General features: G+C 43.2%; 59 protein-coding genes, 5 tRNA genes and 2 pseudogenes (1 of these 66 cut by a window edge). 51 read left to right on the top strand and 15 right to left on the bottom strand.

Going from position 1 to position 56,470, the window contains the following annotated elements; all coding sequences use genetic code 11:
- A protein-coding gene (locus tag LRM44_RS00330) for an amino acid ABC transporter ATP-binding protein (protein WP_232273264.1) crosses the window boundary here: on the top strand, positions 1–613 show its 3' portion. The gene continues 104 nt to the left of window position 1, outside the view; 613 of the gene's 717 nt are visible here — the last part of the coding sequence; its start codon lies beyond the left edge, outside the window; the stop codon is at positions 611–613.
- A gap of 14 nt (positions 614–627) precedes the next feature.
- Here the strand turns inward: LRM44_RS00330 and LRM44_RS00325 are convergent, their stop codons facing one another.
- Both LRM44_RS00325 and LRM44_RS00320 read right to left on the bottom strand, forming a co-directional pair.
- Positions 628–1,095, bottom strand: a complete 468-nt coding sequence (locus LRM44_RS00325) for an NUDIX domain-containing protein (protein WP_243803979.1) — start codon at positions 1,093–1,095, stop codon at positions 628–630.
- A gap of 65 nt (positions 1,096–1,160) precedes the next feature.
- Positions 1,161–1,237 (bottom strand) — tRNA-Pro (locus tag LRM44_RS00320).
- A gap of 118 nt (positions 1,238–1,355) precedes the next feature.
- On the opposite strand from LRM44_RS00320, the gene LRM44_RS00315 reads away from it, so the two are divergent.
- Positions 1,356–3,116, top strand: a complete 1,761-nt coding sequence (locus tag LRM44_RS00315; protein WP_243803977.1) for an ABC transporter ATP-binding protein — start codon at positions 1,356–1,358, stop codon at positions 3,114–3,116.
- Positions 3,116–5,110 carry an ABC transporter ATP-binding protein gene (locus LRM44_RS00310; RefSeq protein WP_243803974.1) on the top strand — a complete coding sequence of 665 codons (1,995 nt, stop codon included), beginning with the start codon at positions 3,116–3,118 and terminating at the stop codon, positions 5,108–5,110. The genes LRM44_RS00315 and LRM44_RS00310 overlap by 1 nt, the downstream gene beginning before the upstream one ends.
- A 7-nt stretch (positions 5,111–5,117) precedes the next feature.
- Here the strand turns inward: LRM44_RS00310 and LRM44_RS00305 are convergent, their stop codons facing one another.
- Entirely contained in the window at positions 5,118–5,858 is a 741-nt protein-coding gene (locus LRM44_RS00305) for a hypothetical protein (RefSeq protein ID WP_243803972.1), read from the bottom strand.
- A gap of 98 nt (positions 5,859–5,956) precedes the next feature.
- On the opposite strand from LRM44_RS00305, the gene LRM44_RS00300 reads away from it, so the two are divergent.
- The 7 genes from LRM44_RS00300 to LRM44_RS00270 all read left to right on the top strand — a co-directional run bounded on the left by LRM44_RS00300 (position 5,957) and on the right by LRM44_RS00270 (position 13,371).
- Positions 5,957–6,589: a TylF/MycF/NovP-related O-methyltransferase gene (locus tag LRM44_RS00300; protein ID WP_243803970.1), complete on the top strand. Its 633-nt coding sequence runs from the start codon at positions 5,957–5,959 to the stop codon at positions 6,587–6,589.
- A 47-nt stretch (positions 6,590–6,636) separates the two neighbouring features.
- Positions 6,637–7,875, top strand: a complete 1,239-nt coding sequence (gene arcA / locus LRM44_RS00295; RefSeq protein WP_243803968.1) for an arginine deiminase — start codon at positions 6,637–6,639, stop codon at positions 7,873–7,875.
- Complete coding sequence (gene argF, locus LRM44_RS00290; protein WP_243803966.1) at positions 7,875–8,864, top strand: ornithine carbamoyltransferase; 990 nt, start codon at positions 7,875–7,877, stop codon at positions 8,862–8,864. Before arcA ends, argF begins: the two co-directional genes overlap by 1 nt.
- 39 nt (positions 8,865–8,903) lie before the next feature.
- Positions 8,904–10,448, top strand: a complete 1,545-nt coding sequence (locus tag LRM44_RS00285) for a YfcC family protein (RefSeq protein ID WP_243803963.1) — start codon at positions 8,904–8,906, stop codon at positions 10,446–10,448.
- A gap of 3 nt (positions 10,449–10,451) precedes the next feature.
- On the top strand, positions 10,452–11,402 hold the full coding sequence (arcC, locus tag LRM44_RS00280; protein WP_243803961.1) for a carbamate kinase: 951 nt from the start codon (positions 10,452–10,454) through the stop codon (positions 11,400–11,402).
- 76 nt (positions 11,403–11,478) lie between these two features.
- Positions 11,479–12,393, top strand: a complete 915-nt coding sequence (locus LRM44_RS00275) for a magnesium transporter CorA family protein (protein ID WP_243803959.1) — start codon at positions 11,479–11,481, stop codon at positions 12,391–12,393.
- Between the two features lie 57 nt (positions 12,394–12,450).
- On the top strand, positions 12,451–13,371 hold the full coding sequence (locus LRM44_RS00270) for a CorA family divalent cation transporter (RefSeq protein WP_243803957.1): 921 nt from the start codon (positions 12,451–12,453) through the stop codon (positions 13,369–13,371).
- 365 nt (positions 13,372–13,736) lie between these two features.
- Here the strand turns inward: LRM44_RS00270 and LRM44_RS00265 are convergent, their stop codons facing one another.
- The gene (locus tag LRM44_RS00265; protein WP_243803955.1) at positions 13,737–14,429 is read right to left on the bottom strand and encodes a DsbA family protein; all 693 of its coding nucleotides are present in this window, start codon (positions 14,427–14,429) and stop codon (positions 13,737–13,739) included.
- Positions 14,430–14,482: 53 nt separating this feature from the next.
- Here LRM44_RS00265 and LRM44_RS00260 point away from each other — a divergent pair, with 53 nt between their 5' ends.
- Genes LRM44_RS00260 through LRM44_RS00250 form a run of 3 tightly spaced genes read left to right on the top strand, consistent with a single transcriptional unit; the run spans position 14,483 to position 17,937 of the window.
- Entirely contained in the window at positions 14,483–15,505 is a 1,023-nt protein-coding gene (locus tag LRM44_RS00260) for a CBS domain-containing protein (protein WP_165000046.1), read from the top strand.
- Between the two features lie 38 nt (positions 15,506–15,543).
- Entirely contained in the window at positions 15,544–17,322 is a 1,779-nt protein-coding gene (aspS, locus tag LRM44_RS00255) for an aspartate--tRNA ligase (RefSeq protein WP_243803953.1), read from the top strand.
- Between the two features lie 48 nt (positions 17,323–17,370).
- Positions 17,371–17,937: a CAP domain-containing protein gene (locus LRM44_RS00250; RefSeq protein WP_243803951.1), complete on the top strand. Its 567-nt coding sequence runs from the start codon at positions 17,371–17,373 to the stop codon at positions 17,935–17,937.
- Positions 17,938–18,069: 132 nt separating this feature from the next.
- On the opposite strand, the gene LRM44_RS00245 is transcribed toward LRM44_RS00250, so the two are convergent.
- Positions 18,070–18,603 carry a VIT1/CCC1 transporter family protein gene (locus LRM44_RS00245; RefSeq protein WP_243803949.1) on the bottom strand — a complete coding sequence of 178 codons (534 nt, stop codon included), beginning with the start codon at positions 18,601–18,603 and terminating at the stop codon, positions 18,070–18,072.
- Between the two features lie 162 nt (positions 18,604–18,765).
- Here LRM44_RS00245 and LRM44_RS00240 point away from each other — a divergent pair, with 162 nt between their 5' ends.
- From LRM44_RS00240 to LRM44_RS00225, 4 genes are read left to right on the top strand one after another with little or no spacing between them, the layout of a single operon-like run.
- On the top strand, positions 18,766–18,987 hold the full coding sequence (locus LRM44_RS00240; protein ID WP_243803946.1) for a hypothetical protein: 222 nt from the start codon (positions 18,766–18,768) through the stop codon (positions 18,985–18,987).
- 19 nt (positions 18,988–19,006) lie between these two features.
- Positions 19,007–19,276, top strand: coding sequence for a YtxH domain-containing protein (locus LRM44_RS00235; protein ID WP_243803943.1), 270 nt, complete (start codon positions 19,007–19,009; stop codon positions 19,274–19,276).
- A gap of 40 nt (positions 19,277–19,316) precedes the next feature.
- Positions 19,317–19,859 carry a hypothetical protein gene (locus tag LRM44_RS00230; RefSeq protein ID WP_243803941.1) on the top strand — a complete coding sequence of 181 codons (543 nt, stop codon included), beginning with the start codon at positions 19,317–19,319 and terminating at the stop codon, positions 19,857–19,859.
- Positions 19,852–20,196, top strand: a complete 345-nt coding sequence (locus LRM44_RS00225; protein ID WP_243803939.1) for a hypothetical protein — start codon at positions 19,852–19,854, stop codon at positions 20,194–20,196. The genes LRM44_RS00230 and LRM44_RS00225 overlap by 8 nt, the downstream gene beginning before the upstream one ends.
- Before the next feature lie 3 nt (positions 20,197–20,199).
- On the opposite strand, the gene LRM44_RS00220 is transcribed toward LRM44_RS00225, so the two are convergent.
- Positions 20,200–21,102 carry a mechanosensitive ion channel family protein gene (locus tag LRM44_RS00220; protein WP_243803937.1) on the bottom strand — a complete coding sequence of 301 codons (903 nt, stop codon included), beginning with the start codon at positions 21,100–21,102 and terminating at the stop codon, positions 20,200–20,202.
- A gap of 24 nt (positions 21,103–21,126) precedes the next feature.
- Here LRM44_RS00220 and trmB point away from each other — a divergent pair, with 24 nt between their 5' ends.
- Both trmB and LRM44_RS00210 read left to right on the top strand, forming a co-directional pair.
- Positions 21,127–21,768, top strand: a complete 642-nt coding sequence (trmB, locus tag LRM44_RS00215; RefSeq protein ID WP_243803935.1) for a tRNA (guanosine(46)-N7)-methyltransferase TrmB — start codon at positions 21,127–21,129, stop codon at positions 21,766–21,768.
- A gap of 17 nt (positions 21,769–21,785) precedes the next feature.
- Positions 21,786–22,133, top strand: a complete 348-nt coding sequence (locus tag LRM44_RS00210; RefSeq protein WP_146424267.1) for a nucleoside triphosphate pyrophosphohydrolase family protein — start codon at positions 21,786–21,788, stop codon at positions 22,131–22,133.
- On the opposite strand, the gene LRM44_RS00205 is transcribed toward LRM44_RS00210, so the two are convergent.
- On the bottom strand, positions 22,130–23,380 hold the full coding sequence (locus LRM44_RS00205; RefSeq protein WP_243803933.1) for a UDP-N-acetylmuramate--L-alanine ligase: 1,251 nt from the start codon (positions 23,378–23,380) through the stop codon (positions 22,130–22,132). The two genes, LRM44_RS00210 and LRM44_RS00205, sit on opposite strands and share 4 nt — an antisense overlap.
- 84 nt (positions 23,381–23,464) lie before the next feature.
- Between LRM44_RS00205 and LRM44_RS00200 the strand changes: the two genes are divergently transcribed.
- The 3 genes from LRM44_RS00200 (at position 23,465) to LRM44_RS00190 (ending at position 24,864) form a co-directional block, all read left to right on the top strand.
- Positions 23,465–24,130, top strand: a complete 666-nt coding sequence (locus tag LRM44_RS00200) for a hypothetical protein (RefSeq protein WP_129634679.1) — start codon at positions 23,465–23,467, stop codon at positions 24,128–24,130.
- A 67-nt stretch (positions 24,131–24,197) separates the two neighbouring features.
- Positions 24,198–24,404, top strand: a complete 207-nt coding sequence (locus tag LRM44_RS00195; RefSeq protein ID WP_082001355.1) for a hypothetical protein — start codon at positions 24,198–24,200, stop codon at positions 24,402–24,404.
- A 133-nt stretch (positions 24,405–24,537) separates the two neighbouring features.
- Positions 24,538–24,864 (top strand): hypothetical protein, encoded by a 327-nt coding sequence (locus LRM44_RS00190; RefSeq protein ID WP_243803931.1) that lies wholly within the window; start codon positions 24,538–24,540, stop codon positions 24,862–24,864.
- Positions 24,865–24,901: 37 nt separating this feature from the next.
- Here the strand turns inward: LRM44_RS00190 and LRM44_RS00185 are convergent.
- The 6 genes from LRM44_RS00185 to LRM44_RS00160 all read right to left on the bottom strand — a co-directional run bounded on the left by LRM44_RS00185 (position 24,902) and on the right by LRM44_RS00160 (position 28,032).
- Positions 24,902–24,978, bottom strand: a tRNA-Met gene (locus LRM44_RS00185).
- Between the two features lie 43 nt (positions 24,979–25,021).
- Positions 25,022–25,447: a hypothetical protein gene (locus tag LRM44_RS00180; RefSeq protein WP_129743585.1), complete on the bottom strand. Its 426-nt coding sequence runs from the start codon at positions 25,445–25,447 to the stop codon at positions 25,022–25,024.
- 81 nt (positions 25,448–25,528) lie between these two features.
- A tRNA-Ile gene (locus tag LRM44_RS00175) sits at positions 25,529–25,604 on the bottom strand.
- 30 nt (positions 25,605–25,634) lie between these two features.
- Entirely contained in the window at positions 25,635–27,005 is a 1,371-nt protein-coding gene (locus tag LRM44_RS00170; RefSeq protein WP_243803929.1) for a dihydrolipoyl dehydrogenase family protein, read from the bottom strand.
- 8 nt (positions 27,006–27,013) lie between these two features.
- Complete coding sequence (locus LRM44_RS00165) at positions 27,014–27,301, bottom strand: hypothetical protein (protein ID WP_129631704.1); 288 nt, start codon at positions 27,299–27,301, stop codon at positions 27,014–27,016.
- The gene (locus tag LRM44_RS00160; protein ID WP_243803927.1) at positions 27,295–28,032 is read right to left on the bottom strand and encodes a hypothetical protein; all 738 of its coding nucleotides are present in this window, start codon (positions 28,030–28,032) and stop codon (positions 27,295–27,297) included. The genes LRM44_RS00165 and LRM44_RS00160 overlap by 7 nt, the downstream gene beginning before the upstream one ends.
- 140 nt (positions 28,033–28,172) lie before the next feature.
- Here LRM44_RS00160 and LRM44_RS00155 point away from each other — a divergent pair, with 140 nt between their 5' ends.
- Entirely contained in the window at positions 28,173–28,337 is a 165-nt protein-coding gene (locus LRM44_RS00155; RefSeq protein ID WP_164999847.1) for a hypothetical protein, read from the top strand.
- Positions 28,338–28,388: 51 nt separating this feature from the next.
- On the opposite strand, the gene LRM44_RS00150 is transcribed toward LRM44_RS00155, so the two are convergent.
- Positions 28,389–28,465: transfer RNA gene (locus tag LRM44_RS00150), tRNA-Met, on the bottom strand.
- A gap of 74 nt (positions 28,466–28,539) precedes the next feature.
- Between LRM44_RS00150 and tilS the strand changes: the two genes are divergently transcribed.
- The 27 genes and pseudogenes from tilS to ruvA all read left to right on the top strand — a co-directional run bounded on the left by tilS (position 28,540) and on the right by ruvA (position 54,538).
- Positions 28,540–29,376: a tRNA lysidine(34) synthetase TilS gene (gene tilS, locus LRM44_RS00145; RefSeq protein ID WP_243803925.1), complete on the top strand. Its 837-nt coding sequence runs from the start codon at positions 28,540–28,542 to the stop codon at positions 29,374–29,376.
- A gap of 28 nt (positions 29,377–29,404) precedes the next feature.
- A complete protein-coding gene (gene ftsH / locus LRM44_RS00140; protein ID WP_243803923.1) occupies positions 29,405–31,273 on the top strand; it encodes an ATP-dependent zinc metalloprotease FtsH in 1,869 nt (622 codons plus the stop codon).
- A gap of 6 nt (positions 31,274–31,279) precedes the next feature.
- The gene (gene murJ, locus LRM44_RS00135) at positions 31,280–32,932 is read left to right on the top strand and encodes a murein biosynthesis integral membrane protein MurJ (RefSeq protein ID WP_243803921.1); all 1,653 of its coding nucleotides are present in this window, start codon (positions 31,280–31,282) and stop codon (positions 32,930–32,932) included.
- A pseudogene (locus tag LRM44_RS00130) lies at positions 32,932–33,741 on the top strand (GTP-binding protein); the annotation flags it as partial. The gene murJ and the pseudogene LRM44_RS00130, both read left to right, overlap by 1 nt.
- 115 nt (positions 33,742–33,856) lie before the next feature.
- Positions 33,857–34,003: pseudogene (locus tag LRM44_RS00125) on the top strand (transposase); the annotation flags it as partial.
- 74 nt (positions 34,004–34,077) lie between these two features.
- Positions 34,078–34,341: a SemiSWEET family transporter gene (locus LRM44_RS00120; RefSeq protein WP_061582780.1), complete on the top strand. Its 264-nt coding sequence runs from the start codon at positions 34,078–34,080 to the stop codon at positions 34,339–34,341.
- Positions 34,342–34,463: 122 nt separating this feature from the next.
- Complete coding sequence (locus tag LRM44_RS00115; protein ID WP_243803917.1) at positions 34,464–35,426, top strand: elongation factor 4 family protein; 963 nt, start codon at positions 34,464–34,466, stop codon at positions 35,424–35,426.
- A gap of 2 nt (positions 35,427–35,428) precedes the next feature.
- Positions 35,429–35,887 carry a 5' nucleotidase, NT5C type gene (locus LRM44_RS00110; RefSeq protein WP_243803915.1) on the top strand — a complete coding sequence of 153 codons (459 nt, stop codon included), beginning with the start codon at positions 35,429–35,431 and terminating at the stop codon, positions 35,885–35,887.
- Between the two features lie 9 nt (positions 35,888–35,896).
- The gene (locus LRM44_RS00105; protein WP_243803913.1) at positions 35,897–36,607 is read left to right on the top strand and encodes a guanylate kinase; all 711 of its coding nucleotides are present in this window, start codon (positions 35,897–35,899) and stop codon (positions 36,605–36,607) included.
- Positions 36,604–37,971, top strand: coding sequence for an LssY C-terminal domain-containing protein (locus tag LRM44_RS00100; protein WP_243803911.1), 1,368 nt, complete (start codon positions 36,604–36,606; stop codon positions 37,969–37,971). Before LRM44_RS00105 ends, LRM44_RS00100 begins: the two co-directional genes overlap by 4 nt.
- Before the next feature lie 50 nt (positions 37,972–38,021).
- Positions 38,022–38,732 carry a transcriptional regulator gene (locus tag LRM44_RS00095; protein WP_129631658.1) on the top strand — a complete coding sequence of 237 codons (711 nt, stop codon included), beginning with the start codon at positions 38,022–38,024 and terminating at the stop codon, positions 38,730–38,732.
- Positions 38,732–38,881: a hypothetical protein gene (locus LRM44_RS00090; RefSeq protein ID WP_165000066.1), complete on the top strand. Its 150-nt coding sequence runs from the start codon at positions 38,732–38,734 to the stop codon at positions 38,879–38,881. Before LRM44_RS00095 ends, LRM44_RS00090 begins: the two co-directional genes overlap by 1 nt.
- Positions 38,878–39,342: a nucleotide exchange factor GrpE gene (locus LRM44_RS00085; RefSeq protein WP_243803909.1), complete on the top strand. Its 465-nt coding sequence runs from the start codon at positions 38,878–38,880 to the stop codon at positions 39,340–39,342. The genes LRM44_RS00090 and LRM44_RS00085 overlap by 4 nt, the downstream gene beginning before the upstream one ends.
- 145 nt (positions 39,343–39,487) lie before the next feature.
- Positions 39,488–41,380, top strand: a complete 1,893-nt coding sequence (gene dnaK, locus LRM44_RS00080) for a molecular chaperone DnaK (RefSeq protein ID WP_259373136.1) — start codon at positions 39,488–39,490, stop codon at positions 41,378–41,380.
- A 133-nt stretch (positions 41,381–41,513) separates the two neighbouring features.
- Positions 41,514–42,260 (top strand): hypothetical protein, encoded by a 747-nt coding sequence (locus LRM44_RS00075; protein ID WP_243803907.1) that lies wholly within the window; start codon positions 41,514–41,516, stop codon positions 42,258–42,260.
- 158 nt (positions 42,261–42,418) lie between these two features.
- On the top strand, positions 42,419–43,528 hold the full coding sequence (dnaJ, locus tag LRM44_RS00070; RefSeq protein ID WP_243803904.1) for a molecular chaperone DnaJ: 1,110 nt from the start codon (positions 42,419–42,421) through the stop codon (positions 43,526–43,528).
- A 60-nt stretch (positions 43,529–43,588) separates the two neighbouring features.
- Positions 43,589–46,723 carry a hypothetical protein gene (locus LRM44_RS00065; RefSeq protein WP_243803901.1) on the top strand — a complete coding sequence of 1,045 codons (3,135 nt, stop codon included), beginning with the start codon at positions 43,589–43,591 and terminating at the stop codon, positions 46,721–46,723.
- A gap of 23 nt (positions 46,724–46,746) precedes the next feature.
- Complete coding sequence (locus LRM44_RS00060) at positions 46,747–47,253, top strand: ATP-dependent zinc protease family protein (RefSeq protein WP_243803899.1); 507 nt, start codon at positions 46,747–46,749, stop codon at positions 47,251–47,253.
- Complete coding sequence (locus LRM44_RS00055; protein WP_129631616.1) at positions 47,253–48,170, top strand: RimK family alpha-L-glutamate ligase; 918 nt, start codon at positions 47,253–47,255, stop codon at positions 48,168–48,170. Before LRM44_RS00060 ends, LRM44_RS00055 begins: the two co-directional genes overlap by 1 nt.
- A gap of 24 nt (positions 48,171–48,194) precedes the next feature.
- On the top strand, positions 48,195–48,686 hold the full coding sequence (locus tag LRM44_RS00050) for a DUF192 domain-containing protein (RefSeq protein WP_243803896.1): 492 nt from the start codon (positions 48,195–48,197) through the stop codon (positions 48,684–48,686).
- Positions 48,683–49,162 (top strand): hypothetical protein, encoded by a 480-nt coding sequence (locus tag LRM44_RS00045; protein ID WP_243803894.1) that lies wholly within the window; start codon positions 48,683–48,685, stop codon positions 49,160–49,162. The genes LRM44_RS00050 and LRM44_RS00045 overlap by 4 nt, the downstream gene beginning before the upstream one ends.
- A gap of 47 nt (positions 49,163–49,209) precedes the next feature.
- A tRNA-Lys gene (locus tag LRM44_RS00040) sits at positions 49,210–49,286 on the top strand.
- A 64-nt stretch (positions 49,287–49,350) separates the two neighbouring features.
- Positions 49,351–50,802, top strand: a complete 1,452-nt coding sequence (locus LRM44_RS00035; protein ID WP_243803891.1) for a ComEC/Rec2 family competence protein — start codon at positions 49,351–49,353, stop codon at positions 50,800–50,802.
- Positions 50,803–50,849: 47 nt separating this feature from the next.
- Positions 50,850–51,566: a YebC/PmpR family DNA-binding transcriptional regulator gene (locus LRM44_RS00030; protein WP_243803889.1), complete on the top strand. Its 717-nt coding sequence runs from the start codon at positions 50,850–50,852 to the stop codon at positions 51,564–51,566.
- Positions 51,567–51,665: 99 nt separating this feature from the next.
- Complete coding sequence (locus LRM44_RS00025) at positions 51,666–53,465, top strand: lamin tail domain-containing protein (RefSeq protein ID WP_243803886.1); 1,800 nt, start codon at positions 51,666–51,668, stop codon at positions 53,463–53,465.
- 16 nt (positions 53,466–53,481) lie between these two features.
- Complete coding sequence (gene ruvC, locus LRM44_RS00020) at positions 53,482–53,955, top strand: crossover junction endodeoxyribonuclease RuvC (protein ID WP_129631598.1); 474 nt, start codon at positions 53,482–53,484, stop codon at positions 53,953–53,955.
- A 7-nt stretch (positions 53,956–53,962) separates the two neighbouring features.
- Entirely contained in the window at positions 53,963–54,538 is a 576-nt protein-coding gene (ruvA, locus tag LRM44_RS00015; protein ID WP_243803884.1) for a Holliday junction branch migration protein RuvA, read from the top strand.
- Positions 54,539–54,585: 47 nt separating this feature from the next.
- Here the strand turns inward: ruvA and LRM44_RS00010 are convergent, their stop codons facing one another.
- The gene (locus LRM44_RS00010) at positions 54,586–55,137 is read right to left on the bottom strand and encodes a DUF4352 domain-containing protein (protein WP_243803881.1); all 552 of its coding nucleotides are present in this window, start codon (positions 55,135–55,137) and stop codon (positions 54,586–54,588) included.
- A 179-nt stretch (positions 55,138–55,316) separates the two neighbouring features.
- Between LRM44_RS00010 and ruvB the strand changes: the two genes are divergently transcribed.
- The gene (gene ruvB, locus LRM44_RS00005) at positions 55,317–56,315 is read left to right on the top strand and encodes a Holliday junction branch migration DNA helicase RuvB (RefSeq protein ID WP_129635216.1); all 999 of its coding nucleotides are present in this window, start codon (positions 55,317–55,319) and stop codon (positions 56,313–56,315) included.
- Positions 56,316–56,470 lie beyond the last annotated feature (155 nt).

Genomic DNA, 56,470 nt, shown 5'->3' with positions numbered 1-56,470 from the left:
TAGTGGTTCTGGCAAGTCGACATTCTTGCGTTGTCTGAACTTGCTGGAGGAGCCGACTTCAGGCGAGATTATTGTCGATGGAGTGAAAATTACTGATCCACACGTAAACTTGAACGCGTTGCGTCAGAATATTGGCATGGTTTTTCAGCAATTTAATCTGTTTCCAAATTTGAGCGTGATTGAAAATATTAAATTAGCTCCGAAAAAACTGCGTAAATTTTCAGATCAAAAAGCGACAAAATTGGCGCGAAGTTTATTGGACGATGTTGGGCTATTAGACAAAGCGGACGCTTCGCCGAATAGTTTGTCTGGCGGTCAAAAACAGCGAGTAGCAATTGCGCGGGCGCTAGCGATGGAGCCGAAAATCATGCTTTTTGACGAGCCTACTTCAGCGCTAGACCCAGAGATGATTGGCGAAGTTTTGGACGTGATTAGGAAAGTTGCCAAAAAGGGAATGACGATGGTAATCGTTACGCACGAGATGAAATTCGCCCGTGAAGTCGGGACTAGGATGATTTTCTTAGACAAGGGCGAAATAATCGAAAATGGGACGCCTGAACAAGTTATGGATCACCCGAAAACCGAGCGTGCCAAGAAATTCTTCGCCAAATAGCCCGAGTGACCTCGCTATAATTCGCTTAGAACTGGAACTTCTGTCAATTTATTAACCAGCTGGTCCAGATTAACCTCTGTCAGATAACTCGGTAAAATTCGCGTGGTTTTCGGATCAACAAAGCCGCATTCTGTTACTTCCTCGACGCCGTGCGATGTTTGCTCTAGGTTGATGTGCTGGTAATCTTGCCAGTTGGTGATGAGGAAGAAAAATTCCAATTGCTCGTTCGAGCCATGCGCTGATTGTTCGCCCGATTCGGCGAATTGTTGTATAAATAACAACTTACCAATTTCTGGTTTGACGCCAGTTTCTTCAATCATTTCTCGACGCAAGCCATCCAGCAAGCTTTCGCCCATTTCCAAGCCACCGCCCGGCGTACACCAAAAATCACGACCTTTGCCGGTGTTTGCGGTTAATTTTTGGCAGAAAATTTCGCCGTTTTCATTGATAATAATTCCGCGTACGTTTACTCTTCGTCGCATAAAACCTCCTTTGATTGCTAATAGCCAGAGGTCCAATTAGTCTGAACGTACGCCCAATAATTTCATGGTCGGGGTGACTGGATTTGAACCAGCGACCTCACCGTCCCGAACGGTGCGCGCTACCGAGCTGCGCCACACCCCGACGCTAAAAACAGTATAAAACTAACAGATATTTTTGTCCAATTGTAATTATTAAAATGAAATCAACTAGTTCTAAAATGATATAATATAAGGTGGACTTAGATCGTAAAGGACTATAAATGAAACATATTTTACGAATTTTTAGAGACTATTGGTTGCTGTTTATCATCTTGATTGGATTCACGTATGGCGTTGTGATGGCGAATTTGTGGCTGCCGGATAAAATGTCGGAAATTGTCAATAACGGCATTATTAAACAAGATATGTCGGCGATTTGGAATAATGGCTTGATGATGATTTTGGTGACGGCGGCTGGTGGGTTTTGTTCAATTGTCGTGGTTTTTTTGGCGGCGCGAATTGCTACGGGAATGGCGCAAAAATTGCGATTGAAATTGTTTGAACGAATAGAAAGTTTTTCTTTAGCGGACTTTAATAAGTTTTCTACGGCGTCGCTGATTACGCGCTCAACGAATGATATTCAGCAGATTCAAACAACGTCGATAATGCTGCTGAGGCTGGCGTTAATGGCGCCGATTATGGCAATTGGCGGTCTGCAAAAAGCCATGAATAATGCGCCAGATTTAAGCTGGATCATTGCTTTGGCGGTGTTTATTTTGCTCGTAGTTATCGCTACATTATTTACGATTGCTGTGCCTAGGTTTAAGAAATTGCAGACTCTGGTGGATAAACTTAATTTGGTGGCGCGGGAAAATTTGGTTGGGCTGAAAGTTATTCGTGCGTTCCATAACGAGAAGATTGAGCAGAAAAAATTCCAAGAAGCCAATACGGAATTGAATAAGATGAATTTATTTGTGAACCGTTTGATGATGTTGCTTGATCCGATCATGACTTTAGTGATGAACTTTTCGAGTGTGGCAATTGTGTGGTTTGGTGCGCATTTGATAAGCAGCGGTAATTTGCAAATTGGTAATATGATGGCGTTTTTGGAATACGCGATGCAGGTGATAATCTCGTTCTTACTGCTGTCAATGGTGTTTATTATGGTGCCGCGAGCTGCCGTATCGGTACGTCGAGTCGGAGAAGTTTTAGACACTTTGCCGTCAATTACTGACCCGAAGTCGCCGAAAAAATTGCCAAAAGATGCCAAGGGAAAAATTGAGTTTAAGGACGTTACGTTTACTTATCCTGACGCGGATTTACCGGTGCTTTCGGATATTAATTTTGTAGCCGAACCTGGTCAGACAACGGCGTTTATTGGCAGTACTGGTTCGGGAAAATCGACGCTGATAAATTTGATTCCTCGTTTCTATGATGTTTCGGCGGGGCAGATTTTGCTTGATGGCGTTGATATTAGAAATCTGAAATTGGAAGATTTGTCTGGTCAAATTGGTTATGTGCCGCAAAAAGGCGTGCTGTTTAGCGGAACGGTTGCCAGCAATATCAAATACGGTAACGCTGAGGCTAGTGATAAGTTGGTTGAAAAAGCGGCCAAAATTGCCCAAGCGGAAGAATTTATTAGCGAGTTAAAAAATGGTTATAAAAGTGAAATCGCTCAGGGCGGCAGCAATGTTTCTGGCGGTCAACGTCAGCGTTTGTCGATCGCGAGGGCTATTGCGGTTGAACCGAATGTTTACATTTTTGACGATTCGTTTTCGGCGCTTGATTTTAAGACGGACGCGAAGTTACGGGCTGTGCTTGCGAAGGAAACTAAGAATAAAACTGTGTTAATTGTCGGTCAGCGAATTAATACGATTATGAATGCAGATAAAATTATTGTGCTTAATGAGGGAAAAATTGTCGGTCAGGGAACGCATCAGGAATTGATGAAAGATTGTGAAGTTTATCAAGAAATTGCCGCTTCGCAACTCTCGGAAGATGATTTACAGAAAATGTCTATTGCTGCGAAAGGAGTGTTGTAATGTCTAGGCAAACCACGAAAAAACGTCAGCAAGTACGAATGGGCGGCCCGATGGGCGGAATGGGCACTGGCGAAAAGGCTAAAGATTTCAAGGGAACGGTCAAGAAGCTGATCAAATATTTGTCGGATTTTCGATGGCAAATGTTGATGGTGTTGGTTTTTGCAATTGGGAGCACGATTTTTGCGATTGCCAGCCCGAAGATTTTAGGCGGCGCGACGAATCAAATTGTTGATGATTACGCCAATATGAAAGCCTACGAGGCGATTACTAGTAAATTGCCAAAGGGCGTTTCTTTGTCGGCGGGAACTACTGGCGCGGACGTTTTGAACCGATTACCGAATAAGTCGGAGATTGAAAAACAGATTCTGTCAAGTCAACTTGAGTCGATTAAAAAGCTAGATCTTAGTCGGCGTCCAGAATTTCATTTTGACGCTATTTGGCGAATAATTATTTTGCTAGTTGGAATGTATGTGTTGAGTGCAATTTTTCGCTATATTCAAACGTGGATAATGACTCAGGTGACGCAAACCGTAACTTTCAGAATGCGACAACAATTGTCCGAAAAAATAAATCGCTTGCCGTTGAGTTATTTCGATAAGCAAACTTACGGCGAAGTTCTTAGTCGCATAACTAATGACGTCGATACGATTAGCCAAACACTAAATCAGAGTCTGTCGCAAATTTTAACTTCAACGGTTACGGTGCTGGGAATTTTGGTGATGATGCTTTCGATTAGTTGGCAGATGTCGCTAGTTGCGCTACTGGTGCTTCCGTTGGCGGGTGGCGTGATTACGCTGATTGCAAAGAGCTCGCAAAAACAATTCTTACGCCAACAAACGCAGCTTGGCGAACTTAATGGACACATTGAAGAAATGTATGGCGGACATCAAGTGATGCGCGTCTTTAATGGTCAGAAAAAATCGATTGCTAAGTTTTCTAAGATCAATAATCGGCTTCAGGATAGTGCTTGGAAGGCTCAATTCTTTTCTGGATTGATTCATCCGATTATGAATTTCATTGGCAATATTGGCTACGTTGCTATGACAATTTTGGGCGGTTGGCTGGCGGTTAATGGTCGGCTAAAAATCGGCGATATTCAGGCGTTTATTCAGTATGTCGATCAGTTTAATCAGCCGCTGGTTCAGGTTGCTAATATCGCTAATATTTTGCAATCGACAGCTGCTGCCGCCGAGCGAGTGTTTGAGTTTTTGGACGAGCCAGAAGAAGCGGTTGAATCAAACAACTTGGTAAAATTATCCAACGTAAAAGGCGAAGTTGAATTCGACAACGTCGTCTTTGGGTATAAGCCAGACCAAACTATCATCAAAGGTTTGTCGGCGCACATTAAGCCAGGTCAGCGCGTAGCGATTGTTGGTCCGACTGGCGCTGGAAAAACGACGCTGGTTAACTTGCTAATGCGATTTTATGAGATTAATAGCGGTTCGATTAAAATTGACAGCGTGGATATTCGTAAGATGAAACGTAGCGATGTGCGTCAAATGTTTGGTATGGTGCTGCAGGATACGTGGCTGTTTAATGGCACGATTCGTCAGAATTTGATGTATGGCAATCCAAAAGCTACCGAGGAAGAAATGATAAAAACCGCCGAGGAAGCGCATGTTGATCATTTTGTGAGGTCGCTGCCGGGTGGATATGATATGGTTCTTGGTGAGGAGGCTGCTAACATTTCCCAGGGAGAAAAGCAGTTGCTGACAATTGCCAGGGCGATGCTAGAAAAAGCGCCAATGCTGATTCTGGATGAAGCGACAAGCTCGGTCGACACGCGCACCGAAGTCCTTATTCAAAAAGCCATGGAGAAGTTGATGCAGGGAAAAACTAGTTTTGTTATCGCGCACCGTTTGAGCACTATTCGTGACGCTGATTTGATTTTGGTGGTTAAGGACGGGAATATTATCGAGCAGGGCAATCACGAAACTCTGCTGAAACAAAATGGATTTTACGCCGAGCTTTACAATAGTCAGTTTGCTGAGTAATTGACTGCTACTTTTTATATAGTGATATTTTTGTAGCTTTTGGTGTGTGCAAATCGAAATCAATATCAGTTTTCTGGACAATTTCATAATAAGGCGGAACTGATGGGTTTTTCGGAAGTTCAATTATTTTTCCGTCGTTAAATAGTTGTCCTTGTCGGTAGACATTGTGTATAAACGGCACATTTGGCTTTACTTTTCTTAAGCGATATAGCGCTGATTTATGTTGCGTTTCGTTATTTTTAACGACTTCAGGTTGCGTGTGCCATTGCCCCATAATACATAACGTTAATAGGGAATCGTCAATTTTAAGGATATTTTTAGCTAGTTGTTCTTCTCGTTCCTGCGGGCTTGGTGATATGACGGCATCCTTATCTAAATTGTCAAAAAATGTATCAATAAAAACGAGCTCTTTAAGTTGATTTTGCCGTAGAAGAATTGCTATCGTTTTTATCATCTCAAGAGATAGAACGCTTAAGTCAAAAAGGTCTTCATCAACTAAGGAAAAATCGCAAGATCCGGTCTTTACTGAATTGATGAAGTTGGACGCTGCGGGGCTGGCTTCAATAGCTAATCTCTTTATGCCAAGTTTTATAACTAGAGTGTAGATAATATTGGCATTTTCTTTTATGCCGTGAATTTCACCATGAACAATTAGGTTTGACTTTTGTAAGGCAGGTAGCAGGAGATCGAGGTGTTTTATGTCCAGCTGTTTCGGTAAAAATGTTTTGATAATATCGTGATTATTCATAGGTGCTAATTGATAGTTTACTTCATAAAACTGTAAATATATAGGGCTGAGTCGTTAATAAATTTGTTGATATTTGGCGAAGTATTTATAATTAAGTCATGAATATCGCAGACCAACTCCTTGCTAAATACCCAATTATTTCTGACCAAGTCGATATAAAAGAGCTTGGCGCGCTTTTAAGGGAGTTGGAGAATACTTTACGCCGTGGCGCCACTGGAAACATCGTGGAGCTTGGCTGTTATGTTGGCACAACTAGTTTGTTTATTCGCCGACTGCTGGACGCTTATAATTTTACGGGCGAATTTCACGTTTACGATTCGTTTGCGGGATTGCCAGAAAAAACCCAGAAGGATAATAGCGCCGCGGGTGATCAGTTTAAGGCTGGCGAGTTATTAGCGCCGCGTAAGACATTTGTCCAGAATTTTAAGAAAGCGGGGCTGAAGTCGCCGATTATTCATAAAGGTTGGTTTTCCGATTTTACTTCTGATGATGTGCCGGAAAATATTATGTTTGCGTTTTTTGATGGTGATTTTTATGAGTCAATTGTCGATTCTTTTCGGGCTTGTGGAAGTAAATTTAATGAAGACGCGATAATTATTGTCGATGATTACGCAAATGAAGCTCTACCGGGCGCTGCAAAAGCCACTGATGAATGGCTAAGAGTTAACCGACAATTCGCAGTCAGAACCGAGGCCAGTCTGGCAATCATCTCCTCTTGCCCAAAAACATAAACGTGTTACAATTAAAACATCACTAATATAAACAGGGGAGGGTTGTGATGGATGAACCAATTCACATCACGTCTGAAATAGGAAAACTTAAGACCGTTCTATTGCATCGGCCAGGTGAAGAGCTGGAGAATTTGACGCCAGACTATCTGACTGATCTTTTATTTGACGATATTCCATATCTGAAAGTGGCGCAGGCTGAACACGATGCTTTTGCGGAAGTATTGAGAAGTCGTGGAATCGAAGTTTTGTATCTGGATCAATTGGTCGCCGAGGCAATTAACACAGATCAATTGCGCGAACAATTTGTCGATGAAATGTTGGCTGCTTCTAAGCAGGATTCACGCCGCGTTACTCAAACATTGCGTCAATTCTTGTTGGACTTGCCAACTCACGCTATGATTCGCAAGATTATGGCTGGTGTTCGCAAGGATGAAATTACTTTGCCTCCAGATCAGCATCAGCAACTTCATAATATGATCGAGAAAAATCATTATCCGTTCTATCTCGATCCAATGCCAAATCTATACTTTACACGCGACCCAGCTGCCGCAATTGGTAACGGTTTGACAATCAACAAGATGCACTGGACGGCTCGTCGTCGTGAATCGCTATTTATGCGCTACATCATCGACCACCATCCACGTTTTGCTAATCGTGCGCCAGTTTGGTATAACCGCACAGAGAAATTCTCAATGGAAGGCGGCGACGAATTGATATTAAGCGATAAGGTTATGGCAATTGGTGTTTCAGAGCGAACAACTGCTGAGGCAATTGAAAAGATGGCGACCAAATTGTTTGCTGGCTCGAAATTCGAGAAAGTCATCGCTATGGAAATTCCAAAATCTCACGCCTTTATGCACCTTGATACAGTGTTTACAATGATTGATCGTGATAAGTTTACGATTCACCCAGAAATTCGCGACCATGGCGGCAGGATGAATTGTTTCATTTTGGAGAAGGTTGAAGGTCAGCCATTTCCACGAATTACACACGAAACAGATTTGGAGCACGTTTTGAGAGTTGCACTGGGCTTGCCAAGTGTTACGTTGATTGAGTGTGGCGGTGGCGATCCAATTGCTGCTGCTCGTGAGCAATGGAATGACGGTTCAAACACTTTGGCAATTGCGCCGGGTGTTGTGGTGACTTATGACCGCAACTACGTAACTAACCAGAAATTGCGCGAAAACGGTATCGAAGTTATTGAAATTAGTGGTGCTGAGCTTGGACGCGGTCGTGGCGGTCCACGCTGTATGAGTATGCCGCTAGTACGAGAGGATGTATTCTAATGGCTCAGAGTTTGAAAGGACGATCGCTACTGACTTTGAGCGATTATACCGCTGAAGAGATTCGCTTGTTGCTAGATACGGCTCGTGAATATCGCCGATTGAAATATGCTGGTATTCCGCACCGAATCCATGAAGGTAAAAACGTGGCTTTGTTGTTCGAAAAGACTTCAACGCGAACACGCTGCGCATTTACGGTGGCGGCTAATGACCTTGGAATTGCGCCAGAATATCTCGGTAAAGATGATATTCAATTGGGTAAGAAAGAGACAGTTGAAGATACCGCTAAGGTCTTGGGTCGAATGTTTGATGGAATTGAATTCCGCGGCTTTGACCACGCGACTGTTGAGGAATTAGCACGTCACGCTGGCGTTCCAGTATGGAATGGATTGACCGATAAGTTTCATCCAACACAGATTTTGGCTGACTTCATGACAATTGAAGAGTATGTCGGAAAATTGAAGGGAACTAAGTTGGTATTTGTTGGCGATGGTCGCAATAATATGGCAAACTCGTTGATGATTGGTTCAGCTATTATGGGACTTGATTTTCGCATTTTGGCGCCTCGTGAATTGCATCCAGATCAGGCTTTGGTCGATAAGGCAAATCATTTTGCCAGGTCAAGCCACGCACGCATTACTATCACTGATAATTTCGAAGAAGCTTTGCGCGGTGCTGATGTAATTTACACGGACGTTTGGGTTTCAATGGGCGAAGAAGACAAGTTTGCTGAACGCATTAACCAATTGCGACATTTCCAAGTTAATCGCCAGATGATTAATCTGACAGGAAATCCTGAGGTCAAGTTTATGCACTGCTTGCCGGCATTCCACGACGCATTAACGATTACTGGAAAGAAAATCCAGGAAGATTTCGGTTTAGATTCAATGGAAGTGACGGATGAGGTGTTCCGCTCGCCACATTCGATAGTTTTTGATCAAGCGGAAAATCGTATGCATACAATCAAAGCTGTGATGGCTTTGACATTGTAGTTGTTGTCGTAATGAGGAGGTTAAGGAGGCTCCGAGGCAATGGTAGAAAAAATTAAAAAGGCAAAGCAGAAGCTTCGATCACCGTCGGCGTTTACTATTTTGTTTGTCGTGATCATCGTTATGGCGGCATTGACGTGGGTTGTTCCTTCTGGACTATATAAGACAAACGAAGATGGCGATCGTATAGCTAATTCGTATCACGTAGTCGACAAAGATCGAACCGTCACGGAAGAAAAAGACGGTAAAAAGGAAGAGATCAAAAAACACGATCAGCAAGGTTTGTGGGACGTCTTTACTGCACCTATTAAAGGTATGTCAGACAAGCTTGATGTTATCGTCTTCGTGATGGTGCTTGGTGGATTCTTAGGCGTTACTATGAAAACTGGTGCGCTTGACGCTTCTCTTGGCGCACTACTTCGAAAGATGAAGGGCAAGGAAAAGTGGCTCATCCCGATTCTGATGATTTTATTCGCTATCGGCGGTACTACTTACGGTATGCAAGAAGAAACTGTGGCGTTCTACGCGCTCGTCATACCGATGATGATTGCTGCTGGATATAACGCCATGACTGGTGTGATGGTGATTGTGTTGGGTGCCGGTACTGGTGTGCTTGGTTCAACAATCAACCCATTCTCTACTGGTGTTGCAGCAAAAACCGCAGACGTGAAATTGGGTAGCGTTATTCCAATAATGTCTATCATCTTAGTACTTTGTTTGATTGCTGCGATTATCTTTACTATGCGTTACGCCGCAAAAGTTAAGGCCGGCAAGTACAAAGAAGATGTTCGCTATAAGCCAGCTACGGCTGCTCTCGACACGACAAACGTACCAAAATTCACTGGTCCACGAAAAGTCGTTATGTCCGTGTTTGCTATTACGTTTGTGCTAATGATTCTTTCCTTGATTCCATGGGGAAGTTGGAATATCACATTCTTCGCTGATATGTTTGAATGGGCTGCAGGTTTGCCAGTCATTGGCGCGGTACTTGGTGTAGTCCACAGTGCGGCATTTGGTGATTGGTATTTCAATGAAATCACTGCACTATTCCTAATTTCAACAATTGTCATAACCGCAATTTACTACAAAGAATTTAAGAAAGAGGGTGTTTTCCCAGTTGATACATTTATCGACGGTGTGAAAGACATTTTGCCAGTTGCTTTGATTATCGCAGTGGCAACAGGTGTTTCTGTGGTGATGTCTAATGGCGAAATCCAGGACACAATCATCAGCTGGGGTGAATCTCTTCTGAAAGATGCTGGTGGCGGTGTTGTTGGTGTGTTGGCGTATCTATTCTACTTGCCAATGTCATTTATTGTTCCGTCATCATCAGGTTTGGCGGCAGCAACTATGCCGGTTATTGCGCCAATTGCCGACCTGGTTGGCTCAAGCAAAGAAGTTATGGTTGCCGCATTTGCGACAGCGTCTGGCTTGATTAATATGATGGCTCCAACTATCGCGTCATTGATGGGTGGATTGGCCTTGGCTGGCGTTTCATATCGCGACTGGCTAAAACGCTCAGCTCCAATTATGGCGGTATTTGCTATTATCAGCATCACAGTTATTGCAATTTTCGGAGCACTGTAGCCTATGGATAAGAAGCGTACTATTGTAGTAGCGCTCGGTGGTAACGCCCTGCAACGGCAGGGCGAAGCCGCGTCTGAGCAACAGCAACGAGTAGCCGATGAAACCGTTCGACAACTTTTACCGTTAATCCAGGCTGGTCATAACGTAGCAATTGTTCATGGTAATGGTCCTCAGGTTGGTAATATTGTGTTGCACGAAGAGGCGATTAACACGCCAGATGTACCAAGCTTGCCGCTGGAAGATTCTGGCGCCATGAGTCAGGGGTTGATTGGCTTTTGGCTGCAACAGGCTTTTCATGACGCCTTTATGGTTAATCAAATGAACAATCGCGCTGTTAGTGTTATAACTCAAACGATTGTTAGTTTGAGCGATTCAGCATTCCAAAATCCAACCAAGCCAATTGGTCCGTTCTATTCGGAAGACGAGGCAAAAACCGTCGCTAGCGAACGCGGCTACACGGTAAAAGAAGACGCTGGTCGTGGCTGGCGACGCGTCGTTCCTTCGCCAAAACCTCAGACAATTGTTGAGGCGGATGTGATTAAGGCGCTGGTTCATGCTGGCGTGACGGTCGTTTCAACTGGCGGCGGCGGCATTCCTGTTTTGCAAGACGAAACTGGTCAATTAAAGGGCGTCGCTGCGGTCATCGATAAGGACTTCGGTGCAGCAAAATTGGCAGATCTTTTGGACGCTGACACTTTGCTGATTTTGACTTCGGTTGATGCTGCTAAAATTAATTTTGGCAAACCAGATGAGCAATCTCTTGGGGAAGTTTCAATAGAAGAACTTCAAAAGCATATTGACGATGGACAATTTGCGGCAGGTTCGATGTTGCCAAAAACTCAGGCTGCCTTGTCGTTTTTGGATGGAAAGTCGGGGCGTACGGCGATTATTACTTCGCTAGATAAAACCGCTGAAGCCATTAACGGCTCGGCAGGCACGATAGTTAAATCGTAATAAAAATCAAGGAGTTCCTGTGAATGGCGCAGGAGCTTCTTGTATTTATGTATGTTTTATTTTATAATATGAAATTATGTTGCAATATCTTCGTTCGACAAATAGCGATTCAATAATTAGCCCGCAAGAAAATTTGCGGTCTGGTTCGTGGGTGCGTTGCGAAAGACCGAGCGACGAAGAGGTTTCGCAATTGTTGACGCTGGGCTTGGACGAGGATTTGATAAGTGACGCACTTGACCCGCACGAGGTGCCGCGTATTGAGTTTGACGATGAGTGGACTTATTTGATTGCGCGATTGCCAGACACTGACGACGATTTTAACGATTTTACCACGCCGATTTTATTCTGCATTAATAAAGATCATATCGTGACGTTGTCCAGAGATAGTTTGGGGCGATTGTGGCAGCCATTTATTGATAAAGTGCGAATTAGGACGGATCGACAAGTTGAGCTTTTGGTGGCGATGGTTGAGGCAATTTCAACGCAATATCAGCGGCGCGTGGCAACGATTAATCGCCAAATGCGAGCGGCTACAGACAGTATTCATACGCTGAGAGTTAATGACATTGCCACCTTGGCGGAGTATGAGCGCAAATTGAATGATTATCTTGACGCGTTAATTCCGATGAACTGGGCAATTGAGAGACTTTTGGCGACTCAGAAGTTGCGACTGAAAGCTGATGATAAGGAAGACGTTGAGGACATTTCGATTGATTTGGAGCAGGTGATTGCGCGTTGTAAAAGTTTGTTGAGGACGATTACTAATGTGCGCGACAGCTATAGGGCGGTGATGGATACGCGTCTTAATGAGACGATTCGCCTGCTAACCGTAATTACTGTAGCCTTGACTATTCCGACGATGATCGCTGGTTTGTATGGTATGAACGTGCCGGTTCCAGGTGCTGATAATCCATTGATGTTTTGGGCGATTACCGCGATCAGTGTAGTGCTGGCGTTTGTTGTGGGCTATTATTTCCTGCGTCGCCGATAAAGTTTAATTGCAATTCGACAGATTGCTAATATTGCTTGTGTATATTATAATTTTCTTATGATGGTGGGCTATTTTGAACGCAGATCGTTGACTGAAAAGTTGACGCAAGCTCAACGAATGCATAAAAATGGTTGGATTAATTTGACCGGGAGTCTTGATGCTACTCGAGTTTCAAAGGCTTTGTCGCTGTCTGCTAATATTGTTCGCGATGTACTGGACATCCACGAATTGCCTCGAGCAGAATTTTCCGATGGTGTTGAATATATTTTTACGCGTATACCGTTTGGTCAAACTGATTCTGGCAAAACGGCGCCATTTTTGATTGCAATTAGCGGCGGTCATTATATTACAATATCGCCTCATGTTAAATTTTCACCTCTGGAAGTTGGCGATTATTTATTTAGCACAACCGAGCGGCCAGCGGGAGTTTTTGCTGCGAATTTGGCATATATTATTTCTCAATATGAACAGCGCGTGCATTTGTTAACGGAACAAATTAGCGATGCTCGTCGGCGACTAAGCCGTCATGAAGTTGAGAATTCGGATTTTATTAAATTTGTCGCAATTGAAGACACGCTTAATGAATATCGAAGCAGTTTGGAAGGGATGTCCCGCGTTATTACACAACTAATGGAAAACCGTCGCCACTTATTTAAGACCAGAGATCTGGAAGCCTTGGAGGACGTCGATCTACACATCAGGCAAGTTTTAGTGGCGATAAGTTCCAGCACGCACACAATTTCCAGTATCCAAAACGCTTATTCGACGGTTGCTAATAATACGCTAAACCAACGTATGAAGGCGTTGACTGCCATAACAATTCTTCTGGCTATTCCAAATGTTTTTTACGGGATGTATGGAATGAATATCGCGTTACCGTTTCAGGGCGAGCCTTGGGCGTATCCAGTTATCACCAGTTTTACGGTGTTGTTGATTTTACTTGTTATGTTTGTTGCTAAGCGACTCCGCTTATTCTAATATAGATATAATAAGCATTTTCAAAATGTTTTTGCTTGACGTGCCAATAAACGTTTGGTAACATTGTTAGCGTGTCTCGCGCCGAAGCACGCCGAAGCATTAAATTGCTGATATTAAGTGATAAAGGTCGAAGCGCGTGGGGCTGCACATAATAATAAGGAGTGCAAAACACATGCCAATAGCAATCAAATTTGTGCCATCAAGGCGCAAAAAGATCGCGGTGGATGTGGTGCCTGCCGAATGGCAAACATACATAGCACAATAATAAAAAGTAGTGCGGTCGCTCCAACGATAGAATAGGGACGACTATAAACAAATCCCGCTCCAAGGCACCGGAGCGGGATTTTGGTTTGTATGAAAATGTGTTAATCTTTTACTTCAACGCCAGCTTTTTTCAAGGCTTCCTTAACTGATGATTCGATTGAGCCAGAGCTGTCCATCTCAGTGTTTTTTCCATTTATGTAGAAAGTTGGTGTTGCAGCAACGCCGTGCTTGCGGCCGAGAGCCATATCGAAGTCGATTTTATTTTTAACCTTGTTGCTGGCAATATCGGTTTTATATTGATCAATATTAAGCTTCAATTGTTCAGCATAAGATTTAAAAATGTTGTCGCGTTCTGTCGTGTTGGCGTTTTTCCAAGCGTCCTGATTTGCGTATAGAAGCTCATTCATTTCCCAGAATTTACCCTGTAAACCAGCAGCTTCAGCCACGGCAGCGGCAGCGCGTGCGTTAGGGTGTGAGCTAGCAATTGGGAAATTGCGGAAAATTAATCGAACGTGATCTTTATATTTTTTAGCTAGCGCTTCGGCTTTTGGTGCAGCGGTGCCACAGCCAGGGCATTGATAGTCGGCGTATTCGATAATTGTTACTTTGGCGTCTTTGCTACCAATTTCATGATCCGCGATATTGCCATTTCTTGATTCTGCGCTGATAGCCGTGTTCAGCTGATCGTTGTTGATGTCGCTAATGTTTAGTCGATTTTGTGTCGAAATATAAACCATTCCGCCAACAATTGCCACTACAATAATTGCAAAAATTATCCAGCTTTTCTTATTCATTTTACCTCCATTTACTCTAGTAAGTATAGCACGGAATGCGGTACAATAAAACTATGACGATTGTGCTAATTTTTGGATATTTGGTTACTTTGGCTGTTTTGCTGATAGTGCTGGGAGTTCAGCCGAAAACGTCTTCGCATAGCCAATTTGAGCTACGGCGGAGAAGTGGGCTAGGCGATGAAAAGGCCAAGATTCTTTTGCGACAAAGAGAATTTTTACGAGATATTATTTCATTGCAGCGCGCCGTGGCTTCTTTATGTTTGGTAATTTTAAGTGTTATTAGCGTTTATTTGTTCAATTGGGCGGCTGGGCTCATTTTGTCAATTATAATAGCCCTGGAAATCGGAGCTGTCGCGCGAATTGGTTTGTGGCAGAAATACTCACAGCAACTTTATGAAAAATATGAACCGCTAATTTTAACGACAATTGAGCGACATCAAGTAATTTTGTCGCTGATCCGTTCGGTGTCGCCAGTGGTTGGTGATAGTCGGGTGATTGAATCGAAAGAAGAATTGCTGGAAATGGTGGCTCAATCCGGCGGGGCGATTTCATCTTCTGAGAAAAAGCTTATTACTAACGGACTGAAGTTCAACGATATGAAGGTCGAGGAAATTATGACGCCGCGAAGCATGATTGAATCGGTACCCATGAATGAACTTCTCGGGCCGCTAGTGCTTGATGATCTTCATAAAAAAGGGTATAGCAGATTTCCTGTCATTGACGGCGACATCGACCATGTTGTTGGCATGTTGAGAATTCAGGATTTGTTGACGATTGATCGCAAAGCAAAATCTCATCGTGCGGAAACAGTCATGAGCAAAGATGTCTATTATATTCGCGAAAATCAAACTCTACAGCACGCCTTGGCTGCATTTTTGAAAACGCAGCATCACTTGTTTATTGTTGTAAATGAGTTTCGAGAAACAGTTGGTCTACTGAGCTTAGAAGACGTAATTGAAGCGTTATTAGGTCAGAAAATCATTGACGAATATGATGTTTACGGAGATATTCGTAAGGCTGCCACGGCTAATCCGCAGAAAAATAATTTGCCCACAAAAACTCGCCGTGACGTTTAATTCTGGGAATTTGCCCAGATTATGCTATAATAACAGATATGAAAAATAGAATTTTGGCGGTAGAAACTTCTAAAAAAGTTGGTGAAAATATTACAGTTGCGGGCTGGGTTCATTCCAGGCGTGATCATGGCGGATTGATTTTTATTGATTTGCGCGACCACACAGGTTTGGTTCAGTTGGTTATTAACCCTGATAAAAAAGATGCTTTTTCTTTGGCGGAAAGCTTGCGAGATGAGTTTGTGGTTCGTGCTTGTGGTGTGGTTGCAGAGCGTGGTGAAGGTCTGAAAAATCCGAATATCGCCAGTGGCGATGTGGAAATTGTTGTGGATAATTTGGAGATTTTGAACCGAGCTGAAACTTTGCCAATTCAGCCATTTGCCGAGGATAATCAAGCTGGCGAAGAACTAAGATTCAAATATCGTTATCTTGATTTGCGTCGTCCAAAAATGCAAAACATGCTTAAAAAACGCGCCGAAATGTATCGTCGAACCCATGAATATATGGACAATCGAGATTTTATTGAAATTCAAACGCCAATTTTGGCTAACTCAAGTCCTGAGGGTGCGCGTGATTTTCTGATTCCGAGTCGTTTGCAGGAAGGGAAGTTTTACGCCTTGCCACAAGCTCCGCAGCAGTTTAAGCAGTTGCTGATGGTTGGTGGCGTGCCGCGTTATTATCAGTTGGCGGCTTGTTTCCGCGACGAAGATCCGCGAGCAGATCGCTTGTATGGCGAGTTTTATCAGCTTGATTTGGAGATGAGTTTTGCTGAAAATGGCGAAGAAGTTCGCACTGAAGTTGAGCCTTTGATGAAGCAATTGGCAACTGATTTTGCTGGTAAAAAATTGTTGGATTTGAGCGATTTGGCGGTTGGTGATGGCAGTTCAATTCCGCGAATTTCGTATCGCGACGCCATGGAAACTTACGGTTCTGATAAGCCGGATTTGCGATTTGGTATGGAATTGATAGAACTGACGGACGTGTTCTTGGGGACTGAGTTTGGTGTATTTAAAAATGCCGAGTGCATTAAGGCTATTTGTGTAAAAAATGGCGCAAGTTTGAGTCGCAAGCAAATTGACAATTTCACCAACATCGCTAAGACTGAAGGCGCTGGCGGTTTGGCATACATCACGTATCAAGACGGCGAAGCAAAATCTCCAATTGCGAAATTCTTGAGTGAGAAGGAATTATCTGACGTCCAGCAGAAAACTGGTGCGGTTGATGGCGATGCAGTGTTCTTTGGCGCTGATTCTCGCTCGGTTGTTAACGCGGTATTGGGGCGCTTGCGTAATGAATTTGCCTCGCACTTTAATCTTAAAGACCCATCGGTCGTGGCGTTTGCTTGGATTATTGATTTTCCGTTTTACGAATGGGATGAGCGTAGTAAGAAGCTTGACTTTGGACATAATCCGTTCAGTATGCCAAAGGGCGGTTTGCAAGCTCTGGAGTCTGCTGAAACTGACGCCGAAAAATTATCCATTGTTGCTGATCAATTTGATATGGTGATGAATGGCTATGAGATTTGCTCTGGCGGTGTTCGCAATCATAATCCAGCTGTGTTATATAAAGTGTTCGGTTTGCTGGGATTCAGCGAATCTTATGTTGAAGAAAAATTTGGTGCTATGTTGGGCGCTTTCAAATACGGCGCTCCGCCTCACGCAGGATGTGCTTTTGGTGTTGATCGTATTTTGATGGAATTGACTGATGAGCAAAACGTTCGCGAGACTCTAGCGTTTCCGAAGAATGGCTCTGGCGTGGATGTAATGATGAATTCACCATCAGTTGTCGATCCTGCTCAGTTGCGCGAATTGGGTTTGTAGAATATTTGCAATATTGATCTACTGTTTTGGTTGTGCTAGTGTGAGGGTATGAAAAAAGCCGTAATCATCACTGCTGTTTTACTGCTTATAGCAGGCGTTGGTGGTGGAGTATGGCTTAAAAGGCGCTTAGATAATCAAATAGCATTAGTGGCAACTCAAAAACAACAAGAAGAGCAGCCGAAGCAACACAAACCAGCATTTGATAAATACGACAACGGTCCCGCAGATCCTCAAGAAATCCTAGAATTAGTGAATCAGGAACGGGCAAGAATTGGCGTAGCACCATTGGTAATGGACGAGAATGTTCAGAAGAGCGCGCAACTCAAGGCGGACGATATGGAAGCCAAGGGCTACAGGCAACATAATATACCTGGATTAGGTGATATGTACACGCAAGAAATGTATTATCTGATATATCAGCAGGCTAAATGTACTATGAGCGGCGAAAATTGGACTGCGGGAGCAAACATTAGTAGTCGTGGTGCCTTTAACTGGTGGATGAATTCAGAGTCTCACCGTAAAGCAATACAAGATCCTAAGTATACAAAAATTGGAATAGGCGTAGGTCCAAAAAGTCAAGTAGCCGTTCAACACTTCTGTGGATTTAGCCAATAACTAGCATATAGCACAAACCCCAAATCTCCTTATAACAATAAGGAGATTTTTTATGCAAGGAAATGAATCGCTCCGTCAGTACTTTCAGTATCATGTTAACAATCACCCAGATCAAAACACAATAATAATAGACTAAACCCTAATGCCAAGCCACGCCGACAGAATGTCGCCCGCGAAGTAGGCTAATCCTGCTGCAATCGCCCCAAGGAGTAACGTGATGCCTGCAGACCGCCAAGGTGATTGTTTGCTAACTTTGCCCTTGATGAAGCCGATTGCTAAGAACGTTGCCGCAGTTAGCGCCGAGCTAATATAGAATAATACCGCGTTTGGTGCTTTTAAGTTTGCAATTACGTCAATCGAATATGGCAACACTGGTACGCTACCGACCACCACGAAAGCTAAGAATGTTACTGTGCCTATGATCTTTGGGGATGAGCGTTTTTGGCTGTCGCGAACGGACTCTTCGTGTTCAGCGCTGGCCGCCAAATATGCGCTAGAGCCCATTGAAAATCCGTCGGCTATTAAATTAGCAATTCCTAATATAAGAATTACTGAACTGGATATTCCAGCTCCAGCTGAAGCCGCCACGACTGCAAATGTTGTTACTGTGCCGTCAACTGCGCCATAAACAAATTCCGGTATGTATCGTTTGAAAAAATCTCGCATAACCATACCAGTTTATCATATTATTAACGATTAGCGGACATCTCTATTGACAATTTAATAAGCTTATGCTATAGTGAAATAGTTAGATTATCTAATACAAACAATTTAACAAGCATGCTAAAATAAACATAACAAATATAAACTTTTGCAGAAAGGTAAAGCGTGGAAGATATCCAAACAGCCATCGTTTTATTATCAATCATCGTAGGATTGTTGTCGGTTATTATCGTAACGCTACTGGCGGTGGTCATCGCCTTGTTGGTAAGACTTAATGCGGTCATGAAAAGCGTTAGTAAAATTACAACTAACGTAGCTAGTGCGACTGAGTGGTTGTCGCCAACAAAAGTTTTTAGTGAACTATCAGGTTTATTTCGTAAAAAATAATTAAAAAAGGAGTAAATATATGAAAAAAGTTTTAGCAATTATCGGAGCAGTAGCAGCAGGTTTTACAGCTGGAATTTTAACTGCACCAAAGAGCGGCAAGGAAACAAGGAAAGACTTGAAGGATAAAGCTGTAAAAATGAAAGCCGACACTGAAAAAGTAGCTTGCAAAGCGACTGCCGCAGCAAAAGACAGTGTAGACTCATTGAAAGCTGGCTCTCAGAAAGTTGGAGACGCTGTAGTAGAAACCGCAAAAGACGTTAAGGGTAACGTCGAAAAACGTTTCAAGTAATATTTGACTCTATTCAAGAAGACGTGAGATAATGTAAGTGATGAAAAAAGTTACTTTCTATCTCGCGTCTTTTTTGATTGCTTCTAGTTTGTTAGTGACGCCACGGGCAGTTGAGGCTCAGTCTGTCGATGCTACGGCTGATTCTGAGATTATAAAAACGCTTGATCGAAACTGTAGTTCTGTAAGAGTTGCTATTAAAAACATCCACACCAATGACGCTCTAACTAGAGTTAATGTTGGACAGAGATATAATTCTATTTCTACCAAACTTATGGCCAGGCTGAACGGTCGATTGGCAATCAATAAGCTGGACAGCTCAAAGTTGGTGAATATTACTAATGAATTCGAGTCGACGAGGCTTAAGTTCAATAGCAATTACAACGATTACGACACCGCGATGACTGATCTTCAGCGCGCAAATTGCTCTAATAATGTGGCGGACTATTATCAAAAATTGACCGTCGCTCGCGAGGCTCGTAATAAACTTTCTGAGGACGTGAAGATCTTGGACGAATTGTTAGTGAGATATAAAGAAGAAGTGCAAGTTATTAAAAATTCGCTGTCTGGAGGTTCTAATGAATAGGGCTAAGGAATTATTTCGTAGCTATAAATTTGCTACATTTATTGGGCTGACCATTGCAGTTTCGGTTTTACTAGTATCGATTGCGATGTTTATGTATTACAAGACTGACGCTTATCGATTGGATTTGAGTCGCCCAGAATACGCTTCTCGCCGCAACCAAATTAGCAAGGATGCGAATGAAAAAAGTCACGAATTTGACGCGCAAGGCACAGTAAACAAGGATACATTGAAGGAATTTTTGGGAATTTATGATAAAGAAGTAGAGAACGTTAATAAGATCAAAGCGTTTTCTAATGATGTGTTGAGCGATAAAGAATTGGGCTTGTCTAATAATTAATCTTTATCTTCTGGTCATTGAGGTTGGGGTCGGCAGAGTCGCCAAAAGAACTCCTTCGCGATCAAAGTTTTGTAGTAATCGATGTCGCATTTCAGAGGTAACAGACCACTGATCGGATGGCTGAGTTTTTCCGGCAATGATCAATTCTGTTCCTCGTCCAGTAATATCACCAACGGAAACGAATTTAGGCGGATCGATAATTTTCTTTTGCCAAGCCTTTTCTTTAGCCAATTCTTGACCAGTGGCGTTAATGATGTCTGTAACTGCAGAAATGTCAGAACTTGGGTCGATATAAATGCTGAATCGCGACATGCTATAGCCCATAGTTTTATTGATAACGTGCTGGATCGTACCATTTGGAACATAATGAACATTACCCTCGGAATCTCGTATAACAGTAGTGCGAGTACCAACTCTTTCGACGGTTCCAGCAGCTCCCATTACGTCAACGACATCGCCAACACGATATTGATTTTCGGCGATGATGAAAATACCAGACAAGAAGTCCTTAACGAGCGATTGAGCGCCAAATCCTAACGCCACACCGATTATACCAGCACTAGCGAATAGCGGCGATAAATCAAATAGGAATAGTTTATTGGCGACAATTGCGGCGACATAGAAAATTATAATAATTTGCCAGAAACTGCGAGTTAATTGGATGAGAGTTTTTTCGCGCTTTTCTATGTCTTTACGGTGCCAGGAACGATGTTTGGCGGTGGAGCGTATAGAATAATGTATAGTCCAAGATAATAAATATTTCCCCAGAAAATAAACAAAAACAGAGCCAATAATAATGCTGACTGTGTCGATAATGCGTTCACTAATTAGCCAGCCAAGGTTGTTGCCATGCAGCCATTGACCTAACGTAGAAGAATCCAAAAACTGTTTTATAAGCTTATCCATTATTGATTTAGTATAATAGAAAATATGAGTTTTGTCGATCCGAATCAATTTATTATCACTAGAAAACGTAAGAAGTATAAATTCGCTTTATTCCATAATTCGCCTCTATGCTTTGAATTTGACGAGTGGATAGAGCGGAAAGTTGATTGTTTGGAAATCGGTGCTGGAACTGGACTATTCAGCGTGGAGCTTGCACTGCGTCATCCTGAAAAGACGTTTTTAGCAATTGACGTGAAAGGTGATCGATTACAAAAGGGCGCGAAAATTGCTGAAGAAAAAGGGCTGGAGAATGTGTTTTTTGTTCGAGCGCGGGCTGATCAAATAGACCAATTAGTGAAGCAGAGTTCTTTGGAGCAAATTTGGGTAACATTTCCTGATCCGTTCCCAAGGAAGCATAGCGCTGGGCGCCGCTTGACTCATCCTAATTTTTTGAAGAAGTATTCTTCATTGTTGGCACCGGACGGATCTTTGTTGATTAAACACGACGACCACAATTTTTTCTGCTGGAGCTTGGAGCAATTAGTGTCAGAAAAATGGCAAATTAAGGAGCTGAGTTTTGACCTCCACGAATCCGCGCTAAGTGACGAATATAAAATAATGACGACTTATGAACAAAGGTGGATTGGCGAAGGAAAAACTATTAATTTCGTAAGAGTTACGCGCTAATAAACGAAAGGAATATTATGCAATTTAACGATTATTCAACGAAAGCAATTTCTACTTTAACAGATAAAGATTCCCATAAATATGGTGATGTTGACGCGATATTGATGGCACAGATATTGGGCTTAAGTGGCGAATCTGGCGAAGTTATGGAGAAGTTTAAGAAAATTCTGCGTGATAAAAATGGGGAAATTTCAGATGAAGATCGTGACGCGGTAATAAAAGAACTCGGTGACGTGTTATGGTATGTCAATTCTATAGCACATTTGCTTGGTTGTAGCTTGGAAGAAGTGGCTCGCAGAAATAATAATAAACTGCTCAGTCGCCAGAGTCGGGGGAAGATTCACGGCAGCGGCGATGATCGCTAGTTTTTGAATAATTGTTCGCGAATCCACCCGTCGATTGTACCGGCGCCCATACACAGGACGAGCTTTCCAGAGTTCCTTGCCGCGGTTATTTCTTGCCATAAACTGTCATCTAATTCAGCGAAATGAATTTTTTCTTTGTCGATATTTTTGGCAAGTTGTTGCGGCGTTAAAGTTGGCAAATCTGGATTTTCCCTAGTTAAGTAAGTCGCCAGCCAGTAAATTTCATTGGCATCATGGAAAATATCATCAGTGTATTGATCAATTATCTCGTGCTGGCGAACATTTTGGTGTGGCTGATAAACTAGGACTACATCGTTTGACAACTCCTTAGCCATCTGTAGTGTCGCTTGAATTTCAACCGGGTGATGTCCATAGTCAGAGTATAGATTTTCGGCGAGCTTTTCAAAACGTCGTCCTGAGCCGGGGAAGGAGTTTATTGCTTGGTATATTTCTGACTTCTCCGCGTCTACCCCGATATTCTTCAAAGCTTCTATCACCAAAGTAGCGTTTTTTCTGTTGTGTTCGCCAGGCAGAGTAATGTTTTTGTTAGAATCATGCAAGATTGTTAGATTTTTTTCATCAAATATGGCGGAATTTTCTTGCCACGCGATAACTTTTTTAGATTTTTCGCCGAATTCACGGAAGGCGTCTAAGTAAGATTCTTTTGTTGGATATGTGTCTGGATGGTCGTAATCAACAGATGTGATGAGGCTAATTTCTGGAGAAAAATGCAAAAAGTTGCGATCAAATTCATCACACTCGTATACGAAAAATTGGCTATTTTTATCAAACGTTCCACTTGGTCCGAAGCTTAAAGTCGAACCTACAGAATAACTGACAGGAATTTGCAATTGCTCCATTGTCCAGACTAGTAGACTTGTTGTTGTGGTTTTCCCGTGGGTACCAGCGACCGCGATAAGTTTCAGGTTTTTATCGGCGATTATTTGCGCCAGCAATTCGTCGCGCTTGCTGGTTTTTATGCCTAGTTTTCGCGCCAAGACTAATTCTGGGTGATTTTCTGGTAAAGCAGCGGTGTAAATAAACCAATCAAATGGTGATTTATCGTGCTCTGATTGCAAGAACGCGCCAGATTGGTCAAAAGAAATAGGAATTCCGGCTGACTCTAATTCGTTTGTGATAAGACTTGGTGATTTGTCGGAGCCGCAAACACCATACCCGACCCCTAAGGCAATTCTGCTCAGCGGTCCGATGGCAACGCCGCCAATTCCTGAAAAATAAATTCGCATACAAATATTATACCACCGCAGCGGTAGTAATATTCACGTCATTGGGATAATTTGCTATACTAAAACCATAGAGAAGGTGGTGGGATGGCTATAGATAAGAAGAAAACCAAGTTCAGAATTAAGCGGCTCAGTCAGATTAAGACTTGGCAGTTGGTGATTTTATTGATTATGTCTGGTTTTATTTCGGCAACTTTTTTGAGATTGAATAATGTTGGTATGGTCGAGCGACGAGAATCTGTAGAAAATGCAGATAAGGCTGGAGATATAGTCAATCTTCAGCAGCGACTATACGATTTGCAGCGTTATGTATCTACGCATATGAACGCTGATCCGGGGAAGATTGCGCTGGATCATACGTATAAACAGATGTATGACCGGAAGCTGAAAGAGTTCGAGGAGGAGATAAAAAATCAGTCTAACAATGACACTGTGTCGAAGGTTAGGGCTGTCTGTGATGCTAGGGCACAGCAAGGTGGTTACGGTCGATTTACGACACAGGCGGATCCGAGGTACATCAATTGTATTAATGAGGAATGGGCGAAATATCCTGCCGCGAAAGCCACTAACTTGCAGTTTGAAGCGCCTTCAACCGAGCCGTATTATCACACTTTCGTCTCGCCGATATGGTCAGCTGATTACGCGGGGTGGTCTTTGCTGGTGACGATATTTATTGCCATGATTATCGTAATGAGGTTGGTTGTTCTGGGGATGTTAAAGTTGATGCTTAGGCGACGAAATAAGCTTTTTTAGCTTGACAGGGGTGATATAGAGATAGTAATCTATATAGGTATATCATTAATAGGAGGTATATAACCAAATGGCTTATAAACATACCAACTCAAAGGGCATCACATATTACTTGCACAAGACTGACGTAACTTTGCGCGGCGGCAAGACTCAAACTATTTACTTCTTTGCTAAGGTTGAGAAGAATGAAAAGGGTACACCATGTGATCTACCAGAAGATCGTATCGTGAAAGAAAACCCACGCAACGGCTTTTTGACAATTTCTAAGAAAAAATAGTCCTTTGCTTGCACCATAAGCACGTTTGGTGATATAGTAGAACCAAACAAACAGGTGCCATGACTCCTCTGTAAAAAGCAGGGGAGTTTTTGTTGGGATTGATTATTTGTGGATATTGTGGTATAAATTGCTTATGACACAAAAAGAAGGATCATCGGTTGAGGCTAATATAAATTCTGAACTAACTCCTGAACAGGAAGCTGAGCTCGATCATATTGTTGATACTACAGGATGTTCTTACGATGACGCTAGAAGATCGATGGGGCTACCAGTTGAAGATCCGCGTATTATAAAGCAACTTATGAAGAATCTGAGATCTACTAGAGGGATTGGCGAGAAGGCTGTAAAAGGTTTCTTCTGCGGTGACTGTTGTAGGAATATCAATCCTGGAGAGAAGTGTCCGCATGTGAAAATTGGTAGTAGGGGTAAGCGTTACGCCAACGATGATAGCAGATACTAAAGAAAAAGCCCCCTTCTGAATGAAGAGGGATTTTTCTTGGTGGCGGGGGTAGGATTTGAACCTACGACCTTTTGGTTATGAGCCAAACGAGCTACCAGGCTGCTCTACCCCGCGATACCTAGTTATAATATCAGTTTGGCGTAATAATTGCAACACCCTAGTGTTTATGACTATTGCCGCCAAATAGAAAGTTCATCCATTGCTGGAAATTGCTATCCGTTCGCTTCGCGCTCGACGCAAGTTTTTGGGCAGGCGTGGCGCTTTCGAAAGATTGGGTGATGAGCTGTTTTTCTCCGGGTAAGCCTTTTCCTGTGCGCTGTCTAATAGTCAATTCTTGATACTCTTCGCTTTGATAATATTTCGATTCGTATTCCAGCAAGGCGACTTGCAATTTTTCTATTTCCACTTGCTGGCGTTTGTTATCAATAGAGCGTTGCAATTCGTAGTTTTTTTGCATTGATTCAATGGATCCCCAAGCCCAACTCATGGCAATTAAAATCGCAGCAGCAATAACGACATTATTCAGGGTCAAATAGTCGTGCTGTATTCTGTAAATTAATCGTTTGAGTTTTAATTTGTTCATTTTGCAAATTTAATATCTACCACATAACATTGTAGCAGGAATGGTAAAAATATTCATCTTATGATTATCAAGTTCAGAATGTGGTGGGGGCGGCTGGGATCGAACCAGCGACCAATCGGTTATGAGCCGACTGCTCTAACCCCTGAGCTACGCCCCCGTGAGACTTATTATAGCGCATCAGAGGTAATTATAGAAGTTTTCCGGCGGCAATTCGCACGGCTTCTGACCAAGAAGTAAAACAATGCGGCGTGGACGCTAGTTCTTCGCTGGTAATTTTATGCCGAACAGCTAGGGCTAACTCGGCAGCCATATCGCTAGCGTGTGGTCCGACAATCGTTCCGCCTACGACAACTCGCTTCTTGTCAACGATCAATTTCACAAAACCTATTCGCTGGTCGGTAATATTGCTGCGTACGGTAGTCGTGAGCGGAACAATTGCTATTTTTGCGCTTATTCCTTTCGCCTTACAATCGTATTCATTCATTCCAATTTGAGCTATTTCTGGCTGAGTAAATGCAACTTGTAGGCGTGGGGAATCATTGAATTTAATCTTATTATTATGTAGCAAATTATGAGCCGCAATACGACTCTGCGCCAAAGCTGTGTGGGTTTGGATATTGGCGTCAGTTACATTTCCTGCGGCAAAAATATGCCGAGCGGAAGTTTGCAGGTAAGAATTAACCAAAATGCCATTTTCGGTATATTTTACGCCAGCGTTCTCTAAGCCTAAATCCATTGCGGGCAATTGTTGGTCGGCAATTACAATCTCATCAACGCGCACAGATTTTTCTATTCGCCCTTGCAGAAAAGTGACACGTTTTTGTATAGACGATTTTTGAATAGCGATAATCTTAGTACGAGCTAAGATTGAAATATTGCGATTTTTTGCGTCATTCGTAACCAAAGTGCTGACTTCTGGGTCAAATGTTGATAATATTCTGGACGATTTCTCTGCTACGTAAACTTTTGTTCCCAGGGTGGAGAAGATGTGCGCCAATTCTAGTGCCGTAGCTCCCGCGCCAACAATAAACATGGTTTTTGGTGGGCGCTTTAAGCTAAAAATAGTTTTTGGAGTGTGGTAAGAAACGGCGCTTAACCCAGGTATTTCTGGAATTTGCCAATCAGATCCAGTTGCAATGAGAAATTTGCGAGCGGACAAATGTCTGCGATTGATGGCTATTTCATTCGGACTCAAGAAATGTGCATTGCCAGCAAAAACACTAATGCCTTGCTTTTCGTAATAATAGCGATTGCCGCCAGCTCCAGTTCTCTTTACAACTTTGTCTTTCCAGGAGAGCAGAGAGGGGTAATTATACCCAACCGAGTTAGTGCGCAGTCCAAATTTAGCGGCATCTTTTGCTGTTTGATAAACATTAAGAGCGTGAGTTAAGAATCCAGTTGGTACATCTCCCCAGTTTGGTGATTCCCCGCCGAATGTTGATTTTTCTACAACAGCAACTTTTTTTCCGGCATTTGCTAGTATGCTGGCTGCGGGTGAACCGCCAGCGCCACTACCAATTACGATATAGTCATAGTCAAAAGTTGGTTTTTGCGACATCAAATCTCCTAAATTATGGTTTTATAATTTTTATATAAATAAGCCGCGTCGGGATGCAGGGTTTTCATAATACGTTGTGCTTGTCGGCGGATATCGGCAGAGGTTATTTCTGGGTGAGTTTCACACCAATTCATAACGCCCAAAGTGACGGTTTTTGCGATGTCTTGAGCTTGACCCTCTGGCGTACGAACGCTTAGGCAGGTGGCAATTATGGAATTGTGGAGCTTGTCTGGGCTAAACTCCTCTGGCGGTCGTTTTCCCTGTTTGATGACGTCAATTTGACCTGGCTTTACCATAGATTGCCTCCATAGCTAATGACGCCAATAACGCGGTCGACGAATAGGAATGCTGCTAAAATTAATAAGCTGCCGCCGCTGGCGAATTGCAAAAATCTCTTATGATCTTCTCTCCAACGTTGTAAATTAGAGATGCTGCGTCCGCTGCCGATCAAGACGATAACGACAAATAACGGCAGTGTGGACACGATGACGTAGATCGCTATGCTGATGATTTGCAAGAAGGGGTTTGGTAGGGTGATAATAGCCAGGCCGGCGGCGATAATTGGCGCGATGATGAATACAATTTCTGCAATAACGCTAATTATTCCCAGAGCAAGGCTCTCTATGGAATTTTTGGTTTTTTTGGTGCGCTTGTTTAAGTATTCCGCAAAATTACGTGGAAGCCATAACGAAGTTCCTGGTTGTCGTCGAAAGTAAAAAGCCCAAATTGCGATTCCTAAGCCAAACATCATCCCTGAAGAGATGGCGGCAACGAGTTGTTCTGCGCTGGTGACGTGGTGGATGAATAGTGATAAGAAATAGGAAATTGAGCTGATAAGTAACAAGGTAATCGTTGCGACTCCAAGTACAAAACTGTTGCTCATACGAAAAATTTTTCTCTGGGCGGTTTTTTTGCCAATTGAATGCCCGCTAAGTAACGTTAAAACACTGACGCTAAGCTGAAAACTAGCGTGAATAATCGCTGCAAAAATTATGGTGGCCAGTGATGAGATTGTTACGGGGGTCATTTTTGTGTATAAATCCTTCCCTACCAGTGTACCACAAGCGGAATGAAAAGGTAAATAATGACCGAAAAAGGTATTGCTTTTTTGTCAAATTTATGATAGTATAAAGACAGTTAAATAATTAACACAAAAAAGGAAAAAATATGGAAATCAACACCAGTGAATTAGCTGAATTTTTAGAAGTAACCCGAAAAAAGGATTTAGCAACGTGGGAGCGTCAGCGTAATTCATGGGAATTGGATAGTTTTGTGTCGCGACGATTGGCGGCTTTGGATGGCGTTCAATCTGAAGAGCTTGAGCTAATTTAATCCAGTGTTTATAAAAAATTCCCCGTCGTATTGACGAGGAAAGATAATTTCTGGTAGCACCGGGTGGACCCGAACCACCGACCTCAGGCTTATGAGTCCTGCGCTCTAACCAGCTGAGCTACGGTGCCACACTGCATTGATTGTAACAGATAGTATAAAATTTGCCAAATACGTTTTAGGTAAATTGTGAGATAATGGATATGTGAGATATATTATCGCAGTCAGTGGTGGGATTGATTCGGTAGTTTTGCTGGATTTGATGTCGCGAACGGAAAAAGATTTGGTGGTCGCTCATTTTGACCACGGAATTCGTGAGGATTCGGCGAGCGATGCTAGATTTGTCGAGGCTTTAGCTGATAGATATAAAATACAATTTGTTTGTCGGCGTGAAAAACTGGGGGCTGATGCTAGTGAAGAATTGGCGCGCCAAAGACGGTATGAATTTTTGCGTGGCGTGGCGACGGATTTTGATGGCGTGATAGTGACGGCGCATCATCGAGATGACATTATTGAAACTGTAGCGATGAATCTTAAGCGTGGCTCCAGGTGGCGAGGCTTGGCGGGGATGAGCGATAGCCAAATAGTTAGGCCGATGAATGGTTGGACGAAGCAGAGAATTTATGAATATGCGATTCGTCAGAAATTGGAATGGTGTGAAGATGAGACAAATCAAAGTGACTTATACCAAAGGAATAAATTTAGACGCAAGATAAATCGTGAACTTGATGAATACCAGAGGCTTGGAGTGTACGAGGCGTGGCGAAAACAAAGAGAATTAAGAGGGAAAATTGAGCAGGAAATAGAGAAGTTTGATGGAGAAGTGCTTAGTCGATATTTTTTGACGATGATAGATGATAATGTCGCACAAGAATTGCTATATTATTACGTTTTACGACATTATGATGTATCGTTACTGGGTTCTCAATTAGAGCGTATGCTAATTGCTGTAAAAACTGGAAAAGCTGGCTCGTGCTGGCAAGTTGGCGGCGGTATTGTGATGAAATTGGCGCTAAGAAGTGTTATAATAAAGAGAGTTTGATTAGTATAGGCGAAAGGATTAGTTGAGAATGGCTGTTAAGATGCCTCAAAGAAATGGAAAGAATAGAATAAGTCAAATTTTACGATTTGGATTGTTTTGGGCAATTATAATTTTTGTAGCGTTAATTTTTTACGCAACACTCTTCCCTGCGTCAAATCTTAAAGATGTTGCATTATCTGATGTAGTGCGTCGAGCAAATGACGGTAAAATTGCTCAATTGGAGATTCAGGGAAACGATATTAAGATTACTCCGAAAGACCAATCAAAACCTACCGAGCATTCAGTCAAGGAATCTAGTAGCATTTATGAGCAGGGCTTGAATAAGGACGCTAAGGTTGAGGTGAAGGTTATTCCACCATCCACAACCGGAGAAACTATATGGAATCTGGCGGTTATGGTCGTGCCTGTGCTGATTATCGTGGTGTTCTTTATGTTTATGATGCGCCAAGCTCAGGGTCAAAATAATCAAGCGATGGGATTCGGCAAGAGTAAGGCTCGCCTGTATGGACAAGATAAAGAAAAGGTTTTGTTTACGGATATCGCTGGAAATGATAACGCCAAGCAAGATCTGCAGGAAGTTGTTGATTTTCTTAAGCACCCGAAGAAATATAAAGATTTGGGCGCAAAGATTCCAAAAGGCGTATTATTAGTCGGTAATCCTGGTACGGGTAAGACAATGCTAGCCCGAGCCGTCGCTGGCGAGGCTGGTGTGCCATTCTTCTCAATTTCTGGTTCTGAATTCGTGGAAATGTTTGTTGGTGTTGGTGCTAGCCGAGTGCGAGACCTATTTTCTAAGGCTAAGAAAAATGCCCCGTGTATTATCTTTATCGATGAGATTGATGCCGTGGGTCGTAAGCGCGGCTCTGGTATGGGTGGTGGTCATGATGAGCGCGAGCAAACTCTGAACCAGATTTTGGTGGAGATGGATGGTTTTGATGGCGAAACTAATGTTATTGTTTTGGCTGCAACTAACCGTGCGGATGTTTTGGACCCAGCTTTGCTTCGACCTGGACGATTTGACCGACGTGTAACTATTACGCTTCCAGAGCGCAAAGATCGTGAGGCAATTCTGAAGGTTCACTTTAAGAAAAAGCCAACTGACGAAACTGTTGATCTTGATAAATTGGCGGCAAAAACCGCTGGCTCATCTGGTGCGGATTTGGCAAATATGGCCAATGAAGCTGCAATTATTGCTGCTCGTCGCAACAAGAAGAAGATCTCAAATGACGAATTAACTGAGGCGTTTGAGCGTGTGGCAATTGGTCCAGAGCGCAAGACTAAGATAATGAACGATCACGAGAAAGAGTTGACTGCTTATCACGAAGCTGGCCACGCAATTGTTGGTCACGTCTTGCCTGATTCCGACCCAGTCCACAAGGTTACGATTATTCCGCGCGGCGGTACTGGTGGAGTAACATGGTTCTTGCCGCCAGAAGATAAGAGCTACACGAACGTTTACGAGTTTAAAGATATTTTGGCTCGAGCAATGGGCGGACGAATCGCTGAGCAATTGATTTACGGCGATGACGGAATTACTACTGGAGCTGGTTCGGATTTGCGAAAAGCGACTGAAATTGCCCGTGATATGGTGATTGAGCAAGGAATGGGCAAGGGCTTGCGCGATCAGGTGTTCCATGAAGATAACGGCGGCTTGATGTTCGATAAAATGACCAGAGAGCGTCCGTATTCTGATGAGACTGCGAAGATGATTGACGAGGAAGTTGCGCAATTGATTACCGAAGCTAAACATCGTGCAATGTTGGTATTGAAAGAGAATCGTTCGTTCCTTGATAAGTTGGCCGAGGCTCTACTAAAGGAAGAAACTCTGGAAGAATCTGAGGTTGATGAGATTCTTAAAGGCACTAAATTACCAAAAGAAGCTAAACTGCATTCGTAAAATACTATGGGGCGCGTTCGTAGTACGGTCACGAAAATAAATCAGCGGCTTAATGTGAAATTGGCTGCTACGATTCTGGCGGGCTCGACATTGTTGTCGAGCTTGCTGGGGTTTTTTCGTGATCGTCTGCTTAACTCCGCCTACATGCCAAGCGAAAACGGAGCATTGGCGGGATACCCAGTTGGACTAGACGCTTATACGGCAGCTTTCATGGTGCCAGATTTTATGTTTGCAGTGCTGGTTTCTGGTGCGCTTAGTGTGACGTTTATTCCAGTTTTTAATGAGCGCTGGGTCAAGGGCAATAAGCAGTCGGCTTGGCAAATTAGCTCGAGCATGATTAATTTTATGGCGCTAATAACCATGGCGGCGTCGGTGCTGATTATTATTTTCGCTGATCCGTTGATGAAGTATTTAATCGCGCCTGGTCTGAGTGAATCTGGTCATGCTTTGGCGGTTAGTATGATGCAAGTGATTGCGGTTAATCCGTTTATTTTTGCGGTTGCGGCGGTGATTGCTAGTATCCAGCAAGCGGTTGGGCGATTTATGTTCTGTGCGCTGGCACCAATGTTATACAACGTCGGTATTATTATCGGTACGGTGTGGTTTACTGGTGGCGTCAATTTATTCGGCTGGCAGATTTTTGACGGCGGCATTATGGGTGTGGCGTTGGGTGTGGTTTTGGGCTCGTTCCTGCAATTGATCGTCAGCGCAGTCGGTTTGGCTGGGCTTGGTTTTGATTACAATTTCAAAATTTATTGGCGAAATAAGGGTTTTAGAAAAGTCCTATCTTTGCTGCCAGCACGTTCGGTTGATCAGGGTATGGATTATGTAGTTAGTTTGGTCGAGGTCAATTTAGCTTCGCGCTTAGCCGATGGAACGGTTAGGGCGTACCAGCAGGCCTTAACTCTTCATATGATGCCGATCAATCTTATTGGTGTGGCGATTTCAAATGCCGCCTTTCCGCAATTAACTGAGCATTTGGGTGAAGGTCGAAATGATCTATTTCAAAAAGACCTGCGTTCCCTGCTGAGAATTATTTTTTGGATGGCACTTCCGGTGTCAGTGGTGATTTTCTTTACCAGGGGATACGTTGTGCATTTTATTCGCAATGGTGGCAATCAACTGATCGCGGGAATTTTGGGCTGTCTGGTCGTGGCGATTTTGTTCCGAACTATTTACCATATGGCCGCGCGAGCATTTTACGCCCGCCAAGATACGAAAACTCCGCTGTATATTTCAATTTTCTCGATTACTTTGAATATTATTTTAGCAATTGTTCTATCGATGGTCTTGAAAATGGGCGCGTATGGATTGGCTTGGGCCCAATCAACAGTGGCGGTTTTGGAAGTGGTTGTGCTTTTAGCGGTTATGAATCGTCAAATGCCAAAATTATTCGACATGACGTTCGTACGAGCGATTTTTAAGATGATAATTGCTGGAACTATTACGGGTGTGGTTTGTTATATCGCCGTGCTAATTATGCCGTTTCGTTATCATGACGACAGCTTTTTTAGCGCTTTTCCGAAATTTGTTATCATTTCATTGGTTAGTTTTGGCTCGTATGCCGCGGCTTCAAAGTGGCTAAAATTGCCAGAAATTGACCCGATTCTTGCACGATTGAAAAAAGTGTTATTTGGACGATTGGAGTTTAAGGGCTAATGGAAAATATTCGGAATTTTTGTATTATTGCTCACATTGATCACGGCAAGTCTACGCTGGCCGATCGAATGATGGAGATGACTGGGACGGTAGAAAAGCGCGAAATGAAATCGCAGTTGCTGGACTCGATGGATTTGGAGCGGGAAAAAGGCATTACTATTAAGTTGGCGCCGGTGCGAATGCGATATAAAAATGTCGATCTGAATTTGATTGACACTCCGGGGCATGTCGATTTTAGCTATGAAGTTTCGCGTAGTTTGCAGGCTTGCGAGGGCGCGATATTAGTGGTTGATGCCAGCCAGGGAATTCAGGCGCAAACACTATCGAACGTTTACTTGGCGATGGAGCAGGATTTGACGATTATTCCGGTTCTGAATAAGGTTGATCTTCCGGCCGCCGACATACCGCGCGTATCCAGGCAAGTTATTAATTTGTTGGGCTGCGATGAGAGCGAGATTATTCATATTTCTGCTAAAACTGGTCAAAACGTAGATAAGGTTTTGGATGCGGTTGTTGATAAAATTCCAGCACCAACTGGCGAGGTTGATGATCCGACTAGGGCACTGATTTTTGATAGCTATTATGACGATTATCGCGGCGTGATTTTATACGTGCGGGTGGTTGATGGGCGAATTAAAAAGGGCGAGTCTATCCGAATGATGGCGACTGGCGCAAATGGACTAGCTTTGGAGGTCGGGCATCTTAATCCAGCCATGCAACCCGACCCTTCGCTTGAAACTGGCGAAATTGGCTATATTGTGACAAACCTAAAAACGACACGCGAGGCGCGGGTTGGCGATACGGTAACACTGGGGAGATATTTTAATTAAGATTAAAAAGGGAAACCACGAATCTACAAACAATAAGCTTAACTGAATTTTTTTGGCGTTGGTTCGTAGTATTGACGCGTATGATTGCTGAAATCAGTTTCCTTACCAGATTTGGCATAGCATTTATTCGACAAAACTCATTAAGTCTCTTAATAAAGAAATCAAACGTCAAACGAAATAGAAGGTTCTTTTTCCTAACGAGGAGGCTCTGGAACGTTACTTAGTTACTTTGTTTGAAGACTCTAAGAGTGTTTACACAAAATTATTGACAGCATCTTTTCCTTTATAATATAATAAAACCTCATGAGGTATTATATGTCTAAACAAAAAATTAATCGCTTTGTCGGATCTATTGGAGCTTTTATTGGGATCCTTGTCTTTATTGCATATATTCCACAAATTATCGCTAACCTACAAGGAGAAAAAGCTCAACCATTCCAACCACTATTCGCAGCAGTTTCTTGTTTAATTTGGGTAATCTATGGTTGGACAAAAGAACCTAAAAAAGACTGGATCCTCATCATTCCCAATGCAGCGGGAGTGATATTAGGCGGTTTAACTTTTATTACTTCTTTATAAAAGTTATATAAACAAAACCAGCAACTTCATAAAAAAGTTGCTGGTAGAGATTTTGGACTAGCAGGGAGCGATTTACTGTGCGTTTATACAAGAACGCTGAACTGATATAATAATACATAGTTATGACTGAAAAAATTACCGTCCAACCACTTCCAGGTTATAAAGAAGTTAAGCCGTTTGTTTATGCGGGTTTTTTCCCGGTATCCAATGAAGACTATAACGACCTGAAAGAGGCAATTGAAAAGTTGAGCCTGAGCGATTCGGCGCTGCAATTCGAGCCGGAGAATTCGCCGGTTTTGGGCTATGGTGTGCGAATTGGATTTTTGGGTCTGCTTCATATGGACATCATTCGCGAGCGATTGGAGCGTGAGTATAATTTGGATTTAATTGTGACCAATCCGAGTACTGATTATCAAGTTGGTCTGACGAATGGCGAGGAGCTGGATATCAAATCCGCCAGTGAATTGCCCGACCCGGCGCAGATAAAAGAGATTCGCGAGCCGTGGATTGACGGTGAAATTGTTGTGCCACAGGATTACATCGGTGCGGTGATTCAGTTGATCGTGAGTAAGCGTGGTCGCCAGAAAAACCTGAGTTACATTGACGAGCGGGCGCTGATTTCATTTGCGGCGCCACTCGCGAATTTATTGACGGATTTTTATGACCAATTGAAATCTATTACCAGCGGCTACGGTTCGTTTAATTATGAATTGTCGGATTATCAAGTGGAAGATTTGGTGCGCGTCGATTTTTATGTAGCGGGCGAAATGGTTGATTCGTTGAGCGTAATGTGTCATCGGTCGGAATCACAGCATTTGGGGCGTGAGATTGTTAAGAAATTGAAGGAAGTCGTGCCACGTCAGAGTTTTGAGGTTTCATTGCAAGCGGCAATTGGCGGTAAATTTATTGCCAGGGAAAATATCGGCGCTTATCGAAAAGACGTTACGGGCTATCTTTACGGCGGCGATGTCAGTCGTAAAAAGAAGCTTCTTGCCAAGCAGGCGCGCGGTAAAAAACGAATGAAACGCTTTGGTAAAGTCGACATACCGAGCGAAGCATTTATGGTGATGCTAAAAAGGGATTAGTCATGAAAAAACCTATTGTTTATATTGATATGGATGGCGTTTTGGCGGATTTCAAATCTGCTTTAACGAAGATATCGTCCGAGTTGATTGATGAGTTTGCTGGCCAGCACGATAATATTCCAGGAATTTTTTCTTTGATGGATCCAGTGCCTGGAGCTATTGAGGCGGTTTACGCCCTGAAAGACAAATATGATTTATATATTTTATCTTCTTCTCCATGGGAAAATCCGACGGCTTTGGGCGATAAGTTGGCGTGGGTGAAAAAGTATTTTGGCGGCGAAGGTTCGGATAATGTTTTCTTCCGTAAGGTTATTTTTTCGTCAGCAAAGAATTTGAGTCGAGGCGATATTTTGATTGACGATCGGACGGCGAATGGTGCGGGCGAGTTTCCTGGTCGGCTTATTCGTTTTGGAAGTTCTGAATTTCCCAATTGGCAATCTGTACTTGATGAGTTATTATAGATAAATATTATGCCAAGTATTGAAGATCTTATTACAAATTATCAGCCAACTGAATCGACAATTGAGTTGGTTAAAAGTACGAAAATTGCGCTGCTTGCGGGAATTTCTGGTGCGGGCAAAGACACGATAAAAAAACAATTACTGAAGTCTCCGGAGTTTCGCGATATTGTTTCTCACACTACGCGCGCGCCACGCACAAATAATGGATGTGCCGAGCAAGATGGAATTGATTATCACTTTATTGATTCGCAAACTGCCGAAAATATGCTACAAAATAATGAATTTATTGAGGCAAAATTTGTTCACAGTACAGTTTATGGAACGTCAGTGGCTGAGCTGAAATTAGCGCATGACCAGAACCGCGTGGCAATTACTGACATTGACGTTCAGGGCGTGGAGGAATATGAGCGACTGGCGCCAGATAGCATTGCGATTTTCATTGTGCCGCCAAATAGCCAAACTTGGATTGAGCGATTGAAAAAGCGTTACGCAACCGAAGAAGATTTTCAAGCGGAGTGGCCAAAGCGTCACGCCTCGGCGGTAAAAGAGTTGGCTTACGCGCTTGAAGTTCCGTATTATCATGTTATTATCAATGACGATTTGGAGCGAGCAATTCGAGTGACCGAGGAAATTATTTTGCGCGGCGACGTGTTTAAGCGTCAAGATGACGAGGCGCGTTTGGTAGCTCGAAATCTCCTCAATGATATAATTAATCTATGAGTTCAGTAAAAACTCCAAAAAAAATAGCAGCCAGACAAGATCGTTCCTCGAAGACCTTGACTACATTGTTAGACCAATCCTTTTTTATCTTTGCAGGTTTGGCGTCGTTTTGGTTGGCGTGGTTAGTGCTTAGAGAAGGTTGGGTGACGGGCGGTTGGTGGCTGGTTGGCTTGTTCTTTGTTGTGTGGATAATTGTGGCGTATTTGGCGCTGCCTAGGCTTCATCGAATTTTGAGCAATATGTACGTACCGAATTATTTTATCGGTAGAACGCGAACGGCGGACGGAGTATTGAGTGACCCTGTCAATTTGAGCGTGCGCGGCTCGGAAGAAAAGCTCCATAAGGCAATGACTGAGGCTGGCTGGGTTTTGGCGGATGACATAACTCCAAGATCAGCTTGGAAAATGGTGCTTACCGTGCTGAGTGGTCGTAGTTATCCAAATGCACCGGTGTCGCCCGCATTTTTATTTGGCAGACGGCAGGACTTTGCTTATCAGCAGGAAGTTGACGGCAATCCAAGGCGTCGTCATCATGTTAGGTTTTGGCGATGTCCAACTGGCTGGCTTCTTCCTGGCGGTCATCGAGTTGATTGGTTGGCGGCTGGTACATACGATAAGAGTGTTGGCTTTTCTTTGTTTACTTTCCAGTTCACGCATAAAATTGACGAGAATATTGATATTGAACGAGATTATATCATTGAGTCGGTTAAAAGTAACAATAAAAATGTTAGAGTGACGATATTAAAGGATTTTTCAACGGGCTATCATTCGCGCAACGGTCTTGGAGATTCCATTCGCACTGATGGCGATTTGCCAATTTTGGGAGTTGGTCGGATAAAGGCTGACGATAATGTCGCGGCTTCAACGCGGCTCGGAGTGATTATGGATGGTACAATTTATGATCGTCATCCGCGAAATCACGAAACTTTATTGGAAGAGCTTTGGAGTCGCCGACCACCGCAGATTTTAATTGGCGGCGGATTGATGATTCTGGCGTCGTTATTCACAATTGGGCAAATGTTGGTGGACTTTTCTAGCTGGCCGACGACTTTGGTGCAAGTTGCGAATATTGATGGAATTGATATAAATGCTGCGAATACCATGTTGTCAATGATGGCTGGCTTTAATGTTCTGCTGGTCGTGGCGGAAATCGTGCTGGTTGGGCTGTTGCTTCGAGGGAGTAGTCGGGCGCGAATCTCGCTACTTTCTGTGGCGACACTAGCCATTGTCACCGAATCTTTATCCGTGACAATTGGGCGAATTAATGCGTCGATTATGCTGCTTTTGATCTCGATTGGCGTGCATATTATGATCATGATGTTGTTCTCTTCAGATGCGGCGCGCTACTTTACGGAAAGACGATAAGGCTTGGCACTCTGCTTGTATGAGTGCTAGATTTGCGATATAATTGGACTATGACCGAACGTCAACAAGCAATCCTTGTCGCTATTATCGAGCAATACGCTGAAATTGCGGCGCCAGTTGGTAGTGTAACGCTAGCCAAACTGTTTGGCGTGAGCAGCGCCACGATTCGCAGTGAAATGGCAAAACTTGAGGAGATGGGATTTATTGAGGCGCCCCACACGAGCGCAGGTCGAATTCCGACGGACAAGGGATATCGTTTTTATGTCAATGGAATCACGGCAGCGCAAATGACGGAATTGCCGAGCGGTATTGATAGTAGTACGAAAGCAATTGAGGCGCACGTCAATTCAAATGTTGATACTTCAGACAAAGCGATTCGTCGAGCGGTTGATGGTTTGGTGGAAATGACTGGCAATTTTGGTTTTGCGTCGTTTGGTTCGAGTTTGTATATGAACGGAATGACTCAGTTATTCAGTCAGCCAGAGTTTGGTGATGGCGATCACGTCCAGGCGGTTGCTAAATTGATTGACAATATCGAACCGTGGCTGCGTGAAGCGGCGCCGGATGAGCCGTTAAATGTGTTTATTGGTAGCGAAAACCCAATCGGTAAAAGCAGCGGTGCTACGTTAATTATAAGTAAATTTAAGTCATCGTCTGGTGGCGATAATTACATCGGTGTGATTGGTCCGACGCGACAAAATTATCGTCGAACGATGGAGCTGGTGCGTCGTACGGGCGCGATGCTAGAGGAGGTATTGTAATGGCTGAATGGATTGGTGGACTACTGAGCGGCTTGCCAACGTGGCTAGTAGTGATTATTTTGATTATTATTTTCATGGCTATGGTAGTGCTTTTTCCCTGTACGTATGGCGACGAGCCGTTTTGGCCGTTTAAAAGGAGGAAAAAATGACGAAGAATAAAAAAGTTGAAGATTTAGAGAAAGAAGTTGCTGAGCTGACGTCGGACCTGCAGCGAACTCGAGCGGATTTTGAGAATTATCGTAAGCGTGTGGAGGCGGAGAAACAATCAGCGCATGAGATGGGTCAAACTAAGTCGGTGATGAAATTGTTGCCAGTCATTGATACGATTGAGCGAGCTGTCGCCAACGTCCCAGAGGAACTTCAAGATAATGCGTGGGTTAAGGGTGTGGCTGGTCTGAGCAAGCAGCTTGACAAGCAATTGAAGGAGATTGGTTTGGAGAAAATTGACGCTAAACCCGGAACTCTGTTTAATCCGGAATTTCATCAGGCTGTTCAATTTGACGAATCGACGGATGGCGATAAGGAAGTTATTGCCGAGGAACTTCGCGCTGGCTATACTTTGAACGGCTCAGTTATTCGCGACGCAATGGTAAAAGTCACTCGTCAGTAATATGATTGCGAAAAAACAGCTATTAGCACTCTTGACATGAGAGTGCTAATTATTTATACTGAGATAGTTGGCACTCGCCACGAAAGAGTGCTAGAATGAATATAAGATATAGACCAGATGTGATCATAACAGAAAGGGGAATCATATGGGTAAAATTATTGGTATAGACCTTGGTACAACTAACAGTGCGTTTGCGTATATGTTAGCTGGAAAACCAGAGGTTATTTCTAATGCCGAAGGTAATCGCACTACACCATCTGTAGTTGCGGTTAATAAAAAGGGCGAACGACTTGTCGGTCAAGTTGCTCAGCGTCAGCGTGTAACAAATCCAAAAAACACGATTTACGGCGTTAAGCGTTTGATTGGTCGTAAGTTTGACGACAAGGAAGTACAAAAAGACTTGGATATCATGCCGTACAAGATTGTTAAAAAAGGTACTGGCGTGGCGGTCGAGATGGGTGATAAGGAATATACGCCAGAAGAAGTTTCAGCAATGATTCTTAGTAAAATCAAGGCTGACGCCGAAGCTTTCTTGGGTGAAAAAGTGACGGAAGCAGTGATTACGGTGCCGGCTTACTTTGACGATTCACAGCGCCAAGCGACTAAGGACGCTGGTAAAATTGCTGGATTGGAAGTTAAGCGTATTATTAACGAACCAACAGCTGCGGCTTTGGCGTACGGTCTGGAGAAAGGCAAAAACGACGAAACTATTGTGGTGTTTGACCTTGGTGGCGGTACGTTTGACGTGTCGGTGCTGGAACTGGGTGACGGCGTATTTGAAGTTAAGGCAACTAATGGTGATACACACCTTGGTGGTGAGGATTTCGACAACGCTATTGTTAACTACTTCTTGGACGACTTCAAATCAAAGGAGGGAATTGATCTTCGTAAAGATAATGCAGCGATGCAGCGCTTGAAGGATGAGGCCGAAAAAGCGAAGAAAGAATTGTCGACGGTTACTGAATATGAAGTCAACATTCCATTTATCACTGCTGATGCTGATGGTCCAAAGCACTTTGAGATGAGCTTGAGTCGCGCTAAGTTGGAAGATTTGGTTAAGGACCTATTGGATCGCTTGGACGGTCCAGTAGAAAAGGCTTTGAAGGACGCCAAACTTTCTAAATCCGACATTAACAATGTAGTTATGGTTGGTGGAATGACTCGTATGCCAGCTGTGGTCGAGCGTGTAAAGAATTTCTTTGGAAAAGATCCAATGCAAGGTGTGAACCCAGATGAGGTTGTGGCTGTTGGTGCTGCAATTCAAGGTGGCGTCTTAGCTGGTGATGTTAAGGATGTGTTGCTTCTGGACGTGACTCCGCTTTCTCTTGGAATTGAGACGATGGGCGGTGTGTCGACGAAGTTGATTGATCGAAATACGACGATTCCAACAAGTAAGAGCGAAGTTTTCTCGACAGCTGCTGATAACCAGCCTCAGGTGGAAATTCACGTTCTTCAGGGTGAGCGCGAGTTTGCTAATGATAATAAGAGTTTGGGTCGTTTTGTGCTTGATGGTATTGCGCCAGCACCACGCGGTGTACCTCAAATTGAAGTGACCTTTAATATTGACGCCAACGGTATTCTTAACGTTACGGCTAAAGACAAGGGAACTGGCAAGGAGCAATCAATCACTATCCAAAACTCTGGCAATATGAGTAAGGAAGATATTGAGAAGGCACAAAAAGAAGCCGAACTTCACGCGGACGAAGACAAGAAAAAGCGCGAAACTGTCGATACGAAGAATCAGCTTGAAAACGCTATTTATCAGGCAAAGAAAATGCCGGACGAATTCAAGGATAAGATTTCTGACGATGATAAGCAAGCGATTGAAAAGGCGGTCGAAGAGGCTGAAAAGCACAAAGATTCTGAAGATAAGGACGAATTGGATGCTGCAATTAAAGCCTTGAACGACGCGATTATGCCAATCGGGGCTAAGATGTACCAGCAAGCCGCTGAGGACAAAAAGGCTGATGAGTCTAAGGATGACAAAAAGTCTGACAAGGACGAGCCGGTCGAAGGCGAAATTGTCGACGAGAAATAGCCGGTGCTACTAAACGACTTGAGAGGTCTTAGATACTAATATCGTCAGGGGCTACTCTAGTGTGAGCAGCCCCTCTTTAATGAGGATAAACTTATTGACTATTTTTACAAAATATGATATTATATAAACTGCAATGACAAAAGGTATAATTGAATCATATTTAGATGAGTCTCGCCTTCAGAAGAGAGTGCCGGAATATATTCGCATTTTTATGGGTGCGGATGCTCTGACCGCAAGTCTTTACGATGATAAAAATCCGGCTTTAGATAGATCTCAGAGGGATTTTACAATGATTGAGCCGAGCGAATCTTCCGTATTTTTGCAAAACGAAGAGACTCATAGTACTCCGTCTTTTTATGAAATAGAGAAGTCTGCGGGTACTGAGTTGGCTGGGATGGATGAGTATGGGAGTATTACTGTAGTATCTGGTGAAAAGAAGAAGATTGCCACTTATGGGTTAGGGGGTTGTATGGCTGTGGCTGTGATTTCTGAATTTGCCGACGGTACGAAGCGAGGGTATATACAGCACTATTCTCCGTTAGGAGATCAATTGAGTGGTTTAGTTTTACGTAGAGAAATGGGGGGGGTAGAACAGCAGTCGCCGGTTAGTTGCAAGATGGTTATTATGACTCCTGGCGAATACTGCAAAGACCCTGATGGTAAATGGATAATGACGCCAATATCTCAGGAGCGTGTTGATAACTTGATTGTAGAAAGCGGTATAAACAATGATAAAGATATAAAAGTCTATCCTTATAATACAACCCAGTCTTATCAAGATAGGCACAGACAGGGTAGTCTCATGATAGAATTCAGCTCTGATGGTGAAACAAAAATCTATACAGAAATGTTACCTGTCAAGTTTGATGAGGAGCTGTGAAGCCCGAGTCTGATAAAGACGAGCCAGTCGAAGGTGAAATTGTCGACGAGAAATAAACTCAACGTATTTACAAAGAAGGCTGCTCGATAAAAAGAGCGGCCTTTTTTGGACTTAGCACTCTTGCACTGAGAGTGCTAAACGCGTATAATATATAAGGTATGAGCAAGCGTGATTATTATGAAATATTGGGCGTTCCAAAGACCGCTTCTGAAGATGAGATAAAAAAGGCTTTTCGTAAATTAGCAATTAAATATCACCCTGATAAGCAGGGCGGCGATGAGGCTAAGTTTAAGGAAATTAATGAAGCCTATGAAGTTCTGAAAGACAAACAGAAGCGACAGCGTTATGATCAATTTGGTCATGCTGGCGTTGGTGGCGCGTCTGGTGGCGGTTTTTCTGGCAATCCGTTTGAAGGATTTGGTGGATTCGGCGGTCAAAACGTTCACTTTGATTTTGGTGATGGTGGACTAGGTGATATTTTTAGCCAATTCTTCGGTGGCGCAACTGGCGGCTCTGGGAATGGTAGTTCGCGTGGGCGTGATGTTGAAACTAGCGTAACACTAAGCTTTGAGGATGCAGTATTTGGTGTAGAAAAGAAAATTAGTTTAATGCTGGATGTTGAATGTGAGCATTGCCATGGCGATGGCGCCGAGCCAGGGTTTGGAATGAAAACGTGTCCAACTTGTAAGGGCGCGGGTCAGCAAACTCGAACGATGAATTCGCTGTTTGGACAAATTCAGCAGGCGGTTGTTTGCGAAACTTGTCACGGCAAGGGGAAAGTTCCTGAAAAAGAATGTTCAGTTTGTCGAGGAAAAGGCACGACTCGCCAAAATCAGGATATCACTATTAAAATTCCGGCAGGGATTGATGATGGCGCGACAATTCGTCTGCGCGATCGCGGCGAAGCAGTTGCTGGTGGTAGTAGAGGTGATCTGTATGTCCACATTCGCGTTAAGGCGCATAAAAAATTCACTCGTGAAGGCAATATTATTCTTAGCGAAGAACATATTTCTATGGTTGATGCGGCACTGGGAACGGAGATTGATGTAGAGACTGTGGACGGCGTAATAACGATGAAAATTCCAGCGGGAACTCAGAGCGGCACCGACTTCAAGTTGTCGGGTCATGGCGTGCCACATTTGCACAGCGAATCTCGTGGTCCGCATATTGTGGGTGTTATTGTTGATACGCCAACCAAATTGACCAAGAAGCAGAAGGAGCTTTTGGAGCAATTTAAGGGTGCGAAAAAACGAGGACTGTTCTCTTAATATATTTGTCGAGAAAAAATCCTGTGCTATACTGAAGCTAACATAAGAGGGATTGAAGGCATGGGATTAATTTTTCTGATAATAGTTATTATTGTAGTAATTAAGCTAATAAAATTATTACAGAGAGGTAATAGCCAGCCGTCTAATTATTCCGAAGATTATCGGCAGGGATATTGGGATGGCGTGCGTGATGCACAAAATGGATGCGCCAAAATTGAGAATGACAACGGTCAAGTGAGGCTTATTACCGAGAATCAAAGCGCCGCTTCGCGGTTTGCGAATACGCCGTTAAATGTCAGTAAAAATGAGAATCTAGATAATATAATTCCTACTAGTGTTTCCATGGCTGAAGAGAGAGTAAATACGGTTGCTGTGCCTGTTGAGAATAATATTGAACGAACATCACATATTGATGACAAGGAAAAGGAGAGGGGTCGTAAGACTACAATTAATATAGCGCTATATACGGCATCGCTACTTCTGACTGCGGGAATATTGCTTCTGGCTCAGGCAATTAATCTATCTATCCAACTTAGGTTTGGGTTGGTGTGGCTGTTTATTTTTATTTATTATATTATTGGTCAGATATTGTATGCTCGCTTGCCGATATTGAAATCTGCGTCGACAGCGCTTATTGGTACGGCCTTGGCAGCTGTACCGATTGGCGGTTGGATTATGAATTTGCTTTTAGGTATTGACCCTGCATGGTGCTGGCTTATTACCTCTGTAATTGGTGCTGTTTTGTGTGTTGATGCTACGGTGAGATTAAATAGTCGACCCCTTGCTTATATGTCGCTACTATCGATGTTTACGATGACGACTAGTTTGCCGGCTGTTGTGCATGCGCAGCTGGTCTGGTATTACGTTGTAATGCTGCTATTTGGATGCTTAATGACTGTGGCTGCATATTTTTCTAGTCGCTTTCCTCGTCAGTTTGTCGAACCGTTAAACGTTGTAAATCCGTTTATCGTGCCGATGACGATGTTTATCGCGCTTAGCTCGTCGGCATATATGGGTGCATTAGATATTAGTGTACTGTTATTTGCTAGCGTTGCATATTACTTTACGGTTGCTCTTGTTGAGAAGTCTAAAAAGATGCGTACTTATGAATTGACAACAGCTCGCTTATTGTTAATGGTGATGGCTACTAGTTTCGCAATGTATTTATCTGACGATAATCAGTTGGTTGTAAGCGTGATTCTAGGGTTAGTGGCACTGGGAAATATAATCTGGTCCGCTGTATCAATGTACGTTCAGAAACAGTACGATAGACATCATGAAATAGTATTGTGGGCTAGTTTTGCTGTGTCACTAAGTGCTCTGTTTGGCGTGATCGGTTCTGGAGATTCGCTACGAATGACGGTTGCCTTTACCTTTATTAGTTTTATTTCAGCGATTAGTCTTGCAATTCTTTTTTTGTTACGTCGTGCCCGCTTCGGTATTATGGTTGTGATATCTGGGATTCTATTGGTGCCGATTGGTATAACACTATTCAATATCGATATAGCTATAGCACCACGCGTACAGTATCTAATTTTTCTATTCATGACGCCACTGCCAGTTATTTGCCGATTGCTAATTTTGAAGCGTCCGAATATTAGTAAAAGTCAGGCTGCTTTAGTGTATGGCGCTGCGTCAACTTGGCTATTAATGGCAATGTTTACTTCAGCGATGATAGCCACTTATGCGACAGAGGAAGCCCTGATGTGTCTATCGGGCGCGATAGCTATCGGTGCTGGCATTATGAGTGTGGCTGTATGGCGCGAAAAAGTTTATGAGTTTGTAGTCGGAGTCCATGCTTCTTTAATGTTGTCAGTATTTTTGCTAGCTTTAGGTTTGGCGGTGTCTGGTGAAAATATCTCTATTCTAATGGCATGGATAAATGTGTCGTCGCTATTAATAGTAGAATGGCTTTATCGTCGTCATGGCAACACAGCCGTCAAAAGTCGTGAGTTATTATTACATTCTATCGTTGGTGTGGCTGTGCTTATTGTATTGTCGTCAATTCATCCGATAGTTTGGTTGCCGCTAGTGGTGTCACTCTACTATGCATTTTACCGATGTCGTAGAGAGATTTATTTGGGTGGTGCGTATTTTATGACAATCATCTTTGTTTTATTATCCCTGCATTGGTTGAATATATCGTTTAATGACAATCTCGCAATTGCTGCATGGGTGAGTCTAGTTGGTTTTGGGTCTTTGTACTGGCTGTTGCGAATGAATAGGCAATCGTCAATTATTAGTGATATGACGCTGTGTGCCGCTGTAGTTCCAGCGACAGTGCTTCCAATGATTAATCTACTGGCAACATATGATTTGTCGTTCAAAATATTGGGGTGGCTAGCGGCTGTAGTAGCTTTTTATATGGCGGTACTTGCTAAACGAGATTGGCGAATAATGACAATAGCTGCACACCCGAGTCTAGTGTTGTTGCTTTACCTTATAGCGCAACGTCTTGACATTCCACTCGAATTCATGTCAGTCGTTGCCCTGATTGTTTTTGCGGTATTTTACGGTCTGGCTATTGTTGCGCGAATCAGAAAGATGTCGAGTCGTTGGTATTACTCTTCGTTCTATAGCGCCATCGGTTGGTCGGTAGTCTTATTGTCTATTGCTACATCAGTTAGCGCTACTGTGGTGTCAGTGATTCTGGCGTCGCTAGTGTGGATAATTAATGGTACAGCCTTGATGTTCGAAGGTGTTCCTAAAAAGAATATTTTATATTTTGATTCAGGTGTGATCCTGATTTTGTGCGGCGTTTTATTTACTATTAAAAACCTAGCCCTACCCGTTCACGCTATCACAATACCATATTTGTGGTCAGCGGCAATTCTTTCGGGAGCGGTGATGTCGTGGCGTTGGTTAGGGTATATTCATAAGTCTACGACAGTACACCTAGTGCTGGCTCTCTCTGCACTTAGTCTGCCAACTCTCGTTCTGGCGTTCGCAGGAGACAGTGTTATGGAAATATTATTCCTAATAGAGCATTCATTGATGGTTGTCATGGGGTTGGTGCTTAACAAACGACTGATTACGATCTGGGGTGCTGTATGTGTGACATTAGCTTTGATATATCTATTGTCGGGATACACTTATGTATTAGCTATTTTGGCTGGATTATCGATCATTGCGGCAGTGGTGGTTGTGGTGGCCAGGGGGCAAAGGAGCAAGCAGAAAAAGGTTGCAAAAAAGTAGATTTTGTGCCATAATATTGACGTATGAAAGAAAAAGCCATTATTGGGTCAACTGAGTTTGTGGATTTTGGCAAGCGAGCGCAAAAAGTCCCAGCTAAAATTGATACGGGCGCCGATTCCAGTGCGGTTTGGGCGAGCAATATTCGCATTGATAAAGATGGAGTGTTGAAGTTTTCTTTGTTTGGTAAAGGTTCGCCGTATTATAATGGTAAGGTATTTAAGAGAACTGATTATTCTGTAGCCAGCGTGCGCTCCGCAATGGGTCAAAATCAGATTCGTTATCGAACGCACTTTTGGGTGAAGCTTGGCGGGCGAAAAATTAAAATGCTGATGAATCTATCCGATCGGTCAAAGAATGAATTTCCGGTGTTAATTGGAAGACGGTCAATTTCTGGAAAATTCCTAGTGGACGTATCAAGAAAAAATGTTCGCAGGAAAAAACCGTCCGTAACTGCTAGTCTTAATGAAGAAGTAAAATTGAATCCATACGAATTTTATAAAAAATATCATCAGAAAGGTGAAGAAAAGTAATGCGAATTGCAATCTTATCCAACGGCAACATTAATTATTCGACGCTTCGCCTGAAAGAAGAGGCTGAAAAGCGCGGTCATCAAGTTAAAGTTATTAAGTATAAAAACTGCTACGTTTCAATTGACGAAAAGCACCCGACGGTCATCTACAAAGGTAAGGAGATCGGCGAGTTTGACGTGGTGATTCCGCGAATCGCGAGCCATATGACAAAGTACGGAACGGCAGTTTTGCGTCAATTGGAGATGATGTATCCGAAGGCGTTTTTCATGAATCGCTCGATTGCAATTACCAGGGCGCGGGACAAATTGCGCTCAACGCAGTTATTAGTTAAAGCGGGAGTGTCGATTCCGAAGACGGTCTTTTCTCGAAACGCGACTGACATTGATTCGCTCATTGAAGAGATTGGTGGTATGCCGGCGATTATTAAGTTGGCGCGTGGTACGCACGGAAATGGTGTGGTTCTGGCGGAAACTAAAAAGGCTGCCAAGTCGGTTCTACAGGCGTTTTATTTGACCAACTCGGACGGCACGAACGTACTGCTTCAGGAGTTTATTAGAGAGTCGGCTGGTGTCGATATTCGTGCGTTTGTGGTTGGCAGTCAAGTGGTGGCTAGTATGAAGCGTCAGAGTTTGGACGATGATTTCCGCAGTAATTTACACAAGGGCGGCGAAGGAACCAGTATAAAATTGACAGATTCTGAGCGTAAAATGTGCGTGAAAGCCGCTAAGGCAATGGGGCTAACGGTTGCTGGAGTTGACTTCATGAGATCAAGCCGTGGAGCTTTGGTGCTGGAAGTTAATGCTAGTCCAGGATTTGGAATTGAGAAAATTACTCGCCGAAATGTGGCTGGAAAGATAATCGAATACATCGATCGAAATGCCAAGCGTGGCAATAAAAAAGATAAAATCGGCGCTTAAGCATAAACTTGTTATAATAGGTTTATGGACGAGCCTCGTCACTCGACAGTAACTCAGACTGTCATCAAATGGATATTTATCTGCGGAATGCTGATGGTTATTGGTGGGGCAATTTTTTATGCTTTTCGAACGGTTTCGCCAAAAACGGAAATGATTTACCTTAATAAGACGATGCTTCAGGCGGAAATTGCTAATGACGAAGAATCGCAGCAGAAAGGTCTGTCCGGAAGGCTGGGAATTGATGAGAATTATGCCATGCTGTTCGTATTTGACCATAATGATCGTCATAAAATGTGGATGAAAGATATGAAGTTTTCGGTCGATATGATTTGGATCAATGATAAAAAGCGCGTTGTCTATGTAAAGCATAATGTCAAGCCGGATGCTGAGCCGCATGAAAAATATGCGCCACCAGTTCCCGCGAAGTACGTATTGGAGGTGAAGGCGGGTGTTGCTAAGCGGGCGAGCGTTACGGTTGGGTCACAGGTAAAATTTGATTTGGAGGAGGATAAATGAGCGTGATAATTCTATTTGGAGTAATTTTAGTAACGGTTTTTGTGGTTGCATTTGTTTCATCTCGAAGATTCGGTCCATTGGCGTTGGCGTTGGCGACGGGATTTTTACTGTCAGAATGGTGGGGTAGCTGGCTGACGGGGGTGCTGGACGGCTTGAAGTTGGAAACTGGTTTATTGCCAAATGGTGTAATTTCGGGATTAGTCTTAACGTTGGTTCCGCTAATTATGCTTCTTCTAAGCGGACCTAGATATCAGAAAAAACATGAGAGAATTGTCTCGGCGGTGGGAATCGCGTTTTTGACAGCAGCGCTATTGGTGGTTCCTCTGGGAAAATATATATCACTAGACGGACAGGCGTTGGAGTTGTATAAGATTTTCGCGAATAATTGGCGATATATGGCTACGTTTGGTCTGGTGTGCGGTCTAATTGACATTTTTTCACTACATACTGGTGGACATAAACTCGCTAAGCATTGACCTTTGTGTTGGTTTGTGCTAGGATGAAGAAAGCGGATATTCCGAATGGGTCCATAGCTCAGCTGGTTAGAGCACCTGCCTTTTAAGCAGGGTGTCCCGGGTTCAAGCCCCGGTGGACCCTCCAAATTTGAAATCGACTCCCTTGGCGGAGTCTTTTTTATGGCTTCGGATCCAGATATACTTTAAGTATGAATAGTTGGCTATTTAAGAAGTTGCATATTTCTTGGTTGGTGGCGGTGTGGTGCCTCGGTCTGACAATTGGCGTAATTTCCATCCATTACATACCGCGGTCGTTTGCGACGAACCCATTATTTTTATTGGTCGGGCTGATTATTTTTGTAATCGTGGCAATTTGGCGCTGGCGATTTTTTGTGATTTTAGCAATTATTTCTGGAGTTTTGATTGGTCTTTGGCGCGGTGAAATTGGCAGAAAAGGCGTGGAGGTTTATGATTCGTTAATCGGAAAAGTCGCAATTGTCCAGGGTCAAGTTTTGGAGGATCCTGATCTCGATAAAAATAGTCAAACGGTTCTTAGATTGGGCAATTTGCAGATGAATAATGAAAAATTGCCGGGACAAATTTGGGTGACGACGCCAGATAAAAATTCAATTAAGCGTAGTGATATCGTGAAGGTTAAGGGTAAAATGACGGCGGGATTCGGGGCTTTTTCAGCAAGTGTATATCGGGCAAAAATTATTAGTGCAGAAAGACCCGTTCCGGGTGATGTGGCGGTGGGAGTTCGTGATTGGTTTGCGAGGCGGGTCCGTGAGCATATTCCAGAGTCAGAGTCCGCGTTGGGGCTGGGATTTTTACTAGGTTTAAGGCGTGCTATGCCAACTGAATTAAGTGACAATTTGAAAATTGCTGGACTAACGCATATCGTGGTGGCGAGCGGCTATAATTTAACAATTTTAGTTCGTTTAGCGCGACGATTATTCGCCAAGCGATCAAAATATTTAGCGATGCTCAGCGCGGCTGTCATGATAATTGGTTTTATGGCGGTAACTGGATTAAGTCCCAGTATGTCGAGAGCTGGTTTGGTGGCGGGACTGAGTTTGGCGGCGTGGTATTATGGTCGGATAATTCATCCGCTAGTTCTGCTTCCCGTGTCGGCGGCAATCACGTTATTGATAAATCCGCAATTTGGTTGGGGCGATTTGGGCTGGCAATTAAGCTTTGCTTCATTTGCGGGTGTAATTATGTTGGCGCCGCTTCTGCACTCTTATTTTTTCGGCAATAAAGAGCCGGGCGCGTTTCGACAGATTTTAATTGAGACTTTGTCGGCGCAAATTATGACATTGCCACTACTTATGATGAGTTTCGGCGTTATTAGTAATGTGGCGTTAATCGCGAATATGTTGATTTTGCCGTTTGTGCCGCTAGCGATGCTGCTGACATTTATGTCGGGCGTGCTGGTTTTTGTGCCGATGATTGGCGCGTTGATTGCAATTCCGACGACGTGGCTACTTGGTTATATGATCCAAGTCACCAATTGGACGGCTGGATTTGAATGGGCTCAAATGGAAGTTAGTATCAATTTGTGGCAATGTGCGGCTTTATATGTGGCACTAATTTTGGCAATGACTTGGATGAAAAAGCAAACTAAATTAGACCTCGCTAAGATAAATATTGTGGAGTAGTGTATAATAGTAACAGATTGAAATAGCAAATAACTTTAGGAGAAAATATGTCAGGACACAGTAAATGGGCTACAACTCACCGACAAAAAGCGATTGTTGACGCTAAGCGCGGCGCGATTTTTACGAAATTGGGTAATCAAATTGCTATTGCAGCACGTGGCGGCACAGACCCAGCGCTGAACTCAAGTTTGGCGATGGCAATTGAAAAAGCTAAGGCCGCAAATATGCCTAGTGCAAACATTCAGCGAGCAATTGATCGAGTGGCAGATAAAAGTGCGGCGGCTTTGGAAGAAATTGCTTACGAAGGTTATGGTCCTGGCGGCGTGGGCGTTATTATTGAAACGGCGACAGATAATCGTAATCGAACATTGCCAGAGGTAAAAACTGCGTTGGTTAAAAATGGCGGGCGAATTGCTGATGCTGGTAGTGTGATGTTCCAATTTACACGCAAAGGCGTCATCACTATCAAAGGCAGCGGGGAAGATTTGTTGCTGGCGGTTTTGGACGCTGGCGCCGAAGATGCTGTCGAGGAAGATGGCGAGATTATCGTGTATACAGAGTTGAAAGATTTGGCGAGCGTGCGGAATAAATTGGTTGAACAAGGCTTGAAGGTTAAAGATGCGGAGTTGCGATATATTGCTAACACGCCGATAGAAATTGCCGACATGGAAACTGCACAGAAATTGATGAAAATGATTGATGCGTTGGACGATTTGGATGACGTTGTGAATGTTCATACAAATGCGGATATCACGGCGGAATAAAATCATCGCTTTAAGGAATCGCTCCTTTTTTGGGGCGATTTTTAATTTGACAAAAAGTACGATAAACTAAAGATGATTAACCATAAGCAAGGAGCGAGCATGAAGTATTTGCGCAACACACTACTTATGATACTAGCCGCGGCGCTAATAATGCCGTCGCCGTTGGTTTTGGCGGAAGGTGTTTCAAGTGCTACTCAAGAGTCGAAAGTTGATGACGTTCAGACTGTTGATAATAGTCTTAAATCGGCTGAGGAAGCGAAAGATCCAGTTGTTGACAAGGATCAGATCGATAGCAATTCACCTTCTCAATCAAGTGAAAATCCCGAGACTCCAACGGAGAATTCGTCTACAAATAGTCCGAGCGAAAATCCTGCCGCCAATGAGTCTTCAAAGTCTGAGCCAAATCCCGAATCTGAGCCACCAAAAATAGATAAGTCAGATGAAAGAACAGAAGAAAATGCGACGATATTAATTTCAAAGATTAGTCAGGATAAAAAATACATTGAGATATATAATCCGACGAATCAGAATGTTGACTTGACTGGTTGGAAAATAGAGTATTACGCTGGATCTGGCACTAAAACCGTTGGAAAGATTTTCAAGGATGAAGTAATCTTGGCGAACGGATTTTTGGTCTTGTCGAACGATAAGATGTTGGCGGGCGCCATAAAGTTTGATAATAATTTGGGTTTGGCTCAAAATGATGGATCGGTCGTGTTGTCGCGTTCGGACGGGTCGGTCGCAGATACCGTTGGCTGGGGAAATAATTCAAAGTCTGCAGGCTCACCAATTAAAGGTGGTGTGAAAATTGTTTGGCGCTGTTTTATTGGTGAAAATATTATTGATTCGAAAAATAATTCCACTGATTTTTTATCGAGTAAAGGTTCTGATAATCAGGAAATTGTGCCGTATTCACGACCAAATTGCAAAACCCCAGATTCCAAATCTGAATCTCCAAAGGAGTTGAATAAATGTGAAGGTCTGAAGCTAAGTGAAATCGCATCGAACATTGATGAGCAATTCATTGAAATTATTAATTCTGGCGAAAAAACCGTCATTACGACGGGCTGTAAATTGACGGTTGGCGATTCTGGCGTTCGTGAAAATATTGGTAACATCGAATTAAATCCGGGTGAATTTTTAACGATCAAAATAAAAAACACGAAGCTGAAATTGCCAAAAACAAAAGGAAAAATTTATTTACTGGACGAGGCTGGCTCGAAAATTGACATCGCTGAATATAACAATATACCAAAAGGCGCCTCGTGGAGTTTGATTGATGATGAGTGGATACAAACGTTTATGATAACTGAAAATTCTGAGAATATCTTTAAGGAATATTTGGATTGTCAGAATGGTTACGAGCGAAATGCGCTGGGCAGATGTGTGAAAATTGCCATCCCGCCCGTTGAAAGCCCTTGTCCTGTTGGTCAATATCGTCATCCAGAAACTCTCCGTTGTCGAAAAATTGAAGCGGCAAAAACTATTACGCCTTGTAAAGATGGCTATTATCGTAGTGAAGAAACTGGCAGATGTCGATCTATCGCATCGGTTGCGGCAAAAACCTTGAAGCCTTGCCCGGAGGGTCAATTCCGCAATTCGGCTACGGGTCGATGTAAGAAAATTGCCTCCACTGACGATATAGCAAAAGAATGTCCAGAAGGATTTGAGCGTAATCCGCAAACTAAGCGATGTCGAAAGATAAAATCTGCAAATATGCCAACTGTTGGCTCGGCGGCTACTGAAGTTAAGCAGGTCGCTGGCGCTACTTGGGGTTGGTGGGTGTTTGGTGGCGTGAGTTTACTGGTCGTCGGTTATGGCGTATGGCAATGGCGATGGGAAATTTCGCAATTTGTACGAAAAATCCGCGAAAGCATTAAATCCGCTAACGGCAAATAATTGCTATAATAAAGATATGAGAATTATCGGGATTGACCCGGGAACGGGGATTTTGGGGTTTGGTGTGATTGATTTTTCTCGTGGCAAGTTCAAGATGGTCACGGCGGGAGTTGTGACGACGCCGGCACATACGCCAATTGATGAAAGGCTTGAAGATATTTTCGATAGCCTGACAGAGATTATTGCCGAAACAAATCCTGATGTCATGTCGATTGAAAAGCTATTTTTTGCGCGTAATGTTACGACGGCGATTTCTGTGGCGGAGGCGCGCGGTGTGGCGATGTTGACTGGGCGAAAAGCTGGAATGCCGATTGCTGAATATACGCCACTGCAAATAAAACAAACTTTGACCGGATATGGCAAGGCTGATAAAAAGCAGGTCCAGGAAATGGTGCGTCTTAATTTGGGTTTGAAAGATGTTCCGAAGCCGGATGACTGCGCGGACGCTTTGGCTGCAGCAATTACACACGCGGCGATGAATCGGGTATAATTGAAATATGATTGCACATGTTTTTGGAAAAGTTGCTGAGAAGTTTAACGGCTCGTTAGTCATTGATGTTCATGGTGTTGGATATGAAGTTAGCGTGGCGACTAATGATTTTGACGCAGTGATATTAGATCAAGAAGTGAAATTTTACACTTATCATCACGTGCGCGAACAGTCTGAGGAATTGTTTGGGTTTTCGAGTTTGGCGGCGAAAAAGTTATTTGAAATGCTAATCACGGTTCAGGGGGTTGGTCCGAAGGCTGCGCTGTCTATTTTGAGCTTGGGTGATGCCGAGCAAGTGCGCAACGCTATTGCTAACGCTGACAGCGGCTTTGTACAAAAGGCTACTGGCGTCGGCAAAAAAACTGCCGAGCGAGTGGTGGTCGATTTGAGCGATAAAGTTGGTTTACCGACTCATTACGGACGAACGGAAACCCCGCTACAGACTGAATTAAACACTTCTGATGAGGCCTTGGAGGCATTGATGGCTTTGGGCTATACATTAGCGGATGCCACTAAGGCGCTTGAAAATGTCGATGTCAATTTGCCGACATCTCAGCGAGTAACTGAGGCGCTGAAGAAATAAAAAGGACGCTAAAAGCAATAGCGTCCTCGTAATGATAATTAGTTTTCTTACGGCTCAATAATAATTTTTTTATTTGACCAAAATGAAGGCTGGTAGTGAATTTTAATTTTTGAATCTTTTGCAACCTCAAAAATAACAGAACCTTCTTTTTTGCCGTTGACTGCTAGGTCGCCAGACCCTAGGTTGTCGCTTGCGGTGAAGGCTGTGCCGCTTGGCCCTTCAATAGCGCCATTCGCATCTTCTATTTTCCAGTCGAACGTATTAAATGATAGTTCGCTATCTGATTTGTTGACGATTGAAACATTTGCTTTAACATATTCTTTGCCGTCACTGGCTTTAATGAACTGGTTACCAGAATCCCAATTGCGATCAATTGATTTAACGGTCACCTCCTTGCCGTCGAAAGCGATAGTTTCACCAACTTTGAAAGTAGTTTTTTCGGTTGGTTTATTTTCCGAAGTAGCGTTATTATTGTTTGTATTGACGACAGTGGCTTTGTTCTGTTGCGATGCGCTGGATACTCCAATCACAATAATAACAATAATTACCCAAAACCACACCTTCTTAAAAATTGGTTTTTTCTCGCTTGTGTTCATCATCCCCTCCTATGAGATGTGCCGCCCAACAAAAAGGACAGCCGTTAAATTTGGCTGTCTACACCTAGAACGCAAGTTTACGCTCGATAACGGCTGCCCATTATGCACGTAAACAATGCGCTCAAAACGCCTGGTTCTAGATGTAGACACCCCTATTGTACTACAAATGATATAATTAGTGTATGGCAATTGAAAGAATAGTTGATACAAGTTCGCATGATGATGATTCTGAAGAGCAGCGAATTGAGGTGAGTCTGCGTCCGCAGAGCTTTGCTGAGTATGTTGGTCAGGAAAGATTAAAACGTAATTTGCGCTTGGCGATTGATGCTGCTAAAAAGCGCGGCGAGCCGTTGGATCACGTATTATTATATGGTCCGCCGGGGCTTGGTAAAACAACTATGGCGACGGTGATTGCTAATGAAATGGGCACGAATCTGCGGATTACTAGTGGTCCGGCTATTGAAAAAGCGGGCGACTTGGCGTCGATTCTGACTAATTTGTCGGACGGCGATATTCTGTTTATCGATGAGATTCATCGGTTAGGGCGATCAGTGGAGGAAATCTTGTACTCCGCAATGGAAGATTTTAAGCTGGATATTGTGATTGGAAAAGGTCCGGCAGCGCGATCAATTCGATTGGATTTGCCGCGATTTACGGTGATTGGTGCGACGACACGAACCGGAAGTTTGGCGGCGCCTTTGCGTGATAGGTTTGGGCATATTTACCGCTTGGAATTTTACACGCCAGAGGATATTGCGAAAATTGTGACGCGTAGTGCGAAGATTTTGGAGTCGTCAATTCGAAGTGAAGCGGCGGATTTATTGTCAACGCGAGCGCGCTTGACGCCACGTATTGCCAATAGACTTCTTAAGCGAGTTCGTGACTACGCCGACGTTAATGGCGACGGAATAATTGATGTAAAAACTACAACCAGCGCTTTGGAAATGCTGGAAGTGGATGAGTTGGGTTTGGATCCGGCTGATCGTAATTTATTGCAGTCGATTCTGGAAAATTATGGCGATAACCCTGTTGGCTTAACAACAATTGCGGCGTTGACTGGTGACGAGGCGACAACAATTGAGGATTTTTATGAACCATATCTGCTACAAATTGGATTTATTGAGCGTACACCGCGTGGTCGTCGAGTGACGATTAAGGCAAAGCGACATTTGGGAAAATAGTTATCGTATTCTTTGGCTTTTTGTGTTTTAATAAAACCAGACAAACTTAGCTAGGAGTCGCCATGGGCAAAAAACAAGGCCATCTTAAGTTCTGTCGTGCTATAATATTACTATAGAAACTCTCTGTTAATCAGAGAGTTCTTTTTTTGGACAAT

Origin of the sequence: Candidatus Nanosynbacter sp. HMT-352, assembly GCF_022819385.1 — a bacterium.
Classification (GTDB): Bacteria; Patescibacteriota; Saccharimonadia; order Saccharimonadales; family Saccharimonadaceae; genus Nanosynbacter.
The sequence above is the reverse complement of the archived record's forward strand: the minus strand, read 5'-3'. Positions and strand labels throughout refer to the sequence as shown.

Bases quoted from the DNA above. Each gene is read 5' to 3' on its own strand.
- LRM44_RS00325 (WP_243803979.1), bottom strand. From the start codon at position 1,095: ATGCGACGAAGAGTAAACGTACGCGGAATTATTATCAATGAAAACGGC.
- LRM44_RS00315 (WP_243803977.1), top strand. From the start codon at position 1,356: ATGAAACATATTTTACGAATTTTTAGAGACTATTGGTTGCTGTTTATC.
- LRM44_RS00310 (WP_243803974.1), top strand. From the start codon at position 3,116: ATGTCTAGGCAAACCACGAAAAAACGTCAGCAAGTACGAATGGGCGGC.
- LRM44_RS00305 (WP_243803972.1), bottom strand. From the start codon at position 5,858: ATGAATAATCACGATATTATCAAAACATTTTTACCGAAACAGCTGGAC.
- LRM44_RS00300 (WP_243803970.1), top strand. From the start codon at position 5,957: ATGAATATCGCAGACCAACTCCTTGCTAAATACCCAATTATTTCTGAC.
- arcA (WP_243803968.1), top strand. From the start codon at position 6,637: ATGGATGAACCAATTCACATCACGTCTGAAATAGGAAAACTTAAGACC.
- argF (WP_243803966.1), top strand. From the start codon at position 7,875: ATGGCTCAGAGTTTGAAAGGACGATCGCTACTGACTTTGAGCGATTAT.
- LRM44_RS00285 (WP_243803963.1), top strand. From the start codon at position 8,904: ATGGTAGAAAAAATTAAAAAGGCAAAGCAGAAGCTTCGATCACCGTCG.
- arcC (WP_243803961.1), top strand. From the start codon at position 10,452: ATGGATAAGAAGCGTACTATTGTAGTAGCGCTCGGTGGTAACGCCCTG.
- LRM44_RS00275 (WP_243803959.1), top strand. From the start codon at position 11,479: ATGTTGCAATATCTTCGTTCGACAAATAGCGATTCAATAATTAGCCCG.
- LRM44_RS00270 (WP_243803957.1), top strand. From the start codon at position 12,451: ATGATGGTGGGCTATTTTGAACGCAGATCGTTGACTGAAAAGTTGACG.
- LRM44_RS00265 (WP_243803955.1), bottom strand. From the start codon at position 14,429: ATGAATAAGAAAAGCTGGATAATTTTTGCAATTATTGTAGTGGCAATT.
- LRM44_RS00260 (WP_165000046.1), top strand. From the start codon at position 14,483: ATGACGATTGTGCTAATTTTTGGATATTTGGTTACTTTGGCTGTTTTG.
- aspS (WP_243803953.1), top strand. From the start codon at position 15,544: ATGAAAAATAGAATTTTGGCGGTAGAAACTTCTAAAAAAGTTGGTGAA.
- LRM44_RS00250 (WP_243803951.1), top strand. From the start codon at position 17,371: ATGAAAAAAGCCGTAATCATCACTGCTGTTTTACTGCTTATAGCAGGC.
- LRM44_RS00245 (WP_243803949.1), bottom strand. From the start codon at position 18,603: ATGCGAGATTTTTTCAAACGATACATACCGGAATTTGTTTATGGCGCA.
- LRM44_RS00235 (WP_243803943.1), top strand. From the start codon at position 19,007: ATGAAAAAAGTTTTAGCAATTATCGGAGCAGTAGCAGCAGGTTTTACA.
- LRM44_RS00230 (WP_243803941.1), top strand. From the start codon at position 19,317: ATGAAAAAAGTTACTTTCTATCTCGCGTCTTTTTTGATTGCTTCTAGT.
- LRM44_RS00225 (WP_243803939.1), top strand. From the start codon at position 19,852: ATGAATAGGGCTAAGGAATTATTTCGTAGCTATAAATTTGCTACATTT.
- LRM44_RS00220 (WP_243803937.1), bottom strand. From the start codon at position 21,102: ATGGATAAGCTTATAAAACAGTTTTTGGATTCTTCTACGTTAGGTCAA.
- trmB (WP_243803935.1), top strand. From the start codon at position 21,127: ATGAGTTTTGTCGATCCGAATCAATTTATTATCACTAGAAAACGTAAG.
- LRM44_RS00210 (WP_146424267.1), top strand. From the start codon at position 21,786: ATGCAATTTAACGATTATTCAACGAAAGCAATTTCTACTTTAACAGAT.
- LRM44_RS00205 (WP_243803933.1), bottom strand. From the start codon at position 23,380: ATGCGAATTTATTTTTCAGGAATTGGCGGCGTTGCCATCGGACCGCTG.
- LRM44_RS00200 (WP_129634679.1), top strand. From the start codon at position 23,465: ATGGCTATAGATAAGAAGAAAACCAAGTTCAGAATTAAGCGGCTCAGT.
- LRM44_RS00195 (WP_082001355.1), top strand. From the start codon at position 24,198: ATGGCTTATAAACATACCAACTCAAAGGGCATCACATATTACTTGCAC.
- LRM44_RS00190 (WP_243803931.1), top strand. From the start codon at position 24,538: ATGACACAAAAAGAAGGATCATCGGTTGAGGCTAATATAAATTCTGAA.
- LRM44_RS00180 (WP_129743585.1), bottom strand. From the start codon at position 25,447: ATGAACAAATTAAAACTCAAACGATTAATTTACAGAATACAGCACGAC.
- LRM44_RS00170 (WP_243803929.1), bottom strand. From the start codon at position 27,005: ATGTCGCAAAAACCAACTTTTGACTATGACTATATCGTAATTGGTAGT.
- LRM44_RS00165 (WP_129631704.1), bottom strand. From the start codon at position 27,301: ATGGTAAAGCCAGGTCAAATTGACGTCATCAAACAGGGAAAACGACCG.
- LRM44_RS00160 (WP_243803927.1), bottom strand. From the start codon at position 28,032: ATGACCCCCGTAACAATCTCATCACTGGCCACCATAATTTTTGCAGCG.
- LRM44_RS00155 (WP_164999847.1), top strand. From the start codon at position 28,173: ATGGAAATCAACACCAGTGAATTAGCTGAATTTTTAGAAGTAACCCGA.
- ftsH (WP_243803923.1), top strand. From the start codon at position 29,405: ATGGCTGTTAAGATGCCTCAAAGAAATGGAAAGAATAGAATAAGTCAA.
- murJ (WP_243803921.1), top strand. From the start codon at position 31,280: ATGGGGCGCGTTCGTAGTACGGTCACGAAAATAAATCAGCGGCTTAAT.
- LRM44_RS00120 (WP_061582780.1), top strand. From the start codon at position 34,078: ATGTCTAAACAAAAAATTAATCGCTTTGTCGGATCTATTGGAGCTTTT.
- LRM44_RS00115 (WP_243803917.1), top strand. From the start codon at position 34,464: ATGACTGAAAAAATTACCGTCCAACCACTTCCAGGTTATAAAGAAGTT.
- LRM44_RS00110 (WP_243803915.1), top strand. From the start codon at position 35,429: ATGAAAAAACCTATTGTTTATATTGATATGGATGGCGTTTTGGCGGAT.
- LRM44_RS00105 (WP_243803913.1), top strand. From the start codon at position 35,897: ATGCCAAGTATTGAAGATCTTATTACAAATTATCAGCCAACTGAATCG.
- LRM44_RS00100 (WP_243803911.1), top strand. From the start codon at position 36,604: ATGAGTTCAGTAAAAACTCCAAAAAAAATAGCAGCCAGACAAGATCGT.
- LRM44_RS00095 (WP_129631658.1), top strand. From the start codon at position 38,022: ATGACCGAACGTCAACAAGCAATCCTTGTCGCTATTATCGAGCAATAC.
- LRM44_RS00090 (WP_165000066.1), top strand. From the start codon at position 38,732: ATGGCTGAATGGATTGGTGGACTACTGAGCGGCTTGCCAACGTGGCTA.
- LRM44_RS00085 (WP_243803909.1), top strand. From the start codon at position 38,878: ATGACGAAGAATAAAAAAGTTGAAGATTTAGAGAAAGAAGTTGCTGAG.
- dnaK (WP_259373136.1), top strand. From the start codon at position 39,488: ATGGGTAAAATTATTGGTATAGACCTTGGTACAACTAACAGTGCGTTT.
- LRM44_RS00075 (WP_243803907.1), top strand. From the start codon at position 41,514: ATGACAAAAGGTATAATTGAATCATATTTAGATGAGTCTCGCCTTCAG.
- dnaJ (WP_243803904.1), top strand. From the start codon at position 42,419: ATGAGCAAGCGTGATTATTATGAAATATTGGGCGTTCCAAAGACCGCT.
- LRM44_RS00065 (WP_243803901.1), top strand. From the start codon at position 43,589: ATGGGATTAATTTTTCTGATAATAGTTATTATTGTAGTAATTAAGCTA.
- LRM44_RS00060 (WP_243803899.1), top strand. From the start codon at position 46,747: ATGAAAGAAAAAGCCATTATTGGGTCAACTGAGTTTGTGGATTTTGGC.
- LRM44_RS00055 (WP_129631616.1), top strand. From the start codon at position 47,253: ATGCGAATTGCAATCTTATCCAACGGCAACATTAATTATTCGACGCTT.
- LRM44_RS00050 (WP_243803896.1), top strand. From the start codon at position 48,195: ATGGACGAGCCTCGTCACTCGACAGTAACTCAGACTGTCATCAAATGG.
- LRM44_RS00045 (WP_243803894.1), top strand. From the start codon at position 48,683: ATGAGCGTGATAATTCTATTTGGAGTAATTTTAGTAACGGTTTTTGTG.
- LRM44_RS00035 (WP_243803891.1), top strand. From the start codon at position 49,351: ATGAATAGTTGGCTATTTAAGAAGTTGCATATTTCTTGGTTGGTGGCG.
- LRM44_RS00030 (WP_243803889.1), top strand. From the start codon at position 50,850: ATGTCAGGACACAGTAAATGGGCTACAACTCACCGACAAAAAGCGATT.
- LRM44_RS00025 (WP_243803886.1), top strand. From the start codon at position 51,666: ATGAAGTATTTGCGCAACACACTACTTATGATACTAGCCGCGGCGCTA.
- ruvC (WP_129631598.1), top strand. From the start codon at position 53,482: ATGAGAATTATCGGGATTGACCCGGGAACGGGGATTTTGGGGTTTGGT.
- ruvA (WP_243803884.1), top strand. From the start codon at position 53,963: ATGATTGCACATGTTTTTGGAAAAGTTGCTGAGAAGTTTAACGGCTCG.
- LRM44_RS00010 (WP_243803881.1), bottom strand. From the start codon at position 55,137: ATGATGAACACAAGCGAGAAAAAACCAATTTTTAAGAAGGTGTGGTTT.
- ruvB (WP_129635216.1), top strand. From the start codon at position 55,317: ATGGCAATTGAAAGAATAGTTGATACAAGTTCGCATGATGATGATTCT.